Raw genomic sequence first — 57,671 nt, forward strand, 5'->3', positions numbered from 1 at the left:
ATGATAGGCGCGGAAAGATAGCGAACCGCTGTGATATCAATGACCGTCCCAGTATCATTGAAGCGCGCAGTCGTATGGGCGATTATGAAGGGGATACGGTGGTTGGTCGTGGACATCAAGGTGTGCTTGTCACTCTAGTGGATAGAACAACTCGAGAGACTAAGATCAAAGCGCTACCCAATCGCAAGGCAGTAGCCGTCACACAAGCTTGTATTGGCATGCTAAAAGGTGAACAGGCGTTAAGTATCACCTTTGATAACGGTAAAGAGTTTGCTGACCATGAAACGATGGCAACAGCGTTGAAGGCTGATATTTACTTTGCTCAGCCTTATCATTCCTGGGAGCGCGGCACGAATGAGAATACCAATGGGTTAATTCGTCAGTTCCTACCTAAGTCGATGCGTCTTGATAACCTATGCACGCACTTAGTTCAGTCGATTGAGGATAATTTAAATAATCGACCTAGAAAGGTGCTAGGGTTTAGAACGCCTCTTGAGGTAAAATCTAGCTTCGGGTGCGTTGCACTTCAATGTTGAATCCAAGTTTTATAAAATATGGCTTTAAGATTTAGATTATGAGCGAGTTTTTGGCAAGCTTGGCAGTTTATGTAGCTGGTTAATCATTAGCTCTGCTGCTTTTTGCTCAGCAATACGGCGACTCTCACCCGATTCAGTAATATCAGGACAATTACTAATATTTACCTGACAGCGCACCACAAAAATTTGGTGTGGTGCATTGCCACGCGTTTCCATCAGCTCATAATGTGGCAAATCGAATTGTTTAGATTGCAGCCATTCTTGCAAGCGGCTCTTAGCATCTTTTAGGGCTTTTTGGTCGTTGACATTATCGATCAGATCGCCATACCATGAGAGCACGCAATCACGAGTAATAGTCATATCCTGACTGTCTAGATAGATAGCGCCAATCAGCGACTCTACAGCATCGGCTAGTATAGAGGCGCGATTACGACCGCCACCCTTGCGCTCACCTACCCCTAATATGAGGTGGTTGGAAAGCTCTAAGTTTTGAGCAATGATGACCAGTGACTCTTGACGTACTAAGGTGGCACGCATACGCGTCAATCGCCCTTCGTTTTGACTGGGATAACGATGGTATAAAGCCTCACCCACAATCATACCCAATAGCGCATCGCCCAAAAACTCTAAACGTTCGTAGTTTTTTTTGCTATCGAACGAGCGATGAGTCAGTGCCAGCTTGGGAAGCGTAAGGTTATTAAACACATAACCCAGTTTGCGCGTTAATATCGCTAGGCGTTGGATGAATTCTGAGCTAACAATAAGCGTGTCAACAGACGGGTCATTTGTTTGGGAGGTAGGAAGCGCCTGAGAGTGCTGCGAAGTTGGTTTCATGCGAGGCTTGTGGTTATCCCTTTTGTTTTACTGAAGTAATTGGTCAATAATGACTGGTTAATAGTGATTAGTTAATAACTAATCGCTATTAAAAAATATAAAAGTAAATAATTTTTGCTAAATAAATAACAGATAAGCACTCTGCCTATTCAGGTTACTCTGTCACGGTTGCGTCAATGTCACCTTCAAAGCGATTGACAATATCGACGTTACCGAAAAGGTTGTTGGTTTCTTCATATTTCTTATAAATAGCCAACTGACCGGTTTTTTTGTTGGTGAAAGTAAACACCTCTTCTGCATTGGTATCATAATCAGCATTGATAGATAGCTGCCGATTCACACGCTCGACGAATTGCTTGGCCGTCTCACCTTTGTCATTGGCTTCTTTAAGCTCCATTCCTAAAAGCTTGGTCAGCTGATAATCACCAATCTGTGCCGGTACAATAGCAATTATCAATTTGACGGCAATACCGAGAACAATAATGAATAAAACAATGCTAGTCACACTAGCTCCGCGCTGGGTCGACAAACCAGATAACTGCTGCACCATAACACCTCTCAACGGGTAAATTATTATATTATTATTGAGCACTTAACTACAGCATGCCCTCAATTCAATCGATAATCATAATATTAGCACGAAACTATTATTGATAAGTCAGCCTACGACCGACGCATCAAGCCGCTATTGCTTTATAACTTTAATCACTTTATAAATTTAATCGCTTCAGAACTTTAATCAATAGCGCCGTTACGTGCAAAGGTGGGCAAATTGAGACCTGGTGGCTTATGCATCCAAATATAAACAGCCTTGCCTGCTAGGTTTTCATCAGGGACAAAGCCCCAAAAACGGCCGTCGGCACTGCGATCACGGTTATCACCCATCACAAAATAATTACCTTCAGGAACTTTAATACGCCACTCGTTACCCTCTGAGCTAACCACTTCTGGTGCTTGTTGCTGCAAAAAGGGCGCATACTGTGAGCTATTCATGCCTTTCAAGTAACGAACGAGATGCTCATGCTCACCCTGTGTTTCTTGAAAATACTGCGCTTCACCCTCTTCTTGCTGACCCATTGCTGCCGCATTTTCTTCCGTCAGCACTTGTCCTGGGGCAACTTGTCCGGCAGGGTACAGCTGTGCTGTTAGCTCAGCATTGGCATCAAAATCAATAGATTTGGTCGTTACAGGCACATCATTGATAGCAAGCGTACCTTGATCATAGCTGACTGTGTCACCCGGCAAGCCAATGACACGTTTGATATAATAAATACTAGGGTTTTCAGGGTAGCGAAAGACCGCCACGTCGCCATGTTCCGGCTCGCCAGTATCCAATACCTTATTGTAAGTCAGCGGCAGGCGCACTCCATAAGCATATTTATTGACGGCAATAAAATCGCCAGTATATAAAGTTGGTACCATGGATGAGGACGGAATATTAAAAGGCTCAATTAAAAATGAGCGAACTATTAATACTACTGCCAATACGGGGAAAAAATCATAGGCCCAACGTACCAGTAAGCTCTCTTGGCCGCGGCCACGTGTTTTACGCTGTTTTAGCGCCAGCTTATCCAATAGCCAAATAATACCCAAGCCAATAGTTAATGGCACTAAAATCAAATTAAAATCAAAATCCATACTTAATTGCCTATTAGCGAGCTACTTATCCAACGATGATATCGGTAAAACCAGCCACGATATTCGTCTATTAATAATCTAATCTACCTGCAGTACCGCTAAGAAGGCTTCTTGTGGAATCTCGACATTACCCACTTGCTTCATGCGCTTTTTACCGGCTTTCTGTTTTGAGAGCAGCTTTTTCTTACGCGACACATCACCGCCATAACATTTAGCCAAGACGTCTTTACGCATGGCTTTTACGGTACTACGTCCGATAATCTGGCTACCAATTGCCGCTTGAATAGCGACATCAAACATCTGACGTGGGATCAGCTCTTTCATCTTACCAACGAGCGCATTACCACGATAACGCGATTGGGTTTCGTGCACAATCATGGCAAGTGCATCGACTTTCTCACCATTGATTAATACATCTACCTTAACCAATTTATCCACTTGATAACGCTCAAAATTATAATCAAGTGACGCAAAACCACGCGATACTGATTTTAGACGGTCAAAGAAGTCCATGACCACCTCCCCCATCGGAATATCAAAGATCAGCTGTACTTGACGACCCATAAAGCGCATATCTACCTGTACGCCGCGGCGCTCAATACAAAGCGTCATTACGTTACCGAGATAATCCTGCGGTACTAAAATCTGACAGCGGGCAATCGGCTCACGGAACTCTTCGATATTATTCGGTTCGGGCAATCTTGATGGGTTATCAACGTAAATAATACTGCCATCTTTTTTTACAATCTCGTAGATAACTGACGGCGCAGTGGTAATCAAATCCAAGTCATATTCGCGCTCTAAACGCTCTTGGATAATCTCCATATGCAGCATGCCGAGGAAGCCACAACGGAAACCAAAACCTAGTGCATCAGAAGTGTCTGGCTCAAAAAACAATGACGCATCATTAATTTGCAATTTTTGCAGCGCTTCACGGAACTTTTCAAAATCCGTAGATTCAACAGGGAACATACCGGCATATACTTGCGGGGTAATCTGTTTAAATCCAGGAATACGATCAACATCTGGCGTACTGGCATGCGTAATCGTATCACCCACTGGCGCGCCAGCAATATCCTTGATACCCGCAATAATAAAGCCAACTTCACCCGCTTGTAAGATACCTGTATCTAATGGTTTTGGGGTAAATACACCAATGGATCCGACCAAATGCGCATCTTTGGTCGATTTAATATAAAGTTTGTCACCTTTTTTTATGGTACCTTGGCGGACACGTACTAGTGATACGACGCCCAAATAATTATCAAACCATGAATCGATAATTAACGCTTGTAGCGGTGCGTCACGGTCACCCGTTGGCGCAGGAATAAACTCAACCAAGGCTTCGAGTAATTTATCAACGCCAAGACCTGATTTCGCCGACACGCGCGGCGCATCAACGGCATCGATGCCAATGATATCTTCAATCTCTTGAATGACGCGCTCAGGCTCAACTTGTGGTAGATCAATCTTATTTAAGACTGCCATCACCTCTAAACCTTGATCCACTGCGGTATAACAGTTGGCGACCGATTGTGCCTCCACGCCCTGAGCCGCATCTACAACCAATAGTGCGCCTTCACAAGCCGCTAGTGAGCGTGAGACTTCATAAGAGAAATCGACGTGACCCGGGGTATCAATAAAGTTTAGCTGATAGCGCTCACCGTTTGGATGATCATAATACAGCGTCACCGACTGTGCTTTAATCGTGATACCGCGCTCACGCTCAATATCCATGGAATCAAGGACTTGCGCCTGCATCTCGCGATCTTGCAGCGCGCCACACATCTGAATAAAACGATCGGCAAGGGTCGATTTGCCATGATCAATGTGGGCAATAATAGAAAAGTTACGAATATTGGCTAATGCAGTCACAAAGCGCCTACTAAATAATGGATGTTGGAGTAATGATCGGTTCGCACAATGGTAATAATAGCCATTGCTAAAGCGTACCGATGTATGCAGGTATTCTAGCAGTTTTCCACTGTAAAGTAAGGCGATTTTATTAGCAGGGATTGGAATGGCTACTGACATTAACGACTGAGTAGTGTTAACGATTAAATAAGTGCTTAGATTAACATTTTACAACGCAATATTAATGGCTTTAATTTAACCAAGACATCATTGGCTGGCTCTGTCTGATAAGTTATTTAGCGGTATCAGAACTTATGCTAGTGGCATCCGTTGGCTTTAAATACTTATACATCCAGGGTGATTTGCCATAAAAAGCGCCATTGATTTGCGTCTGTTCAATCAGATATTCACGAAACCTTAAATAAAACTCATTATCTGGGCTTTTGGGATGCCGCCAAAAATCATCAAGCGGCTTTGGGTCTGTCAGTTTTGGGGTGTCGTAAATCGCGCGACCCATAACCTTGGTAGGTTTTTTGTGATATACCGACTGTAGCCCTGTCGTACTATTAATCGTCACCATACCAATACTATGCTTCATCAAGGTTGGCAGATGCATATCGCAGCCATAAAAAACGCGATGACTGACCTGATAGCGCGCAGCCAAACTGCAGACCAATTCTCGATAATCTCGATGACCGCGATCTAACGGATGGTGCTTAAATACCAATAAATGCGCCTCATGAGCATGACCTGCAAAGCTTGCGATGGCTTCGTCAATGAACTGCACCACATCACGATAATTACTGTGATGAGTAATCTGCGAGTCATTGTGTACTTGTAGGCTAATCAAGAAGTAATTATCACTTTCTTGTTTGGTCAGTCTCTTTTGTAGTTGTTTGTCAGGTACATAGCCGCGCAGCTTACGCCATGGCGCTTTTAACCATGCTATTGCCTCTTGCCACGCTGTCATACCTCGGTAATGCGAATAATGGGGATAGCGACTCTTGTATAGCCAAGCAATAATGTAGTAAACGATGGCGGCGATACTCAAGCGATAAAATCGATTGTGCGTATATAACGGCTTATCATTGGCCTTATTCAACGCTTTAATATCGGCAATTTTTAACCGCGAATTACCATTAATACCGTACTCCTGCAAGGTAATATAATCGGGTCGCAAATAGCCTTCTTCGAACACAAAAAATGAAGTGCCTAACTTTTCACTGATGCACGACGCTTGTGTATGATGCGGGCGGCAGTCACCAAAACACACAATCGCATCAATATTATGCTCGCTAATAAAGGCCTGCAGCCAAGACGAAAACTGCGCCAAAGTACCTGTGTACTCATGTGTATTAGGATGGCTATAAAAAAACGCATCACCGGCATTAAAGTTGATTTTACTTACTTGAATATTTTGAGTCTGCAAAAATGTAGAAAAGCGATTGAAAAAGCCGCCCATCTTTCCCTGTAACAGCAAGACGTGTCGATGAGTAAGCAAATGAGACATCGAAGCTGCCATAGTATTAGATTACCATTGATTGAAGAATAGACAGACAAAAGAGAGGCAAAGGGATTGAGTAAATAACCCTAAATGACAAACAATTATACCGAAAAAACCCTTGCTTGTCGCAATGGATTTATAAGAGGTACTTGGCGTTTATTAACGAGATAATTTACGTAAGCGCTGCTGCCATTGATGACGCTGTTGCATAAAATGCGTGGCAGCACGACGCTTAAATTGGCTAGGTATCTGGCTGATTATGGCTAAAGGTTTTTTTGACGTGGCACTTGTCTTCACCGAAGCATTATTTATCTGGTTTTGCTTTGCGGCAAGATCGTTATTTTTCGGTGGATACAAATAGTCAATCACTTGCTCGACTTGCGCCAGTCCATAACCATTGGGAAGGCGATACAAAGGGTAGTCTATTAACGTACAGTGTAGCAGTTGTTCAAGCGTCAACGACGTCTGTCGTTTTCGTCTCTCTAAATAGTCAGCTTTCGGTGATAATTGGGCATCCATATCTGTCGTTAAACCCCAGCCGGCATAAAACGGTAAGCCGTAACAAGTAACGTCTAAACCACGAAGCAAGGCTTCAAAACCTGTCAATGAGCTAATAGTATGCACCTCATCAACACTCTCTAAACAGTCCGGCACTGCGGTATCATAAGCGACCGCTTGTACCTGTTTTAGATGCGCGGCGGTTACCTTCCCTGCACGTAATCCCGCCTCAACATCTGGATGCGGCTTATAAATCAGATAAGCATCAGGATTGTCTTGGCGTACACGCTCAATCAAACCACTGTTGGTTTTAATCGTTGAACCACAATACTGTACCGATAAGTCGTCTTCTACTTGCCCGACAATAAGAACACGGGATTTCCCAGATAGCTTAGCGTCTTGCATCCAAGAGATCTGTTGATCATCAGCGCCATCTACATTCATGCCAACATTGTACTTGCTGACCCGCTGAGTCAGCAGCTTGCCTCGCAGTGACTCTACTCGTGCACACTGCTTTGGCGTCAAGGCCTCACAGTGACGTAATAGCGCTTCCAAATCTGACGGCCGCGTTGCATCATAATAAATGCCTTGCTTGTCTATAACGACAGACAACGGTGCTAATAAGGTAGCCCCCAAACCATTTGAGCGAATAAACCCATCTTCCATACAGTAAATAGCTGGAATATCTGAACGTTGCTCAGCCAATTTACTTTGTCGTTTCTTTTGTACTTGCTGGCGCTTGGCTAGGCCCCATACCAGTAGCGGCTGCTGATAATTAACACGCAAGTGATCAGGATGCAGTAAATTTTTGAGGCGTGGCTTGGGTTTTACAAACAAAGTGGTACGAGGTAGATGGACAAAAGCTTTCACAAAGGGCAGTTTCCAACGGCTAAACTCATATACCGTTAAATTACCCTCAAGACGTCCTTGCCAATAACGATTGGTGATTAACCACTCAATGGCGGTATCAATCTCGCAGGCTTGCTTGGTGGCTGGATCTACATAGGCACTATAATCGATATAAGCACTATAAAATAAGCTTTCTAACGTAACCGTAAGGCTATTAGAGGATTGTTTGTTTCGCTGGTTAGGCAGGCGTTCAGGTATTTTCCATGGTTTTGCCAATAACTTAGAAAGTCGCCCTGATTCTGTTAATTTTTCAGGCGGCAGCATGGCAGCAGCAAACGCTTGACGGCGCTTCTTTACTACTTTAAGCAAGCGCTTTGGTGCACCGCTGTCATCGGTCAGGCCCCAACCACTATACCAATTAACGCCAAAACAATGCACTGTCTTGCCGAGCATTAGTGCCTCAAAACCCATGTGCGAGCTGACGGTATAAACATCGCTAACTTGCGCCAACAACTCGATAGGATTAAGCGCTTGGGTTAACAGTCGAACGTTTTTAGGTCGTTTTAAACGGGTCAGGTATCCTGATTTTGCTGCAGGATGGGCTTTGATCCAAATATGGGCATGAGGGTGATTACGGCAAGCAGCTTTTAACATGCGCTTGAACTGCTTACCATCAGCACCCGCGCCTTTGATAGAGGCATCACCAACGACTTGATCAATTAACAACACATGCGTTTTTGGAGCAGTGGGCGCTATATTAGAATTTTTCTCGGTCACCAAGTCATCTAATGAGGGACTTGCAATCACTGCATTGTATTTGCTTAATTTAGCGTTGCAAATACGCGCCATTAAGGCTTGCGCGCGCTTGTTGTCTGACAATAAGTCATGCGCACTTGAATAATCATGAGCACGTTGAATAATTAGCTGTTCAAGGCGTGAGCGCTGCGTCGAATCAAAGTAGATACCGATATCATCAATAACCACACTTAATCCATAGCGGCTACTAAGCCCAGAATCTAGCGAACGTAAGAAGCCATCTTCAATACTTAATGTCGGCAGCCCTTGCCGGTTGGCGGCGCGCTTTGCTCGTTGATAGCTTTTTTTATGACCCCAACCGATAAAAGCATCCGGGGTTTCAGACCCTACGTTAAAGCGCTGTTGTAAAGCTGACCAAGGATACCAACGCTGTAGGTCTGCTCGTAAGACGTCTGAAAGTAAAAGGTTGTTACGGCGCATTCCTTTACCGACTACCGCCAGACGTTTGGGTGCGTTAGATTCCAACCATTCAGGTTTTAATAAATTAGATGACAATAATTTGGATGGCAATAAATTAGATTTCATTGATGGCAAAAATAGTGCGTCAATAAAGGGTGACGCCAGCGGCATCTTATCCTTATTTATCACACTTTTTGCCATTTTCGATACCTTATTCAAGTTATATAGGAGTGACTATAAATCTAGTACAACTTTGGCTGCAATGGCTAACTGATAAAGTATTTGCGATAAACCACGGGCGATTTCTACACGTTTGGTTTTGACTTTCGGTAATACCATGATCTCATCACCCTGTTGAATACGGTAAGCGGTATTAACCACTTCACTGGCCCCATTTTGATGAACAACTAAGATCTCTTTAACATCAGCATTGTCAGAGAAACCGCCTGAATTGGCAACATAATCACCAACCGTATAATCTGGGTTAAAGGTTAGCGCCCCTTGTGCTCGTACTTGACCGTTAACCGTAATAACGGAAGTTTGCGCCGGTATCTCAATAATATCACCTTGCTGCAGAATAATATCCTGCCACGAATTCGGTACGACGACGATTTGACCAGTGGTTTTAACATTACGGGCTTTGGCGACAAACTGCTTAACCAAATTGGCATCGTCTTGACGCAATGCCGCCTCTTCACGCGTCGTCGATTGACTGGCAAGCGTCAATTCTTCCAAACGATCCAGCGATTCGTTAATCATGCGTTTTTGCTGTTCAGCAACAGACTCACGATAAATCGTTAAATGCGTCAGCTTTGCCAATGGGCTTGGTTGCAACTGGGGGACGATGTCTTTTAGACGAGCACCATAAGGCACAACCATGGCACCATTACCCGTATGTGCGCCTTTAACTTGTACGGCGATGGTGCCGGCATAACGATCTGAGGTAACCACCATCTGATCGCCATTATAGACAGGAACATTCTGCGCTTCTGCAAGGGAGTAATATTCTGCGGTTTGCGCGCGTCCTGCACTGCGAGTGATGCTAACGTTGGTAGCTTTAGCTGCGGGACTAGCCACTTGCAGTACATCACCGATGGTTAAGTCGTTTACATCAAACTCAAAGGTGTATTCGTTCTGAACTTCCCCGCCCACTTGAAAGGTTTTTTTCTGTGGGGCAACAGTAATGACGTCACCATCACGGAATGCAAATGACTGTAATTTACCCGCCAATAAAAAATCATATAAATTGACTTGCTGCAACATCTGACCATTACGTTTGATTTGGATATCAATATAACTGCCGCGGGTTGGATCAACGCCGCCCGCACGGTCTAAATAGGACAATACTGAATCTGCTGCAAGCCCACCATAATAACCGGGTTGTTTGACAAAGCCAGTCACGAAAACTTTCACTGGCTGTGCTTGCTCTAATGACGCATAAACGCCGACGTTCGAGCGATAAATACGACTGACCGCACTTTTGACCACGTTTTGTAGACTGCCATTTTGCACACCAGAGATACGGACTGGACCAACATTCGGTAAGAAAATATTACCTTGCGGATCTACAGTCGTGGTCGCGGCATATTGATAGGCGCCCCACATTCGTACTTGTACATTATCACCAGGATTAATCACATAGCTGTCGTTAAAGGTAGAACCAGAAGTCGTCGAAAACGCACCGCGAAATAGCTGCTCACCAAACATCATATCTTGAGTATCGATATCTTGATAAGGACGCGTGGTATTAATCACTGACTGACTGGGTAAGCTTGCGGCATTGACAGCTTCTTGAGTCGTTGCTTGACCCGGAACCCCACCAGCGAAAGCTTGCGTTGAGACATTAATGTTACTGCGGTTTTGGTCTTGACTCATGCTATTGCTACTAGTACCAAAGCTAGACCCTGCTATTTGATCCGCATAACTGGTCGCTGCTATTGCCGAGATGCTGGTCGCAGCCATCGTCAAGCTGATTACCTTAATCATGGTCACGATAGGACGTGGTTTCATGTTCATGCGTTGTATTCCTTTGCAGATCTATCGATCATTACTGGTATTTGGTTTGGCAAATCGTTCGCGATTGCCAAGCGCATCAAATCTTTAGCTTTTTACAGGGTAAAAATTTTAAAACTTACCCTGTAAGAAAATTCAAAGCTAGCTACGATGGTCACGAACCACTGCCATTACTAGACGTACAAAGCCATAAAGCATCAAAAGCAATGCCAGCGATGTCCAAATAATATAAATATGACGCGGATAGGATGCTTCTTCAGCCTCATAAGGGGTTGAGATTACAATCAAGTTTTTCATTTTTTTAAAGGCTTCTAAGCGGGCCTTTTCAAGCGATGATAGTGACAACTTATATAACTCAGTGGCGAACTCAACATCCGCTTTAATCGTCTCAAACTGTACAGCTTGACGGTTCAATTTGGTCGTATTTGGTGAGGTTAGTTTGGTTTGTTCTTGAGCAATCTGCTCTTCAACTGCCTTGATTTGACTTCTTAACGACACCACTTGCGGCGCATCTGGGTTCAAATAGCTTAGCAATTGTCGCTCTTCAGTGCGTAATGAGCTAAGCTGCGCTTGTAGGCTACCAATCAGTTGATTAACAATTTGGGCATTGGCCTGCGGGTCATAAATTTCGTTTTCATTTTGATAATTGAGCAACTGTTCTTTGGCATCATTCAAGCGATCCTGTGATTCATCGAGTTGCGTCTCGGCAAACACCAGTTGATCACGCGCGACCTCTTGTGAAATGCGGTTTACAAACTGTTCAGACTCACTCAAAATCGCTTTGTTAAGCTCAAAAGCGTAGTCTGAATCAAAGGCTTCTGTCGATACTGACAATACATAGCTTTGTTCGTCAAGATTGATATGAACCCGACTTTTAAAATATTCGAGTAAATCTTCTTGCGACGCATCAGGATCAATCTCGTAAATAGGATCCGAACCGTCAACATAATAAGCCTCGCGGAACTTAAACTTATTATCAAGGCGCTTCACCATATCATTGGACAATATATATTCAGTCAGATAGGTTGCATCTTCTTTACTGGTGCTATTCACACCTAACAAGGCCGATAGACCGCCACCAGAAGGTACGCTAGATTCGCTCACTTGTTTCACGACCACATCAGCTGTCGAAATAAAGCGCGGATGTGCAAGGGTCATGACATAAAAGATCACCAACACCCAAGGGAGGATCACCAAGCCAATGAACAGCGAGAAGTCAATTATCTTATTTTTTCGCTTTGTGGACATGCTTTTCATAAACCTCAATCGCTTCTGTTGTGTCATCAAAGACGTGTGCTGTTTGATCCATTAGCACAATACCAATATCGCAATTACGCTTAATATCACCGATGTTATGCGATACAATTAAAAACCCGGCTTGTGAGCGTCGCGCGGCCAATATCTCTTCACTACGCTTACGAAAAGCGGCATCACCAACGGCACCGGCTTCATCTAACATATAATAATCAAAATCAAATGCCAAGCTTAAGCCGAAGGTTAAGCGCGCGCGCATACCTGAAGAATAGCTTTTAACTGGCATATCAAAATAGTTTCCGATATCTGCAAACTCTTCGACGAAACGAATTTTCTCATCAATATAAGGACCGCTTGAATAAAGCCGACAAACAAAACGGACGTTTTGACGACCCGTCAAGCTACCTTGGAATCCACCTGCTACACCAACGGGCCATGAAATAGTGGAATCAGTAATAATCTCTCCGTGATCGGGCTTGTCTAGTCCACAGATAATGCGCAATAGTGTTGATTTGCCCGCACCATTACGGCCAAGTAGACCGACGCTTTGCTTATCACCAATGGTCAGATTCAAATCTTTAAATAGATAATGCCTACCCTGTTTGGTCATAAATGACTTAGAAACATTTTTAATTTCAATCATTTGTTTGCCCTAAGTTGAAACTGGTATCACACTTTATGAGTTATTTAGAACGTATTAAGTCTCTTTCTACTGCTTTATACATGAGAAGACCTAAGAAATTTACTGCAACCGTCCACTTCAGAAAATACGTTATATCTATATGATAAGCAGGATAAGCAGGTGCAAAAGCGTGACGTATTAACTCAATATTATGGATAAAAGGATTATAGAGTAAATAACTAAAGTATGGCTCTGGAATAATATGAATGGGATAAATAATACCCGAGGTGAAGTAAAGTATAGTAAATAGTATGGCAATAATTTTACTGATTTCACCACCATAAAAACCGACAACCATCATGATTAAAGCAACACCAAAACTAAATAAAAACAAAGTAATCCAACAAAATAGTACGATATGTAGATTTGCTAAACTGGCATAATCACCGAAAAAAGCAAGTCCGGTTAATAAGATAACTAAAGTAACAAAGTAAATAATGAACTCTAAAGCTGAGCGAGCAATTATGACATCAATATGACGAATTGATCTATACATCAACAGTCCTTGATTTGCTTCAACCGCTCCTAATGCTCTAGTCGCAATAGTCTGAAACATACGAAAGGGAACCATTCCTGCCACTAGAAACAGTGGGAAACTCATTCCTGGTACAGCTCGCTCTATAACCACACCAAAGATCACTAAAAATATAAGCATTTGAAAAATGATTTCTAGCGGTGCCCATAGATAGCCCAAGCGATAACCACCAAAACGCGTTTGCAACTCACGCATGAGCAATGCATGGAATGCCGCACCCATGACTTTCAGTCCACTACGGTGCTTAATAGGACGATAAGGAGGTAATTGTACAGACATAGCGTTACAGGACTTTACCGAAAACAGCCCCTATGATAAGTAAGCGGGACATAAGTTACAAGAATTAATCTGTGTCTAAACAGATAAACCTATGATTAAGCAAGAAAACAGCAAGTAAATATAAGCGGTTATTTATCTAACTGACTTTAGAATATTGTCTTCATTGGGTTTTTTAGCCAAAAAAAAACCAATCACAAAGGATTGGCTTCTTTCGTACTGCTATTCTTACTATAAATGGTGGCGATGAAGAGACTTGAACTCTTGACCTCACGATTATGAGTCATGCGCTCTAACCAGCTGAGCTACATCGCCATTTAAGGCTCGGTATAATACCGATAGAGACGACTGTCGTCAACCCCTAATTATCGTTTATCTGCAAAAAATAGGAATTTAATTCAAATTAATAGCAAATATGTATAGCACTAACGATAAAAACGAACAATAAAAAATTGGTAAACCGATAAGCCGGGTTCTGTCGTGGACAATCATTCCTCTAGGCGTATCATCGCTAATACGCTCAAGCAACCTACCCGCATCGAACGCGGGCCGCGCCATGCCGATGCCTATTTGGTCTTGCTACGCGTGGAGTTTACCATGCCGTGAGATGTTGCCATTCACGCGGTGCGCTCTTACCGCACCCTTTCACCCTTACCTCGCTTGCGCGGGGCGGTCTACTCTCTGCTGCACTGGTCGTCAAGTTACCCTGCCCAGCCGTTAGCTGGCACGCTGCCCTATGTAGCCCGGACTTTCCTCCCCTGCGCATCTGTTGCCAGTGTGCAGCGGCGATTGTCTAGTCTACCAAGCGCGCTAGTATAGCAAAACTAATGGCTGTCTAGGAATATCTTTTGCGTTTATTTCACTTTTTTACCAAATGACTTGAATCAGGATCTAAAGAAAGTTCAGCGGTAATATTAAATCATTGTCATTCTTCTGGTCTTTATCTTGGCGTGACAGCTGTAACCAATGTGTGTTTGGATAATTTTGCGCTAAGTAGTTTTTTAAATAATCAATCGTGCTATCAGCTATTTGCTTATCCGTCTGGGCAGCACTGTCATGAATATGGTTATAAATGACGCTATGTACCGTCAAACCACGCGCTTTAATCGCCTCTAAACTCAGCAAAGTATGATTAATACTACCAAGCCGCCCTGATGTGACTAAAATGACCGGATAACCTTGAGTGGCAATATAATCCAAGGTTAATAATTGCTCAGTGATCGGTACAAGCAATCCGCCTGCGCCTTCTAATAGCACTATATCGTAGCTTTGTTGCAATTGCTGCGTAAACTTGGTGATGATTTCAGGGTCTAGAACGGCATTAGCAAGCGCAGCAGATAAATGCGGTGACGCAGGTTTCTCATAGCGAAACGGACACGTGGTAAAGTCTAAATCACAAGGCTGCAACGGCATATTCATCAATTGACGATGAGTGACAATATCATCGGCAATATTCATCTCACCAGTATCACAATTGACGCTAACGCCTGTTTGTACCAACTTTTGAGTGATGACGTTAGCACCTTGATGCATCAGCGCCTTTGCTACCATGCCGGTAGCGTAAGTCTTGCCAATATCGGTATCGATACCAGAGATAAATAGCACGCTCATAGTTGACCTTGCTTTGTTAAATAAACACGAACCACCGTTAACAATGACTGACATAACGTTACTAATTCAGTGTCAGTAGTCATATAGGGCGGCATGATATAAACCAACTTACCGAAGGGTCGTACCCAGATGCCGTGTTCAATAAGTAAAGATTGAAATACTGGCATATTAACCGCGTCATTAAGCTCAATGACGGCTACCGCCCCCAAACAACGTACTTCTTCAACGCCAGCTAACGTCGCTGCAGGCGCGAGTTGTTGTTCCATTACGGTTTGCATATTTGCCGTACGAGCTTCGATATCATAGGACAAAATTAAATCAATCGATGCAGAAGCGACCGCACAAGCCAGCGGATTTCCCATAAAGGTCGGGCCATGCATCAGGGCTGGATAATCACTTTGGCTGATGGTGTCAGCAATATGGCGCGTACATAAAGTCGCGGCAAAGGTCATATAACCACCCGTCAGTGCTTTGCCAATGGTCATAATATCAGGACTAATATCGGCATGCTCGCAAGCAAACAGCTTGCCACTACGCCCAAAGCCTGTGGCGATTTCATCAGCAATGAGCAGCACGTTATGCTCATCACATAGCTGACGCAGTAGTTGTAAATACTCAGGGCTATAAAAGCGCATACCGCCTGCGCCTTGAATAATAGGCTCAATGATAAATCCGGCAAGTTGATCGCTATTTTTAGCAAAAAACACTATTAATTCATCACGTGTAGTTTGATTTAGCCCGCGCTCAAATCCTAAAGGCGGCGCAGACACAAAGTGCTGCATCGGTAATTGTTTACCATACAGGCTGTGCATGCCATTAACAGGATCGCAAACACTCATCGCATGCCACGTGTCGCCATAATAGCCAGAGTGCGTTGAGGCAAACTGGCACTTTTGCGGACGCGCAGTGGCAATTTGATATTGCAATGCCATTTTTAGCGCCACTTCTACCGCGATACTGCCGCTATCGGCATAAAATATCGCATCGAGTCCAGCAGGTACAATAGCTAGCAGCTTTTTGCCTAAATCTATCGCTGGCTGATGGGTCAAGCCGCCAAACATGACATGCGCCATTTTGCCCAATTGTTCAATCATCGCGGCATTGAGCATTGGATGATTATAACCATGGACACTCGCCCACCAAGATGACATGCCGTCAATCAGACGCGTACCATCTTGCGTGACAATATAAATGCCTTCTGCATGATCAATAACGATATTTGGATAGGTGGGCGGCAGGCTGGCGTAGGGATGCCAAAGGTGCTGTTGATCAAAATCACTGGTAGCAGCATCAACACTCATAGTACGCGCTCAAACGACAAGCATTTATTTTTAAAAAAGCGTACTACCATTTGAATATCCGTATTCGTCATATTATTCCTAGTTTTTAGCATTTTTATATAGTGGATTTACTTTAGAACGGACACGTTGCGACTGGGATGAGTTTTTCGTAGCCTCTGTGATAACAGCAAGCAAAGGAAGTTTATACCAATCGCACCTATCTATTAATGTATCGATTTTTAACGTATCGATTTTATTTTAAAATAACTATTAACTCAAAGGCACGATTGGCAACGCATTACTGACCAGTGATACGTTTGTATTTAGACATCAAATCGCTTTCGGTTTCGACATGATTAGGGTCATGAGGAATGCAGTCAACGGGACAAATGACCACGCACTGTGGCTCATCAAAATGACCAACACATTCGGTACATAAATCGGGATCGATGACATAGATATCATCGCCTTCTGAGATGGCTTCATTTGGGCAGGCAGGCTCGCAGACATCACAGTTGATGCATTCATCCGTAATTAATAGTGCCATAAACTGCTCCTTATATATTACAGATAACAATAAATACTGACCGTTTTAGCTATTCTGACGAATAGTTATCAGCAAATATTCTATCTATTTAAGATCAAGTTTCTCAGCAAAGGCTTGTGAGACACACTGAGGGACAAATTTAGTCACATCACCACCAAGCTTGGCAATTTCGCGAATCATGGTAGACGAGATAAACGAATAATTCTGAGATGGGGTCAAAAATACTGCTTCAAAGTTTTCATCGAGCTCGCGGTTCATATTGGCCAGCTGAAACTCATATTCAAAATCCGACATCGCCCGTAGACCACGCAAGACAGCAGTGGCATTTTTTTCACGCATAAAATCGACCAGCAGACCTTCAAAACCAATCACCGATACTTGCGGTAAATCGGCAAATACGGTTTCGACCAAGGTAACGCGCTCTTCAAAATTAAATAGCGGTTTTTTATGATGACCTGAAGCAACGGCAATGACGACCTCGTCGAACAGCTTGGTTGCTCGCTTGACTAAGTCGACATGACCATTAGTAATGGGGTCAAAGGTACCAGGATATAAAATTTTGGTATGTAGCTTTGAGGAATTGGCAGCAGTAGGATGGCTCATAACGTGGCTAATGTAGTCGGTAATATTACGCTATATGCTAGCAAATTTTGCCCAAACTTAATACTCATCTGCTACATTTGTCCTAACAGCCGACTTACATTTTTGTGAACTGCTTTGCTACAATAGGCGGTTCGACTCATCCCTCTTATTATTTATAATAAAAGACAATCCATATTAAAGGGTTCGGATGAGGACTGTTAGACAAGGGCAATATATTTTGCAGCCCTTATGGAGAAATTATGTCAAAAAAATCAAGAAAACCGGACAATCAAATTTGTGCCAACAAAAAGGCGCGCCACGAGTACTTCATCGAAGAGACGTTTGAAGCAGGTCTGGCGCTACAAGGCTGGGAAGTCAAAGCCATTCGTGCAGGTAAAATGACGATTACTGAAGCCTATGTCATCTTCCGCAATAATGAAGCCTTCTTATTTGGCGCGCATATCCAGCCATTGTTATCTAGCTCAACGCATGTGAGTCCTGATAGCATTCGTACCCGTAAGCTACTCCTCAATCGCCGCGAGATTGAAAAGCTGTTTGGCGCTGTCAATCAAAAGGGCTATGCTTGCGTACCGTTGTCTTGTTATTGGAAAAACTCGCTGGTTAAATGTCAAATTGGCTTGGCACTGGGTAAAAAGCAACATGATAAACGCAAAACGCTAAAAGACCGTGATTGGGAACGTGATAAGCAGCGCGGCTTTAAACAGCATTTAGATTAATAGATGAATGAAACCATTCACTTTACTCTAACGTAAAAAGGACGATTCAGCATACTGTTGAATCGTCCTTTTTTATTTGAAAAAATAGCGTTTTGATAAGACTGAGCTGCATTGTTAAAAATCAGATTGCTTGAGCTATTTTATTGATCTTCGACTCTTTTTGAGCACGGCGCAGTTGACGAATACCATGGCTAATCAAACAAGCAATACCCAACCAAATGAGCCCATAGCTATAAATCATTGCTGATTCAAATGGATTGCCCAAGACGGTGATGGCCAGTATAAACAATAATGCTGGTTCTATATAGCTCATCATGCCATAGACATTCACGGGGAGCATTTGACTGGCATCGACGTTGGTTTTCATAGCCAGCACACTAAGTACACCCAATCCCGCCAGCATTATAATAAAGAAACCAGAACCACTTACCACGCTCAAACTGCTCGGCGCGAATAAAAATAAATAAACCAAGGCAAATGGCGCGAATATCGTTAAATCAACCAATAGTCCAGTCACCGCGCCAATCCCTTGCAGACGACGCAAAATATAATAAATAGGATACGTGCCACAGACCCAAAGCGTGGCCCAAGAAACACTGTGCGTACGTACAATTTCACTACCGACGCCGACAGCGGCAAAGGCAACCGCCAACCATTGCAGACGGCTTAACTTTTCGCCAAAAAAGACGCAGCCAAATATAACCATCATTAGTGGGAATAAGAAATAACCCATTGCGGTTTGAACGCCTTGCCCATTGACCGGTGCCCACATAAATAACCAAAACTGACTGAGGAATATCGGTGTTGGCAATAACAACCACGCCCACTGCTTCACAGTACCTAGCGCTTTTAACTTATCCATATGCAAACCCAAGCGCCCACTAATTAGCAAATAGCCTATCAGTCCCGCCCACATCGCTAGCATACGCCAGATAAAGACTTGCGTACCTGACAATGGCGCTAAAAAGCTGCTGTAAGCATAAAGTACGCCAAACAACAAATTCGACAATACTGCTAAGGCCACGCCCATGATTAACGTACGTTGCTGTGTGCTGCCTGCTGTCCAGATAGTAGCCAGTGGCAAGCGCGAAACAGTCGTTGCGAGTGTATTAGCGAATACGTTAGATAGCATTAAGATAGACATAAAGACACCGTACATGTAAATAGATTTTAGAAAACCCGCTATTAGCCTGTATTTATTATGGCTAAGCTTTGATTACTAGGCTTTGTTTGCCAAGCTTTGATTAGTGGTGTCTATTTTACTGAACGATATTGATAAATTATCTCCAAATAAAGCTATTCATAAATAAATTTATCTTTTATGACTCTCAAAACCAAATATTTCCTTAAATTTTGACTTATAGTGATAATAATTATAAAAATCTTTAACAAAAATACTTTTTAGAAGAGAGCATACAATGAGCCAAATTTTAGATGATATCGATAAAGCGATTTTAAATTTGCTACAAGATGATGCGACCTTGCCATTAAAAACGGTGGCAGAACAAGTGCATGTGTCTATCGCTACTGCCCAACGCCGCATCCAAGCATTAATAAGCAATGGCGTCATTACTAAGCAAGTCGCTATAGTGGATCCAAATAAGGTTGGCTACGGCCTGACTGCCGTGGTAATGATAGAGATGGCGCGCTCAAATACCTCGATGCAACATCGATTTGAGCGCTTGATGAATGCGCAGCCACAAGTGATGAGCTGCTATGAAGTGTCCGGTGATGCGGATTTTATGTTGATGGTCAATGCCAGAAATATGAGCGATTATCATCGATTCACGACTGGTCTGCTCACCTATGAGAACAATGTACGCAACTTTAAAAGCCAATTTGTGATGAATTTTACTAAAAGTGGGACAAAGATTTTGCTTGATTAGCAATCTCAACAAGCATTGGTTTATTGAGTTAATTAAAAGTAGATAAGTTACTACTAAAAAAGGTACGATATCAACGAAAGTCTGGCAGTAAACAATAATTGCCACCTCAATAGTCCATTGACAGTAGACAAGGAAGTCGTAGTATGACTAAAAGTACCCGTGCCCTTAAAAAAGAAGAAAGTGATAATCCAGCACTAAAAGCATTAAGTTTTAAAACAGTGATAACAGGGGCGTCGCTCGCGGCATTGCTCGCCAGCTCAGGCTGTGCCACCAGTTCATTGTTAGAAGACAATAACCGTGTCAGCACAACCACGACTAAGAGTGTGTTGTCTGAAGACCAAATCGTGGCTTTTGGTCGTCCTGCGCAAGCATTGCCAAAAACGCCAAATGCGACCATGGTGATCGTCGGTGAAAAGAACAGCTACGTGCTGACCCAAGGCGGGACAGAAATGGTCAATTTGCTCACCAATCTGACGCCAAAGAACATCCAAGTCGATAATGACATGAGCTTTGCTGTGCCCAATAATGATGGGTATTTTCAGGGAGAAATGAAGCTGTCTTACGCCAAATTAAAGGATGAATTTAAGCGTTCTGACTATCAGTTCTTTTTACAAAATAGTGGCCGCGAATGCACCTCCGCCAGCGATCTGCGCATGAACGCTCAGCGCTTTTGTTTTAGTATCCCTGTCAAAGGCGCTATCTATCCACAAGTCAGTAATTTAAGCCTAATTCAGTCGAATTATCGCGCTTTAAGCAAGCCTTATATGGTCAGCTTCCATACACAAACGCAGCAAGACCAAGTCACTCGTAGTGGTACGAATACGGCTCAAAAGTTAGTTTTATTGCCTTTCGCCCTAGCATTTGATGTGGTGACTTTCCCATTCCAGTTATTAGAGTAGTAATTCCTTACTATAAACGATGATTTAGAACGAAAAGATGGTTGGTTTCTAAAAGCCTTTTTATTCATAGATTGTCTTACACTATCAATAACTTATCATTAATCGCCCATCATAGAATAGGTCGCATCATGAGTGCGATTCATGTTAAAATGAGCGCTTTTAAATGAGCCGTTGTTAATGAATAACAATAACGGCTTATTTTTAGTGCCACTTTTTAATTAACAGGTCTGCCCATGTCTGCCGATACCATCGCCCGCACCGCCTTTAAACAAGGCACCAAGCCACTTTACGACTACGACAAACACTGGGCGAGCTGCTACGAGCCTGCGCCTTATCTGCCGATGAGCCGTAAAGAAATGGATGATTTGGGCTGGGACGCTTGTGACGTCATCATCATCTCAGGCGATGCCTATGTCGACCATCCAAGCTTTGGCATGGCGATTATCGGCCGCTTATTAGAAGCACAAGGCTTCCGCGTCGGTATCATTGCCCAGCCAGACTGGAAGAGCAAAGATGCCTTTATGGAACTGGGCAAACCTGTCTATGCTTACGGTGTGACGGCGGGCAATATGGACAGCATGATTAACCGTTATACCGCTGATCGCAAGATTCGTAGCGATGATGCGTACTCTCCAGGCAACGTCGCCAATAAACGCCCTGACCGCGCCGCTATCGTCTATAGCCAGCGCTGCCGCGAAGCGTATCCTGATGTGCCGATTATCTTGGGCGGTATCGAAGGCAGTCTACGCCGTATCGCCCACTATGACTATTGGTCAGATAAAGTTCGCCGCAGCATATTGCTCGATGCCCGTGCCGATGTCTTATTGTATGGTAATGCTGAGCGTGCCATCGTCGATGTGGTACATGGTCTGTCGAAAGGCTATAGCTTTGAGCAAATGAGCAAATTGCGTGGTACGTCCTATCTGTTGACCCCGACGCGCCGCCATTGGCAAGCGGATATGACCGAAGTCGCTAGTAACGATGTCGATACTGTCGGCCGTGTTGATCCGATTATCAACCCATACGTCATGACCGAAGACGTGGATCAATGCTCAATCGAGCAAGAAAAGCCGAGCGACTCGCCCGTTGGGCAAGCGCTGTCAGGAATGGCTTCACAGTATCCCGGCTTTGTGTCTGAACCAGTTACCAATAAAATTATCAATGCGCATCAAGTCGATGAAGAAACGCAAGTCGTGCAAATGCGTGGCTTTAATAAGCCGATGACAGCACGCAAGCATAAACTTAAAATGCCGCCGCGTGAGCAAACCGTGATTCGTCTGCCTGATTATGAGCACGTCAAATCTGACCCTGTGCTCTATGCTCATGCGAGTCGTATCTTACATTTGGAGACCAATCCGGGCAACGCCCGCGCACTGGTGCAACGTCATAGTAGCGGCGCTGGCAACTCACACACCTCTATTGACGTTTGGCTCAATCCACCACCGATTCCGCTCTCAACCGAAGAGATGGATTACGTATTTGACTTGCCGTATGCACGCCTACCACATCCGAGCTATGGTGATGCACGCATCCCTGCTTATGACATGATTAAGTTTTCGGTCAATATCATGCGTGGCTGCTTTGGTGGTTGTACCTTCTGCTCGATCACTGAGCACGAAGGCCGCATTATCCAAAACCGCTCAGAAGAGTCTATCTTGCGTGAAGTGGAAGCGATTCGTGATACCGCACCCAACTTCACTGGGGTGATATCGGATCTTGGTGGACCCACGGCTAATATGTATCGTCTAAACTGCAAAGACGATACCATTGAAAAGAATTGCCGCAAGCCATCTTGTGTCTATCCTGACGTCTGCGAAAACCTGATCACCGATCACAGTAATTTGACCAAGCTATACCGTAAAGCGCGTGATATCAAAGGCGTGAAAAAAATCCTTATCGCTTCTGGCTTGCGTTATGACTTGGCAGTAAAAGACCCTGAATATGTCAAAGAGTTGGTCAGCCATCATGTCGGTGGTTATCTAAAAATCGCGCCTGAGCACTCAGAAGAAGGCGTGCTATCAAAGATGATGAAGCCGGGCATGGGCAGCTATGATAAATTCAAAGCCATGTTTGAGCAGTACAGCCAAGAGGCAGGCAAAGAGCAATATCTGATTCCTTACTTCATCGCCGCCCATCCGGGCACCAAAGATGAAGATATGATGAATCTTGCGCTGTGGCTAAAAAGTCATGGCTATCGCGCTGACCAAGTGCAGGCGTTCTATCCGAGTCCGATGGCAACGGCGACCACCATGTATCATACGCATAAAGATCCGCTGCATAAGATTAGCCGCAGTGAAGGTGACATGGATATCGTCAAGTCGGGCAAGCAGCGAAAATTGCACAAAGCGTTCTTGCGCTTTCATGATCCAAAGAACTGGGTATTATTGCGTAAAGCACTGCAAGACATGGGCCGTAGTGACTTGATTGGCAAAAACCGTGGCTGCTTGATTCCGCCCTTTAACGCCAGCTTAGAAGGTCGTGATGCGGCACAAGACAGCTATCAATCAGCGCGTAAAAAGAACAGCCGCCTAGGTAATGATTCGGTGAAGCGCACCAATAATAGCTCGAGCGCTGTAAAAAACACCAAGAAGCAAGTGAGCAAAGGCAACTTCCAAACGCAGCATACGGGTCTGCCACCGCGCAAAACAAAGTAATTATATTAGCAAACCAAGGTTATAAACTAAGCTTGGTTTGCGACAGCTCAACGCTCGTTATTAATAAAAATCGCCCATCAGCTTAATCGTTGATGGGCGATTTTTATTGGCTAGGTTACTCAATTATCTAAATAACGGACGACTCAGACTATAAATTACATTAGTCATCGGTTAAGTAAGAAAGCTAACAGGTAACAAACAATTTCTAACACCGCTCTGACCACGTTTTCGCTACCATGACGTCATATGCTTAACGCATTATTAAGAACAAATAAATAACCCTAGACAAATTATCATAATAGCTACTTTTGGAGAAAACAGTGCATACTTTAACTAAATTCGCGACTGCCCTACCTGCCCTTGCCTTATTGAGCGCTTGTGCCACCACCGTCCCTACTACGCCAGAGTCATCAAATACGCCTGCTTCAGAAAGTGTCACTAACGCCGCTTATGATCGTATGGCACCAGCCCCTTATACCTGTACTGACGACAGTAAAATCATGGCAAAACAGTCCATTAATAAAAAGCAAGTCATGCTAAACGCGACCTTACCTAAAGTAAACTGGGCCGACCAACCAATCATCTTAAATGGTGGCGTCCAAGGTGACACCGCGAGCTATGTCAACGAATCAAACTCAGAAGTCGTCTATGCATGGCACATGAAAGGCGATAAAGGTATCTTTGCCATGAAGTGGGCTGACGGTAAAGAATATCAAGTAAACTGTCAGATAGGCAGATAATAATTTTGGTTTAATCGTTCATTAATAATGATAAACCTACAATTATTAAACTGAGCAATACTATAAACAGTCATCATATGGTGGCTGTTTTTTTGTGCGCATTTTTTAAAAATATGCCGATTGTTTTGATATTTTCATAACAAGCGCGCGTTTGCTGCATTTCGCTAGTGAAGCAGTGAGAAAGCTGTCAAAATAGTCCTTATATAGAAAGCACTGTTATAAAAAGACTGATATATAAAATGCTCATCCAATAATAAAGAGGATACGTCGATGGTTAAGCGCTTAATGAGTACATTAATAATGACTACTGCCAGTATGTGGGCGTTAACCGGCTGCGACAACAGTGCTGAGACCACCGAACAAACCTCCCAGCCAGCCGTGACGACAGCAGAAACCTCAACGCCAGCAGTCCATACTGTCGACTGGTCGTTGGTCGCGAGTGATGAAAAGCCTGCTGATCCCACCAATTATCAGTATCCGTTTGCGCTCGATAGTCAAAACGTCCGTGATTATGCGGATTACTTCAAAGTGGATGCTGCGACCGCTCAACATAACCTCACGATAAGTATGGCAAGCAACGAGGCGCTATCCAAAGCTTTGGATCAGCTGAGTGAGACCTATCTTTCACACGAGCTGACCGATGATAAAGACATGACACTTATCATTCATACCACGCCTGAGGTCGCTGCCAGCAGCTATGATTATGTGCTGTCCGATGACTTTGCTAAGGGATTGGTATTACCTATCGTGATTCAGCCAGATAGTAAGAAGGGTGAGGTTAAGGGGCATAGGGAGGTGGTGGAATAGAAATTGGACAAATCTTGAATGAGTAGAATGGGTTTGATTTAACCCATATTACATCCAATTCTAAATTAAAAAATTAATTTGAAATATAACTTACTTATACCATTCTTGTTTTATAGCTTCAAAATCTAAGTCTCTCCATTCTTCTTTCCATAGCTTCCAATATGGAATATCATTTGACGAAGGTGGATTTATACATCTATCGATTTGAATAATTGAAGGTAGCACAACTGCATCACCTAACAATAGCCCTTCACCTGCTTTAAAAGCAGGCATCATATTTATCAAATTACCCAGTGTATCAGGTAGGAGCTTTTTCACATAGCTCTGATCATTAGGATTAGTTAGCCTCATTGCGATAAAATTATTACATTGTGAAAAAATAGTTTCAGATATTTCAGATGGTCTTTGACTAGCTAAAAGTAGAGAAATACCATATTTTCTACCTTCTTTTGCGATTCTCTCTATTGATTGCTTAGATGCACGAAATTTAACTAAGTCACTTTTTGGAACATACTTATGTGCCTCTTCGTAAACCAACAAAATTGGAACATCATTATTAATAGTTTCATTAGGATTTATATCGCATCTTAGACGCTTATAAATATACCCATACTCAAATATAATTCTAGAGATTAGAGAGACCGTAACGCTAAGAACTTCAAAAGGAACACCACTTAAATCAAGAACTGTTACATTCGAAATACTATCTCCAGAACAACCCATTAACTGCTTTAAAGTTTCTTCGAAGCTTATTTCTTTCGATTTTTCTCCTAAAATAAAATCCAATCTTTTATCATTTATTTTGCTTTCCAGTCTATTCAAAAAATTTATTAGCTTTCCATTTAGTGTTCCGCTAGCAGTGGTAGTAACACATTTAACGTCATCATTAAAAAGTTCGAATTCTGTAGTTTCTGAAAAATCAAATGAGTTTCCATCAGGTTTTTCCCAAATTATTCTATGGTCTTTATCTTTTCCTTCATCATTCCTATTTCTAATATAATTCAGTACTTGGTCTAAGTTAAAAAAAGATGGGAAATCATAGTGTATTTTAGCCTTTTTCAAAGGATCGCCACAGTGAAATTTTCTGTTATTCACGACTGCCTGTTTAAAAACATTACGTTGGTTGTGATCGTTAGCCTCTGTGTCCAAGAAAAGATCTTCTAACTCATCACTATTGAGCATCCAGTAAGGTAAAACCAAGCTTCCTATATCTAAGACATTTGCATTAGGAAATGCAGATTTATATTCAGAATGAACGTCAAAAATAATTATTTGAGAATTATTTAGTTCAAAATCTCCGCTTTTTTGGGAAATAGCTTTTTGAAGTATTGTAGATACTGTATGAGACTTACCTGATCCTGTTGAACCAACTATAGCGATATGTTTATTGAAAAACTTATTACCATCTACAGGTACACTTATATTTGGATTTGAGGACAATTTAGAGAAACAAAAATTACTTTCTATTTCTACAGAATTTTCATATATTTTTTTGATATCTTCAACAGTAGCAGGTTCAACTTTTTTTGGTGGAATAGCTATTGAATCTCCACCACGAATAAACTTATCATCTTTGATGATACCTAATGGATGAGCTTCTAACAAGTAACTGCGTCTACCATCATCAGTTATTTCAATTGAGAAATTTTCAATGATACCAATGAGTACTACATTCTCATTATCGGAGATTCTTAGGTAGGAACCGACTTTAAGAGATTCATCAGCCAGACTAAAAGCTTTTAAGTCGTCTACAGAAATCTTTACTTTATCTGGAGATACTGCAATAACTTCAGCGTTTAATTTTTCAATAGCATTAATGCCTGCTGTATTCATCAGATTACTTCCTTAATATCGTTAATTTCCTTTAGTTCAATTTTAATATGTTTCATATTATCATTTTCATAGTAGAAAAATGGTTGCTGTAAATAGAATTGATAGATATGTACTATTTTATTACTAGCTTCTACCATAGCCTCTAAGTCTTTACTATTATTCAAAAATTTTATATGTATTGGATTTTCATAGCTAATAGGTTTTAGCATTGATTTTGTTGAAAAATTAGCTCCTTGAAAGTCATAACCATCAATACATAATTTTCCTGAGTTTCTCAAATATTCTTTTATTTCAATAATTTCCGTTTCATTCAGTTTGCTTATAAAAATAAACGGACAAAACCTCTCAGGTGTTCTTTTAGTTACCTTGCTATATTTATTAGAAATAACTAATATCAAATCTATTAACTCTGATCTATTATATTTATCAATATCAACTTCAATTAGGAAAAACCTATTAAAGCACTCAACATTAAGACTCGAAAAAAATCTATTTCTTAAGTTTTTTAGATGCTTCTCCCTTCCTTTTAGCTGAAGAAACCACTTATTGAATATTACTTGTTTTTTATCAATATTTTCTAGAAAACTTGATTTTGAAGTCTTTCTATTATCAATCTTGGATTCTATAGATAGTTTCTTTATTTCGTTTAAAGCATTATTGTAGTAATAATGCTCAGCTTCAAAAATATCACAGTCAAATATCTCTATCAGTTTTTTAACGATTATTTCTAATTGATGGGTATACTCAGAAGCATCAATATCAATGTCTAAAATTGAAATGAATTGCTCGAGTTCATTATCTTTAGCTTGAAGTATTTCATGATGTTTATACTCAACCTTATCTTTTTGATGAGTAAGGAATGTAGACTTAAGAAAGTCTACACTAATTGGCTCTATCAGCTTATCCTGTCCAGATTTATAGTAACCATAAATTTTGTACCTAATTTCTTGGCTACCATTTCTTTTTCGCTCAATAAAATCTTTTAGCATCAATTGAATAGGTTTAGCAATAACTGAATGATTATATTCAGTTTTTTCATAATACTTACATTGTATAGCAGTTTTTTCATCTGCTGTTTCGATATCAAGATCCTCTATTGCTTCGACAGTTAGACTGTTTCTTATATTTTCCTGATTAAGAATTTGAAGAATAGTATAGTCAAACTGATAAAAATAACCTTTTATTGTATGAATAGCACTTCTATCACTCACTTTATCTTCCTATCAAATTTAATCTATAATCCATGTAAGTAAATATACCTTACTCTTAGTATACTAGGCGAATAAATGTTTATTAAATATATCTTAGTTAATATAGCTTCATTAGTAAACTAAATTCTACTTGCTCTACTTCCGAACCAACACCAAGAACTCATCTTCACTCACCACTTTCACACCCAGTTTTTCCGCTTTGGTGAGCTTAGAGCCAGCCTTATCCCCTGCTAGTAGCGCAGTGGTTTTTGCCGATATACTGCCTGAGACTTTTGCACCCAGCGCTTGTAGTTTGGCTTTGGCTTCATCACGCGCCATGCTATCGAGCGCACCCGTGATAACCCATGTTTGCCCATCAAGCGGTAGTCCTTCTGATGCGACCTGCTCGACCTTATCCCAGTGCACGCCTGCTTCACGCAGCGCGGTGATGACTTCAATATTGTGCGGCGCACGGAAGAATTTATACGTCAGCTCGGCGGTGATTTCGCCAACATCTGGCGTTTTAATCAGGGTTTCGATACTGGCCGCCATAAGACTATCTAAGTCACCAAATTGCTGGGCAAAGTTCTGTGCCGTACCTTCGCCAACGCCACGAATACCTAGCGCGTAAATAAAGCGAGCCAGCGTGGTATGTTTGCTAGCCTCAATGGCGCTGATGATGTTTTGTACTGATTTTTCACCCAGTTTTTCAAAGGTGACCATCTCATCTGCATGATTGTGCAGCTGATAGATATCAGCAACCGTTTTGACCAAACCATGCTCAAAGAAGCTAATAAGCCAACTTGCGCCAAGCCCATCGATATCCATGGCACGGCGTGAAACAAAGTGAATGAGCGCCTCAGTCTGCTGCGCGGGGCAAAACAGTCCGCCTGTGCAGCGCGCTAATGCTTCATCTTCTGGTAGGATGACAGGCGAGTCGCAGACAGGACAAGTCGAAGGTAGGGTGACTGGCTCGCTATCGGCTGGGCGCTGCTCGTGCCACACGCGGGTGACCTTAGGGATGACATCGCCTGCCCGATGCACGCTGACCATATCGCCTGCACGTACATCTAAACGCTGAATCTCGCCAAAGTTATGCAAGGTGACATTGCTGACGGTGACGCCGCCGACTTTGACGGGTTCGAGCTTGCCGACTGGTGTGATTTGACCTGTGCGTCCGACTTGCCATTCGATATCGTTGAGACGCGTCATGACGGTTTCGGCGGGGAATTTATAGGCCGTTGCCCAGCGCGGTTCACGCGATAAAAACCCAAGCTGCTGCTGTAGCACAAGGCTGTTTACCTTGATGACCATACCATCGATTTCATAGGATAATTGGTTTCGCTCTTCGATCGCTTTCTCGTAATAAATTTGTGCCTCTCGTGGAGTATCAACTACCCTTACTGCGCTGACGGTAAATCCAAGCTCAGTGAGCCACGCCAGCGCTCCTGATTGAGTATCGATACTTGTAGGCAAGCCTTGATTGACCGAATAACCGTAAAATGCCAGTGGACGACTGGCGGCTATGGCGGGATCAAGCTGACGTAAGCTACCAGCAGCGGCATTGCGCGGATTGGCAAAGGTTTTACCTTCGTTCGCCTCGCTAAGTCGATTAAGGCGCTCAAACCCTGCCTTTGGCATCAACACTTCGCCGCGTACTTCTAATAGCTCGATATCAGCGGCATCCGCGATCCATAATGGCAAATTACGAATGGTTTTGACATTTTGAGTGATGTCCTCCCCTGTTTGTCCATCACCGCGTGTGACCGCTTTGACAAATTTGCCGTGCTCATACTTCAGTGAGACCGCCAGTCCATCGAGCTTTAGCTCCATCTCGTATTCAGGGTTTTGCTGCGCGTCACTTAGGCGATCATTGACACGGCGCATAAAATCGCGCAAATCATCATACTCAAAGACATTGCCGAGCGATAGCATGGGGATGTCATGCGTGACTTGGGTAAAGGCTGAGAGCGGCCTATCGCCAACTTGATTGATCGGACTGTCAGGTTGTATAAGGTCCGGATATGCTTCTTCTAATTCAATTAAGGCACGGCGCATTTTGTCGTATTCGCTGTCTTCCATATGTGGACTATCAAGCACATAGTAAGCGTGATTGAGTATTTTCAGAGCTTTAATAAATGACCGCATTTGCGAGACAATTTCTGTATTCTTGTTTGTGCCGTCATCGGCCGGACTGGATATATTAGATGTTGCACTCTGTACTTGAGCAGATAGGTTTTTAGAATTATTTGGTGAGGTAGCGTCAGTCATAGTCGGGGTCTTTTTTGTCATTCAAGATGTCGATATGATAACAAGTTTGTAGGAAGCTCGGTATAGTCAATCCTATATAAATCAAATACTGTGTCAGGCTCGCTCAGTCTACTATCTATGGTTAGAATTTTGCAGAAACTAAAGTCCATTAAAAAAGGCAAATAACGTTAATCGCTATTTGCCCTTTTTATGATTTCTGCTATTAAGCAGATTTTAACTTTCGTAGCTTTTAAGCTGCTAACCCTCATAATCACGAACTTGATTACGCAGTTGCTGCTTGTATTCAGGGGTGATTGGTTCGTTCTCTTCATCGAGCATAATCGCGTCCAAATCACTTGCCATCATATAGGCAATGCTCATCATACTATCAAAGCTACGCAGCGCTTGCGGATGCGGCAACGATAAAAACACTACCACGCCATTATAGGTATTGGTCGCCACGCTATGCGGGTCAAAAGGTGCGATGCCACTATCGGTGATGCCCATCATGCTAAACCACAGCATACCGGTGCCGTCTTTTTGCTCGTAGCGATGGAACATATTCATCGCCCCATAGCGTAAGCCATATTTATCGATTAACGCCAATAAATCGCGACCACGTATCACTGCTGTTGGACGGTCACGGTATTGATGCGGCAAAATAGTGATATTGATATTGTCTTTGGCATTAATCAATGGACCGTTTTGCGCTTCATCAACAGGCTCTGACAGATGCTGATCCAATATCGGACTATTATTATCAAAGCTTGGCTCTTCTGCCGTATCAATCGACGGCATCAAATTGTCAGTCGCCGACATCAGGCTAGAAAAGGCATCAGGCTCTTGCTCGATTTGCATCTGCTGCGCCGTTTCTGCAAACTCGCTATTATCGCTACGCTGTTGTTCGTCCTGCCAGCGCGCATAATCGGTATCAGCCATCACGTCATGATTAACGTCATTAGTCTCACCACGCCCAGCGGTCAACTGCGTATCGACAGTGGTATGCGTCTGGGTCAAAGGTTCTTCTTCGACGACGGCATCCAAATAACTGCGATCAGGACCGATGCTAGTCTCGCCAGCGACGGTATCTTCTAAGTCTGGCTCATCGACGATATTACGCTCGTGGCGCGGTATGATAGGAATACCGTTTTTATCATAATTGACCGCGGCAGCCTCAGCCGTTTTGCGGCGCTTAAAGCTGCGAATGACCATAAACAGCCCTGCGAGCACGATAAACGCGGCAATGGCAATCAATATAAACTGAATAGCGGTCATGAGAAATATATCCTAATAACTATGATAAAAGGGAATACATAAGAAGGCATAAATGGCAATATTCTAGCATGGCTGACCCATGTCGTCACCACATTGTGTATTTTATAGTCAGCACGCTTTATTTGAGTCGTTTGCAACGATTGTGGCGTGCAATTTTATTATAGCCAATCAGTAACACTGCTATCAGTGACCATGCTAATAGTAGCGTCAACATCATTCTGTGAAACATCATTTTGTTCAATGTTAACTTGTTTAGTCTTAACCTTCTACATAACGCACCGCTTCATCAAGTGAAACACTGACTAAAGTCGAAATACCTGCGTTTGGCATGGTAATACCTTTTAGCTCATCAGCAATCTGCATCGTCAGCTTATTATGGCTGATAAAAATAAACTGCAAATCGTCTGCCAACTCATGAATGAGACTGGTAAAGCGAGCAACGTTGGCATCATCAAGTGGCGCATCAACTTCATCAAGTACACAAAACGGCGCTGGATGCTGCTTAAATATCGCAAAAATTAAGCTTAGCGCAGTCAAAGTTTTCTCACCGCCTGAGAGTACGGCCAAGCGACTATTACGCTTGCCCTTTGGTTGCGCCATCAAGGTTAACCCTGCCCGCCACTGTTCTGACTTTAGTGCATTAGCAGGCATGTCGTCAGTATTTAACGTTAGGCTGGCCTGTCCACCGCCAAAGACTTTGGCAAACAAATTGGCAAGCTCGTTATTGACCGCATCAAGCGTCTGCATAAATAGCGTTTTGGTGGTCTCATCAATAGAGGCAATCGCTTCCGTCAGCGTCTGCATACTCGCAGCAATATCGGCTGTTTGCTGCGCAAGTGGCTCTAAACGCTCATTAACTTCCGCAAGCTCTGCCACTGCGGCAAGATTGACTGCGCCTATTTTGCTTAGTTGCTGTTCAAGCTTATTACGCTCAGATTCTAATTCTGCGATTTTATCTGGGCGTACACGGCGATCATGGGCGATAAAATCTGCTAATAAGTTTGTTACGCTCATTACTTGTTGCTTATGCTGTGGCTGCTGCGACATCTCCGATTGCGCTTGATATTTATGGCTAACTTTATCATAAGCATCTAGCGCTTCTTGGGTATGGCTGCTAGCATCCTCTAGCCGTGCCATGCTTAGAGCCAAATCGGTGGCAAGACGTGCAAGCTCACTTTGTTGTGTTTGCAATGACTGTTGTAGCGTATCTAGCTCGACCTGCTGCTGACTATACTCTTGTTTAAGCACGTTCAATGCGGTTTCGCGTGTTGTTAATACTACTTGCTGCTCATCGCGTGCTTTCTGTGCTGTTTGCAATGCTGCTTGTAGTGCGGGCAGTTTACTTTGCTGCTGCTCATGACGCGCCTTTAGACTTTGTTCGCTTTGTAGCGATTTATCATGTTGCGCAGTTGCCCGCGCAAGACTACTCACGCTATGCTCTAAACGCATCTCGCTTTGTTGAATACGAAGCTGCAATGCTTGCCAAGCGTCATCATCTGCCTGACGTGTGCGGGCGAGCTCACTACGCTCGGACTGTAATTGCTGACTGGTCGCACGGGCATCAGATATTTGCGGCGTTAGCGCCGCTATCTCACTTTGGATATGTTGCTGCTCATGATTGAGGGTTTGCAATTCTTGCTCAAGCTCTTGTTGCTCTTGCTCAAGGGCTTCTTTGTCAGCATTTAGACGCTGGCTGTCTGCTTGTAGACGTTCAGCGTTGGCGCGCTGAGTGGTAAGCTGCTGCTGATATTGATGCTTATCACGGGTCAATTGCTCCGCTTGCGCACGAGTTTCTTCTAAGCTGATCGTTAACGCATCGTAGTTGCGCTGGTTATTAGCGATGGTCTTTTGTTGATCTTGTATTTTGCCTTCAAATTCATCAAGCAACGCTTCTAACGCTTGCAAACGACTACGCTGCTGTAAGCGCTGGCTTAAAAATTGACTATTGCTCTCATTTTGACCATTTTGCGCGCCAGCAAACTTGCTTAGATTCATCGTACCCTGACGACTGATAAGCCAACCGTCAGAGGTTAGCAGAATTGCTGATGATGGTAATATTTTCAGAATATCAGCGAGCGCGTCAAGAGTCTGATTATTAGTGACCTCAGATTGTGCGACATATAAATAACATTGCTGCCAAAGCGCTAAGTTAGGTGCAGTAATCAGCTGTGATAAAGGCAGTATTGTATCAGTCAAACCGTCAGGCAATTCGCTAACAATTGGCTTTGCGTTTACATCACTTTGCTTAGCAGATAGCCACAGGCTATGACCATTTTCTATTGAAAAATTGTCCTGTTTATTAATCTGTTCGTTTTGCGCATTCTGATAAGTGAACAAATCCGTTAAGTCATGCTCAAGCGCTTGCCATAAGCTATTTGTTTGCTCAGAGTCATCACTCGCGTTATCAACGCTTGGTTGATTGGCTTGCTTAGGAATCAGCACATGACTATCCAACCATAATGCCAATACGCTATCGAGTAACTCGGCATGCTGTTGCCCTTTTGCGCTGAGTTCAATCTGCTCACGTAGCGTTGCAATGGCTAACGGCTGATGATGTATGCCATCGCTATCCGTCTTATCTGTCGCAGTAACTTTCGACTTTGCTGATTGCTGTTGTGTAGGTTTTGGATGCAATATCTGATGTAGAGTATCGTACTCACCTGCCAAAACTGCGTGACGTTTTTCATCCTCGCTCAACTCGCGTTGCTGCATGTTCAAGCGTTGTTGTAAATCATGGGCTTGCGGTTGTAGTTCAGACAGTCGTTCATCAACGCTATCTTGTTGACGCTCAATCTGCTGCAACTGCTTATTCAGCTCAGTCACTTGCATCTCTAATGGGCGCTGCAAATTGTTCGCATCAGCCTGCTCTTGCCCATCACCATCAGCCCTGTCAGCATTGGCAGCTGGTGCTAGTGACTGTTGTAGTTGCTGCCATAGTTTCTGCCAGTTTTGGTGGCGACGCTGCCATTTCTCATGGTTTTGCTGCTGGCGTTTTTGCGCTTGGCTATTAATGGCTTGCTGCTGCTCAAGCGTACGCGCATTATCTTGCAGGCGTGACAGCTTATTTTGCGCGTCATGGTAGGCGCGCTGCAATGGTTGCTCGTTGCGTTTATGCGAATCGCGTTTATTGGTTAGCTCGCTAAGCTGTGGTCGCAAGCCTTCTAGCACATTATGCTGCTTAGCCTGTTCGGTTTTTAAGCGCTCAATCTCACCCACTGCTTGCTCACGCTGCTGCTCCAAGCTGGTAAGTTGCTGTGCGATAACGTTTAATTGTGATTTGGCATCGCTAAGCTCATGCTCAGCTTGTTGATAGCTTAGCTGCTGCTGATAATGGCTGCTTTGCGCATCGTCTTTTAGCCACTGTTCTTGATTGATATGGGCAGCAAGCTTATCTTGCTTAGCTTTTAGAGTCTCATAGCTGGCTTTTAGTGTGGCGACCTCATTAGCGCTACGTTCATGAGATATTTTTTGCTGCTGCTGATTATGCTTGGCCTGATACAGTTGCTGAATGGCAAGTTGCTGCTTGATATCAGCAAGTGTTAACGCTAGCTCTTCGTAACGCTGAGCGCTTTCTGCTTGCTTAGATAACCGTTTTTGTTGGCTAATCAGCTCGCTTTGCATATCATGCAGACGTGCTAAATTATCTTTAGTTTTCTCTAGCTTTTTTTGCGTTTCTTCGCGGCGCGCTTGATAACGCGAAACCCCTGCCGCCTCTTCGATAAACTCTCGCAGCTGCATGGGGCTAGATTCAACAATTCGCCCAATCATACCTTGTTCGATAACCGCATAACTGCGCGCGCCAAGCCCAGTTCCCAAGAACACATCAACTACATCACGGCGACGGCAGCGCGTGCCATTAATAAAGTAGTCTGAGCGTCCCTCTTTATTTACCTGTCGGCGGACTGACAGCTCTTGATATAAATTAAACTCATGGCGAATACCCGTCTGCTCGTCTTGCGTATGCTCAAAAGTCAGCTCGACACTGGCAACACTTTTGGCGGATTTATCTTGCGTTCCTGCAAAGATAACATCACTCATTGCCCCGCCACGTAACTGCTTGGCGGAAGTTTCGCCTAGCACCCAGCGAATGGCATCGATGACGTTGGATTTGCCACAGCCGTTTGGCCCGACAATGGCGGTGATGCCATGACGGAAGGTAAAAGTTGTTGGATTGGCAAAGGATTTAAAGCCTGCCAATTTTAAAGATTTTAAACGCATGAATAATCAATAAACTTAGCGAAAACAGGCGGCTATTCTACCTGAAATTGTGACGAGTTTTTAGAGTTTGTGAGGAATGCTATAATATGGCTGAAAATCTATATAATTCATCTAAACACTAAAAATTAAGAGCATTAATATGACTGATTATAATCCGCAAGAATTACAACAAAAATATGAAGAATGGTGTGAGCTACATCGTAAACAGCTTGAGGCGCAACAGCAGTTCTTAAAAGCTGAAACATTGCAAAACGAATTAAAAGATTACTATCTAAATCCGCAATGGATGACAGATCGTGAAGCGGATCTGCCAATTGAACATTCAGGTAAAGAGCACTCTATCTTTAGTGAAGATGCGCTATGGAGTATGCTCAGCGACCATGATGAGTTAGCAAGAAAGTGGATGCGTTTGGGGCTAGATGCGATTGATAAGAAGTAACTTAAATCACCCCAATCCCACTTAACAATAACTGACCACCAGCAAATAATAACAATATGCCAAAGGCACGCTTAAGCGTCAGCGCAGGTAATACATGGGCAAGCTTGGCACCGACTTTTGCCATAGCGAAGCTAACGACTGAAATACATAAAAACCCTGTGATATGGACAAAGCCTATCGTACCTTCAGGTAGGTTGACCACATCTTGACCGAACCATGCAAATCCTGCTGCGCCAGCCAATGCAATTGGCAGGCCACAAGCCGCTGAAGTGCCCACCGCTTGCTTCATCGGTAGTCCCGCCCAATTTAAAAACGGTACGGTCAAACTGCCACCACCAATCCCAAAAATAGACGATGCCATACCAATACCTGCTCCTGCGCCAAACTGTACACTAGCAGGCGGTAACGGCTTACCTAACTGCTCTTTGTTAGAGAAGAACAACATCTTTAAAGCGACCAATAACGCGCCGACACCGATGATAGCTTGCAATACCTTACCGTCAATCATGTCAGCAACCCCTGCACCAACGAGGCTGCCTATGACCAAACCTAATGCCATTTTTCGCCACACTTCCCAGCGTACACCGCCGCGCTTATTATGCGCCGTGAGTGAGCTAATAGAAGTCACTACGATGGTCGCAAGTGAGGTACCAACTGCCAAATGGGTCACCACTTCAGGAGGAAAATGATACGCAGTAAAAATCCATACCAATGCTGGCACGATAATCATGCCGCCACCGACGCCAAATAAACCTGCGCTGACCCCAGCAAACGCCCCTGCAATGACAAACCACACATACAACATCATAGTACTACCTTTTATAATGGTTATTTTTAGATGATAATAACCAGCGCCTGCGCGTCATTAGCATCTAAGTCGTGACAATTCTGCCGATGGCTGTCATTCTTAACAATGGCCTTAGTATATCAAATGCTATCTTAAAGACTCTATCAAACAGTATATGAACTACAGCGACTAAATTTATGCCGTTATCTATATCTATGCCGTCACCAGCCAATCCTTTCGTTCATTTAGCTGAGCTTACGCATCGTCATGTGCTCAGCAGCGCCTCTACCAATAGTGAGCTGATAGACGCTGTGCAAGATGGCACGCTGGATGCTACTAAGTTGCAGCTACTAACAGCTGAAACCCAGAGTGCAGGACGCGGACAGCGAGGTCGCTCATGGCAATCACCGCGCGGTAATGTCTATCTGTCGTTATACCACCCAGTACACATGCCCATTAGCGGTTTGTTATCGTTAATCATCGGCGTTGAGCTGGCAAAAACGCCTGTTATCCAAACATTGAATGAGAAATTACGCGCGCAAGGTTTAACCCCTATCGGCGTAAAATGGGCCAATGATCTGGGCTTTTATCAAAATTCTTCTGAATCAGATAAAGCTGAACCAGACACGCAAATTATTCAATTCAATAAGCTTGCTGGTATTTTAATTGAACCAGTTTGGAAGGCAGGAAAATTGGTTGGTGTGGTCATGGGCGTTGGACTTAATGTACAGGCTGCGCCAAAGCTAACCGCGCAGACTTGCGAAGGTATGAGCTATCAAGCCATTAGCTTACAAGATATTTATGGAATACTAGCGTCAGATAACGCGAACAGTCTACCAACCTTACAGACGCTTTATCAGCAAATTAGTGAAGCGTTACTGGCGGCTATGACACGCTTTGAGCATTTTGATATCGAAAGGCCCACTGGGCATACCTATTATCTGGATAGCTTTTTGCAAGAGTTTGCGACGATGGATGCATTGGCGGGTCTGCGATTACGTGTCAGCCAAGACCATGATGATAAAGCGCATGTCATCACTGGTGACGCCTGCAGTATTGATACAAACGGCTGTTTGCAATTGCGTGAAGATAACGGTAAGATTTCTGCGCTTTTTACCGGTCGTATTGATGTGATTTGTGAGGCTTAAATCACATACTTAACGAGCACCATATAAAGGGATTTTTATGCTCTGGTTAGATCTTGGTAATACCCGTCTAAAATACTGGCTCACCGATGATATCGGGCAAATAGTCGCGCACGATGCCAAACAACACTTGCAAGCGCCTGCCGAATTACTCATGGGTCTGACCGATCGTTTTGAGCGTTATGCGCCCGACTTTATCGGTATCTCGTCGGTACTGGGTGACGAGCTCAACGTAAAAGTATCAGAGACTTTGAGTCGTCTAGATATTCCGTTTGAGTTTGTCCATGTTGATGCTGAACACCCATTGATGCGTAGCGCCTACAATGACGAGCAGCTCGGCTGCGATCGTTGGCTACAGATGCTGGGCGCAGTTGATAAGAAAAAGCGCCAGTGCGTGATTGGCTGTGGCACAGCAGTGACCATTGACTTAATTGATCATGCTGAGCATTTGGGCGGTTATATTTTCCCAAGCATCTATCTGCAACGTGAATCCCTATTTTCTGGTACCAAGCAAATCACCATCTCTAACGGTACGTTTGATAGCGTCAGTCAAGGAGTCACCACGCAAGATGCAGTACATCGCGGGATATTATTATCCATCGTTGGTGCGATCAATGAGATTAGCCATCGTCATCCCAATTTTGAAGTCATTATGACGGGTGGTGATGCCGCCATTATTGCGCAACATGTCAATCGCCCTGTACGCCTGCGCGATGATTTATTGTTAAATGGTCTGGCACGTTATTTTGACCATAGTAAACAGATATAGTAATTTGAAAGATTTTGTAAGATAGAAAATAGAAATAAAAAAAGCAGTACGTTTTAAGCGTACTGCTTTTTTGGTTTAAACACGTTTAACCTCTCCATTACCTTCTATGGTGCTGCTGTAAAAGTGATAGGTAATGCAACCCTACCTTTCACTGCCTGCCCTTTTCTTAAAAAAGGTTTAAGTCGAGCTTTATAAATCTGCTTTGCAAAAAAACTATCTACTTCTTTTAGACCGCTGCTCTCAATCAACTTTATATCTTTGATATTACCTTCTTTATCAACATGCAATGAAAAAACCATTGTTAAATCCGTTCTATCACAAGGTTTGATAACAGCGCCTTCTTCATCATATGAACAATGAATTAAATATTTATCAATAGAAGTATAACGAATAGCACGATCGAATCTTGGCGGTCTCAGCCAACTAACATCTCGAGTGGAAAATTGAATAAAGGGTTCAGAATTAGACAAATCAACGAGCTCTGCCTGTGCAGACGTCATACTCACTGTAATCGTAAACAATGCAAATAAACTGACTAACAGGCCATAAGCACTGATAAATTTTATACTGGTTCGAAAAGGAGAAGATGTATTAAAAGCTAAGTTAGTATGTAGTTTGCGAATCATTATAAAAGTCTTTTATCCAAATCATTAAAAAGTGCCACGCTATGAGACATATAACGTAGCACATTTTTAGATCTTAGAGCAGAAAAATTCGATAAAAGTTAACTTTTAATTCGCCATTAAACTTTACTTAGTCTCGTTAAACAGCTCACGACCAACTAGCATACGGCGAATCTCACTGGTACCCGCGCCGATTTCATAGAGCTTAGCATCACGCCAGAAACGACCAAGCGGATACTCATTGGTATAGCCATTACCGCCAAAGATTTGAATGCCTTCACCTGCCATCCAAGTGGCTTTTTCGGCACACCATAAAATCACACTGGCGCAATCTTTACGCACTTCTCGACTATGACCTGCGCCGCGCTGATCTAACATGTCAAGATTTTTACCAACGGTGTATAAGAAGCTACGCCCCGCCTGCAAGATGGTATACATGTCCGCAACTTTACCTTGAATGAGCTGAAACTCACCAATCGCTTGACCAAACTGCTTACGATCATGGATATAAGGGACGACATTATCCATCACTGCCTGCATGATTCCGATAGGACCAGCTGCTAATACCGCGCGCTCGTAATCTAGACCACTCATCAGTACCTTAACGCCTTCGTTGAGGCCGCCTAAAATATTCTCTTTAGGGACTTCAACATTGTTAAAGGTCATCTCACCTGTATGGCTACCGCGCATGCCTAATTTGTCTAGCTTTTGCGCGGTACCAAAACCTTCCATGCCTTTTTCAACGATAAATGCCGTCATGCCTTTCGCACCCATTTCTGGATTGGTCTTAGCATAAACCACCATTACGTCCGCATCAGGACCATTGGTAATCCACATTTTGCTGCCGTTTAAAATGTAGCCACCGTCTTTTTCTTCGGCTTTTAGCTTCATGCTGACCACATCTGAGCCAGCGCCCGTTTCACTCATCGCTAGCGCACCAATGAATTCACCGCTAATGAGTTTCGGCAGATATTTTTGCTTTTGTTCCTCTGAACCATTGCGTTTAATTTGGTTGATACACAGATTAGAGTGCGCACCGTAGCTCAGCGCCACGGACGCAGAAGCGCGGCTAATCTCTTCCATTGCGACCATATGAGCGACGTAGCCCATATCAGAACCGCCGTACTCTTCAGGAACAGTGATACCATGCAAACCTAAGTCACCCATCTTTTGCCACAAATCCATTGGGAATTCATCGCTGCTGTCAATCTCAGCCGCACGCGGGGCAATTTCTTTCGCCGCAAACTGCTGTACCACATCACGTAACGCGTCGATATCTTCGCCAAGCTGAAAATTCAATCCAGGTAAACTCATAACCATTCCTTGTATTTTGATGTTTTAAATCTTGAATTTTAATCTGTTTTTTTAAAGTAGTGTTAGTTAAGGCTGACGCTTATTGATGATGGCTCGCGCCACGCTTGACCCATTACGACGACCTAAAAACTCACTGATACGCTCACCTGCCACGACCAGTCTATCCAAGTCAATACCAGTACTGATACCCATGCCATGCAGCATATAGACAACGTCTTCGGTAGCGACATTACCCGTTGCGCCTTTGGCATATGGACAACCGCCAAGCCCAGCCACTGAGGTATCGAATTCGCTGACGCCCATCTGTAGTGCGGCTAAGGTATTACTGACTGCTTGACCATAAGTATCATGGAAATGGCCTGATAGCATAGCGATGTCGGCATATTCTAAAGCGGCTTGTAGCGCGCGCTGTACTTTCAGCGGCGTACCTACCCCAATCGTATCGGCAATACCAATCTGTTCTGAACCAATCTCAACCAAACGCTTAGTCACATAAGCCACTTGGCTAGGGTCAATCTCGCCTTCATAAGGGCAACCGACCGTGCAAGAGATAACACCGCGCACTTTGATGCCCTGCTCTTTTGCGGCAGCGGCAACGGGTGCAAAACGTTCAATACTTTCATCAATACTGCAATTGATGTTTTTTTGACTAAAGGTTTCACTGGCTGAGCCAAAAATTACTATTTCATCAGGACGATGTACAATGGCATTTTCAAAACCGCGCATATTTGGCACGAGTACCGAATACATAACGTCATCATGCCTATTATCTGCAAGCGCGGTCATTAGCTCACTGTTGTCGCCCATTTGCGGCACCCATTTTGGCGAGACAAAGCTGGTCGCCTCAAGCTTCTTGACGCCTGCTGCGATTAAATCGTTGATAAGCGTTTGCTTAACCGCCGTCGGTACCGTCATGGCTTCGTTTTGTAGGCCATCACGTGGGCTGACATCCACGATGGTGACATGGTCTGGATACGAATGGCTCATGGTTATTATCCTTTTATTGTTCTTATACTTCAGTTCTTAAGCTTCGCTAGCTTCTGTGTCGATGCGCAGTAACTCATCACCATCAGCAACCGAGTCACCCGCCGCAAATAACAATTCTGCCACCACGCCGTCAGTTGGTGCGGTAATGGTATGTTCAATTTTCATCGCTTCAATAACGGCAAGTGGCTCGCCTTTTTTCACGCTATCGCCGACAGCCACTTTGAAGGCAACGACCTGCCCTGGCATTGGTGACTTCAAACTACCGACCGCTGCAGACTCTTCGCCCACATGTGCCATAATATCAATCAGCGTAATCTCGTCCCGACCGCTATCTGTGAACACATAAACGGTCTCATTATGTACCCAACTTTGAGCACTAATACGTGCGCCTTCTAGCCATAAAGTATGATTGTGTGCGTCACTGCTGGCGTAGCTGACTTCACCTTCATAAACACTCTCTGTCTGAGCGGCCACATTGACATTATCTTGAGTGTCGTTACTCGCGATCTCTTTTTCAATGGCCAACGTAAAGCTGCTGAGAGTATCGCTACCCTTTTTGCTGTCAGCATCATTCGCATTGTGCCAATTACTAATACGGGCGCTATAAGCTTGTTCATCATATATCAAGCTAAACGATCTTGTGTAATCGTTATAAGCACGGAAACCAGTAGGCTTACTAAAAGGATCTGCATCTGCGTCTTGTGCAATCCCTTCACTGGCAAGCTGCTGCGCAATAGCCGTCACAGCAAGCGTCGATAATTTAAGCGGATGCTGATTAAACAGCTCGTCCGCCTCACGCTCTATCAGTGCGGTATCGAGATTGGCTTGACTAAATGACTCAGTATTTAGAATATAGCGTAAAAACGCCACGTTAGTCGGCAAACCAACGATGCGTGTTTGTCCGAGTGCTCGATCGAGTTTCGCTAATGCTTGCTCACGAGTGGGCGCATGAACGATAAGCTTGGCAATCATAGAGTCGTAGAACGGGCTAATGACATCACCCTCGCGTACCCCATCATCGATACGCACGCCTGCGCTGTCGTTATTAATAACAAAGGTGCTATGCTCGGGTTTTTGATAAGTAAATAAAGTACCTGTCGCTGGCAAAAAGCCATTGTCAGGGTTTTCAGCACAGATACGCGCTTCAATCGCATGACCATTAATTGCCAGCTCATCTTGCTGCTTAGGTAATGGCTTACCCGCGGCGACCAAGAGTTGCCACTCGACCAAATCGACACCCGTAATCGCTTCACTAACAGGATGCTCAACTTGCAAACGCGTATTCATTTCCATGAAATAAAAATTCATAGAGTCTTCACGCTGCTCCACAATAAACTCAACCGTACCTGCACCCACGTAATCGACCGCACGTGCTGCTTCGATTGCCGCTGTGCCCATCGCTTCACGCATCGCAGTATCGACACCCGGTGCTGGCGCTTCTTCTAATACTTTTTGGTGGCGACGCTGTACTGAGCAATCACGCTCAAATAGATGCACATAATTACCATGCGTATCACCGAATACTTGGATTTCTATATGACGTGGTTTTAGCGCATATTTTTCGACCAACACTTGATCATTGCCAAAACTGGTAATCGCTTCGCGGCGGCATGAGTCCAACAGGTCAATAAAATCGCTACTTTTTTCAACGATACGCATGCCTTTGCCGCCGCCACCTGCACTCGCTTTAATCAAGACAGGATAGCCAATACTATCTGCCTGCTGCTGCAAAAACTGTGCATCTTGGTTATCACCATGATAGCCTGGTATCAGCGGCACACCAGCCGATTCCATTAAGCGCTTAGACTCAGACTTGCCGCCCATAGCACGAATAGCATCCGCCGATGGGCCAATAAACACCAAGCCAGCATCTTGGCAAGCCTGCGCAAAGTCTGCATTTTCGCTCAAGAACCCATATCCTGGATGAATCGCTTGGGCACCAGTCTCAAGCGCTATCGCAATAATAGCATCGCCTTTGAGATAACTGTCTTTCGGTGCCGAACCGCCTAAATAGATGGCCTCATCACAGACAGCCACATGCTTGGCCTCACGATCCGCATCAGAATAAACAGCAACGGTACTGACGCCAAGACGCTTAGCAGTCGCAGCCACTCGGCAAGCAATTTCACCACGATTGGCGATTAGAATTTTAGAAAACATAACTATCCCTGTGTCTTGTCGTTATTATTTGACGTCTTGTCTATTTGCCCATTTGCCTATCATTGTTCTACTACTAGTTAGTCTGCCATTAGCCAATCAGGTTTACGCTTTTGCAAAAACGCTTGTACCCCCTCGCGGCCTTGTGTTGATGAGCGGATATCAGCGATACCTTTGACCGTGTCAGCAATCAGCTCATCTGTAATAGGTGCACCAGCGACAGCGTGTAATAGCTGTTTGCAGGTTTTTACCGCGTCAGGGCTATTTTTGACGACCTTATTACAGAACGCAGCCACTTCATCGGCCAGCCACTCTTCGCTGACACGCTCATGGATAAAACCAAGCTGACGCGCCTTTTTGGCATCAAATACTTCAGCACTTAAAAAATAACGCTGCGATGCTCTAGCGCCTAGCGCTCGGATAACATAAGGACTGATAGTGGCAGGTGCCAACCCTAAACGGACTTCGCTGAGGCAAAAGTTTGCAATTTTGACCGCAATGGCTACGTCACAAGCAGCGACCAGACCCATGCCACCTGCGTACACATCGCCTTGAATAGCCGCAACTGTTGGCTTAGGACATTCGTAAATAGTCTTAAGCATTTGCGCCAATTTATCAGCATCCGCTAGATTCTCTTCATAGCTATAATCTGCCATGGCACGCATCCAATTAAGGTCAGCACCTGCGCAAAATACCTTGCCAGCTGCTGCTAGCACAATGACACGTATATTATCATCAGCACCAAGCATACTGAATGCATCGGTCAGCTCAGCTATCATTTCATCGTTAAAGGCATTACGTATCTCAGGACGATTTAACGTCACTGTCGCCACGTGCTGCTCCACTTTAACCAGTAGGCTTTTATAGTTATTTATATTTTGTTGCATTGTCTTCTCTTTTTTTAGTCACTATCTACTATCTTTACTAATGATATTTATTGAGTATCGTTAAATATTAAAAACTGGTTACATTCTAAAGACACCAAAAGTCGTCTCTTCAATCGGAGCGTTATAAGCGGCGCTCAGCCCCAATGCCAGCACATGACGAGTATCAGCAGGGTCAATCACGCCATCATCCCACATACGTGCGGTGGCATAATACGGATGACCTTGCTCTTCATACATTTCACGAATCGGCGCTTTAAATGCGGCTTCGTCTTCATCACTCCACGCTTCGCCCTTGCGATCAAAGTTATCACGTTTGACCGTTGCCAGTACTGAGGCGGCTTGCTCGCCGCCCATGACAGAGATACGGGCATTTGGCCACATCCATAAGAAGCGCGGGCTATAAGCACGGCCACACATACCGTAGTTACCAGCGCCGAACGAGCCACCGACGATAACGGTGAACTTTGGCACTTTTGCATTAGCAACCGCCATTACCATTTTGGCGCCATGACGAGCGATACCTTCGTTCTCGTATTTACGACCCACCATAAAGCCAGTAATGTTTTGCAGGAACACCAACGGTATTTTGCGTTTACAGCACAGCTCGATGAAGTGCGTGCCTTTTTGCGCTGACTCACTGAACAGAATGCCGTTATTAGCAATAATACCAACAGGCATCCCTTCGATATGAGCAAACCCGCAGACCAGCGTCGTACCAAAGCGTGCTTTAAACTCGTCAAATTCACTGTCATCAACGATACGCGCGATGATTTCTCTGATATCAAATGGCTTGCGCTTGTCCGTTGGAATCACACCGTACAATTCTTTAGCGTCATAACGTGGCGGACGCGGTGTGATTTGATTAGGAATATTTTTTGCAGGGCGATTTAGGTGACTAACGATATTACGCGCGATCGATAACGCGTGCGTATCATTCTGCGCTAAATGATCAACCACGCCTGAAAGTCGGGTATGTACATCACCGCCACCCAAGTCTTCTGCCGTGACCTCTTCACCCGTTGCTGCTTTAACCAGTGGTGGACCACCCAAAAAGATAGTGCCTTGCTCTTTGACAATAATAGACTCATCGCTCATAGCAGGCACATACGCACCGCCAGCCGTACAGCTGCCCATAACCACGGCAATTTGCGGAATGCCTGCTGCACTCAGATTGGCTTGATTAAAGAAGATACGGCCGAAATGTTCTTTATCCGGGAACACATCATCTTGGTTCGGTAGGTTTGCACCACCTGAATCAACCAGATAAACGCACGGCAGATGATTTTCTTGAGCAATCTCTTGGGCACGTAGATGTTTTTTGACCGTCATTGGATAGTACGTGCCGCCTTTTACCGTGGCATCATTACAGACAATCATACACTCGGTGCCGTTAATTCGGCCGATACCCGCAATCACGCCAGCTGCTGGAATCTCTTCGCCATACATATCATGCGCCGCCATCGGCGCCACTTCTAAAAATGGCGTACCGACATCAAGCAAACGCTCGACACGCTCACGAGGCAGTAGCTTGCCACGCGCTAGATGCTTAGCTCGCGCTCGCTCTGATCCGCCTTGAACGACTTTACGCAAGTGCACATATAAGTCATCGACTACCGCTTGCATGGCGGCACTGTTTTGCTGAAATTCAGCAGCGTTTGGACTCAGTTTACTAGTTATGATAGCGCTCATGATATCCCTTTTCTTTTATACGTAAATGCGAGTAGCTTTTTATGTTATGCGAGTCATTTTAACTGTTGTTTATTTTAAGCGTTACTCACATGATTAATCCGTGATTTTCAGGTCTGGTTATTTCATACCTGACAAGCAAGCTTACTATAAGCCCAGCTCTTCTTTCATTTGTTCGATAATTTTATACTTTTGAATTTTGCCAGTGATGGTCATCGGGTATTCGGTCACAAAGCGATAGTAGGTCGGCACTTTATAATGAGCGATATGCTCGCTACAGAACTGGCGCACGTCTTCTTCAGTCAGGCAGTCAGGCTCTTTAGGAATAATCCATGCGGCCAGTACTTCACCATAACGCTCATCTGGGATGCCAACGATTTGCACATCACGAATCTTTGGATGGCGATATAAATAGTTTTCAATCTCAACTGGATAAATATTTTCACCGCCACGAATGACCATGTCTTTACTACGACCAACGATTTTGACATAGCCATCTTCGTCCATAGTGGCCAAATCACCGGTATGCATCCAACCATCTTGAATGGCTTCGCGGGTTTTAAAGCGGCTGCCCCAATAGCCTTTCATCACTGAATAACCACGGGTCAGTAGCTCGCCAGTTTCCCCTAAGGGTACAATCTCGCCCGTTTCGATATCGACGACTTTAACTTCAAGCGCAGGTTGTACCAAACCAACGGTCGATACTTGCTTCTCAAGTGGCGTATGCTCATTGGTCTGGCAGGAAACGGGACTGGTCTCAGTCATGCCATAAGCAATGGTGACCTCACTCATATGCATCTTATCAATGACACGGCGCATGACTTCAATCGGACAGCTAGAGCCGGCCATAATGCCAGTACGCAAAGTCGATAAATCAAAGTTCTTAAACTCCGGATGGTCAAGCTCGGCGATAAACATCGTTGGCACGCCATGCAGACCCGTACATTTTTCTTCTTCGACGGCTTGCAGGACTGATAACGGCTCAAAGCCATCGTTCGGATAGACGATACAACCGCCATGCGTCAGAATCGCTAAGTTGCCGAGCACCATGCCGAAGCAGTGATATAAAGGTACTGGAATACACAGCCTGTCTTCTTCAGTGAGATTCATAGCCTCACCGATAAAGTAGCCGTTATTTAAGATATTGCGATGGCTTAACGTAGCACCTTTTGGCGTCCCTGTCGTGCCACTGGTAAATTGGACGTTAATAGCATCCGTGTTTTTAAGCTGGGCTTGACGCTCGGCAACCCGTGGATCGTTGGCATCGCCTTCCGCCATCCAAGCAGAGAACTTCTGCATAAAACCAAACTCTTCATCAGAGTCTGGTTCATCAATCCAAATGATACGCTCAATGGTTGGAATCTCGACCAAATCAAGCTGAGTATAATCTTTATGGTAAATCTCAGGACACAGCTCACGGATGAGACCTGCATAGTCGCTGCTTTTGAAATGGCGCATGAGCACGAGTGCTGAGCAGCCGAGTTTATTTAACGCATATTGCAGCTCAAAGGTACGATAGGCAGGATTGATATTGACGAGGATAACGCCGACTTTCGCGGTTGCTAATTGCATCAAGAGCCATTCAGCATTGTTGTGCGACCAGATACCGATGCGATCACCAATCTCAAGTCCCATCTCAATCATACTACTAGCCAGCTGATTAACATGCTGTTGTAACTCACGATACGTCCAGCGGATATTTTGATGGCGCACGACCAGTGCTTCGCGCTCTGGGTATTTTGAGACAATCGCATCAAAGAAATCACCAATAGTCGCTTCAATCAGCGGCACATCAGGACCTTTATCATAGCTTTGAGTAAGTGGTGCATTGGCTGAGCGTGCGCCCATATTGATACTAGGAATGTTGTTTAAAATAGTATCGAAGTCAACGCGAGTCGAATCGAAATCAGGAGTTTGAGTCATAACGAGTCCTTTCGTTTTACTTTTTATAGTATTTATAAATAGCACTTATTAATAGCCTGCGTGCAAACCTTCTTCCTTGGGCATGTCTTATATAGCATTCAGCTACTATAACGCCATCAATGAAAGGCTGTCAATAATAGTAATACATTATGTATCATTTAAAAATAACGACACAAGAGTAATGCTTCAATGGTGACTAATCAACGAGTCTTTTATACGACCTAAATTAGAAAAGCCAGCTTTATACCATAATAGTAAAAAGCTGGCTTTTCCAGTGATGAATAGTTTCAAATCACTCCAAGCCCAACTCCTCTATCATTTGCTCAACAATTTTATATTTTTGAATTTTACCAGTGACGGTCATTGGGTATTCATCAACGAAACGAAAATAGGTCGGCACTTTATAATGAGCGATATGGTCACGACAAAATTGACGCACTTCTTCTTCGTTTAAGCTACCCGGCTCTTTTGGAATAATCCACGCCGCCAATACTTCACCATACTTTTTATCAGGAACACCAACGATTTGCACATCACGAATTTTTGGATGGCGATAGAGATAGTTCTCAACTTCTACTGGATAAATATTTTCGCCGCCACGAATGATCATATCTTTACTACGCCCAACCACAGTGATATAGCCATCTTCGTCCATCGTTGCCAAATCACCCGTGTGCATCCAACCATCCTGAATGGCTTTTCGGGTTTTAAAACGGCTGCCCCAATAGCCTTTCATGACCGCGTAGCCGTATGTCAGTAATTCGCCCGTCTCTCCAATCGGGACGACCTCACCCGTTTCGGTATCGACGATTTTGACCTCAAGCGCTGGTAGCACCATTCCTACGGTAGATACTCTCTTTTCAAGGGGCGTTTGCGAGCTGGTCTGACAAGAGGCTGGACTGGTCTCGGTCATGCCATAAGCAATGGTCACCTCGCTCATGTGCATCTTATCCATGACACGGCGCATGACCTCAATAGGACAGCTTGAGCCGCCCATAATACCGGTGCGCAGACTAGATAAATCAAAGCTATCAAATTCTGGATGATCAAGTTCCGCGATAAACATCGTTGGTACTCCAAGCAGGGCAGTACACTTTTCTGCTTCCACTGTTTGCAATACCGTTAGCGGATCAAAACCATCATTGGGATACACCGCGCAACCACCGTGAGTTAAAATGGCTAAATTGCCACCCACCATGCCAAAGCAGTGATAAAGCGGCAATGGGATACATAGCCTATCTTCTTCTGTCAGCCTCATTCCTTCGCCCATAAAATAGCCGTTGTTCAAGATATTACGATGCGTTAAGGTAGCGCCTTTGGGTGTGCCGGTTGTGCCACTGGTAAACTGCACACTAATAGCATCAGTATTCTTAAGCGAGGCTTGGCGTTCCGCTACGCGAGGGTCGTTTGCATCACCCTCTGCCATCCACGTAGAGAACTTCTGCATAAAATTAAAGTCCTCATCGCTTTCTGGTTCATCAATCCAAATAATGCGCTCGATGGTAGGAATCTCGACCAAATCAAGCTGAGTATAGTCTTTATGATAAATTTCAGGACATAGCTCACGAATCATTTGCGTATAGTCACTGGTTTTAAAATGACGCATCAATACCAAGGCCGAACAGCCCAGTTTATTCAGCGCATATTGCAGCTCAAACGTTCGATAAGCAGGATTGATATTGACTAAGATGACGCCAATTTTTGCTGTTGCTAATTGCATCAGCAACCATTCAGCATTGTCATGCGACCAAATAGCGATACGATCACCTATCTCAAGTCCCATCTCAATCATGGCACTGGCTAACTGATTGACTTTTTCCTGTAGCTCACGGTAAGTCCAACGGATATTTTGATGGCGAGAAACCAAGGCTTCACGCTCAGGATATTTATTGACAATGGCATCAAAAAAATCTCCGATGGTCGCCTCAATTAGCGGTACATCAAGTCCTTTGTCATGGCTTTGGGTGAGTGGCGCATTCGCTGAGCGCGCACCTATATTAACTTTGGGAACATTATTGAGAATACTGTCATTAAGAATCTTGTCATTGAGAATATTGTCGAAATCGGCAAGCTGAGTCATAACGAGTCCTTTCGTTTTACGGTTGAGGTTTTTTTAGCAGTGCTATAAAAATAGGCTACCAAAGTAAATGTGATATTTTTCCTTGAACAGTTTTTAACGCATCCTCTTTATCGCTATAGATTTATCACCACAGATTGTGATTAAACTAAACTAAGTTCTAACCAATAATACAGTGCTTTAAATTAAAGAATATCAATAATAATACGATATGTATCGATATTAGACTGAAGCGTTCTTAAGTCTAATATCGATACAAGAGATGTGGTACATGTGAATAAAAAAAGCCAGCGCTGCCTTAGGATGGCAACACTGACTTAACGTTAGAAGCTTTTCTTTTAACCATTACGATTTAAGTATAACGGGCGCTTTAATCGTTACTGTCGCACTGACTTCATTGTTATCATCTAACAAATTCATGATTAACTCTTCATCCGTTTCAGTAGTTATCTGCCAATTACCTACCGCTTGCGGTACGCCAGTAACCATGACAGAGATGGCTTTATTTTTTAGACGAATCATCGGAGGCTTATGCTCATAGCCGTCGTGGTCATGACCTAAAATATCATCGGCAATGGTCGCAGCTTGCGCACGCAGCGGTGCAACATAACGACAAGCGACGCCATTGATAGACATGCAATCACCAATGGCGTAAATACTAGAAGTATTAGTACGCAACGTTGTCGCATCAACCACGATACCGGTACGTCGATTGAATTCAACGCCAGCAGCAGCAGGCAATTTATCATCAACCGTCAAACCGGTACTGGCAATCACGTGATCGACGATTAATGGTTCGGACTGCGAAGACACTGTGTTTTGTGCATCTAATGGCTCATAGCTGACTTGTAACTTTCCAATATTGTTGCCATCACTTATTCGAATAACTTCAGTTATCTGATAGCCGCCCAAAAAGTTAATCCCTTGTGATTTGACCGCTTGAGCAATACGTGCCGTCGCTTTTGACGGTAGCATTTGTGAAAGCGGTGCATCATTTAAATCAATCAGCGTTACTTGATGACCAGCCTTGAGTAAATCCTCGGCGATTTCTGTCCCAACCATGCCCGCCCCTACAATGGCAACGTGCTGACTGCCGCTTGCTAGCTTTTCTTGCAGCTGACCAAAACGCTCAATATGATTGACGTGCCAGACCAAATCCTCAGGCAAGCTTTTTGGGAAAATAGGATGTGCGCCCATTGCCAGTACCATCTTGTCATAGCTTATCGCTGTCGATGTCTCCGACTGCGTGCTAGATGCAATCTGCAATGTTTGACTCACAGGATCAATATTTATCACATGCGTATTAGCCAGCAACGTCACTTGCGCAGCCTCTGCGGCATCACTACCTGTAGCCCGCACCAAATCGGCGGCGCTTTTCTTCTGGCTAATCGCCATCGTTAGCATTGGTTTATGATAACGATCACCATTATCAGCAGTAATTAAAGTAATCGGAATGTCTTTATCTTTAGTCCGGATCGCATCAATCACGTGCCAGCCAGCCAATCCTGCGCCAACAATGACAATACCTGCCGATGGATTGCTCGCCACTACTGATGAATTTTCTACACTCATATTAGCTCCAATATCGTTTATAAATTATTTTAATTTTTGACATATTGGCTGCTATTGTATCAGTAAACAGCCATTCACTCATATATAGTCAGTCCTATATAAATCTACTGATATGCTGTGGGCACAAAAAAAGCGCCTATTAATAGACGCTATTGATAAATATTACTTATAAAAGGTTCAAATAACAAAGTAGCTGTTTTTAGTAGCCATCTCTAATGATTGAGAATCTTTGACAAGAACATCTGCGCGCGCTCACTTTTTGCGCCTTCAAAGAACTCATCTTTACTACAGTTTTCGACGATATGCCCTTCATCCATAAAGATAATCCGGTTGGCAACCTGACTGGCAAAGCCCATTTCATGGGTCACACACATCATGGTCATACCATCACGGGTCAGCTCTACCATCACATCGAGCACCTCTTGAATCATCTCTGGATCAAGCGCAGAGGTTGGCTCATCGAATAGCATGGCTACCGGATCCATCGCCAAGGCCCGCGCAATCGCCACCCGCTGCTGCTGGCCGCCAGATAGCTCCGCAGGATATTTCGCGGCTTGTACCGTCAGTCCGACGCGGTCAAGATAGGCCATGGCTTTTTGTTTGGCCTCGCTCTCTTTACGACCCAATACCTTAATCTGCGCGACCGTCAGATTATCGATAATGGTCAAATGCGGAAACAGCTCAAAATGCTGGAATACCATTCCCACACTGCTACGCAGCTTAGGTAAATTAGTCTTAGGTGCGCCAACAGAGATACCATTAACGATAATTTGTCCTTTTTGGAAAGGCTCAAGTCCGTTAACCGTTTTAATCAAGGTGGATTTTCCACTACCTGATGGACCACAGACCACGACGACATCGCCTTTATGGACATGAGCGGTACAGTCAGTCAGCACTTGAAAGTCGCCATACCACTTACTGACACTGTCTATTTCAATGACCATCTCATCAGTCGCATGACCATTATTTGTGACCAGTCCGCCAAAGTCATTTGTATAAGTGTCAGCACTATTTATCACTGGCTCATTCATCACTGGCTCCTAACCACATTATGTTCGGTAATCATTATTAAATAAAAGTACTTTAGTAAAAGTATCAGACTCAACCTATTCAACTAAAAAGCTTTGATTAAAACGCTTAAAACCTTAAGCGCTTTTGTAATTGCTGCACGCCGATAGAGGCGCTCAAGCTGATGATAAAGTAAATTGCTCCAGCACCTAAAATATAAGGCGTCAATAGACCCATCAACTCACCACGAACGTAAGCGGCGCGGAAAAAATCCGTCAAACCAATGGCAAAAACTAGCGTCGTATCTTGGAATAAGATAATACACTGCTGCAAAATCAGTGGCAGCATCTTGCGAAATGCTTGTGGCAAAATCACAAGGCGCATGGTCTGCCCATAAGTCATGCCCAAGGCTTTAGCGGCATTAACCTGTCCACTACCAATCGACTGGATACCAGCACGCACCACTTCTGAAAAGTAAGCGGCCTCAAACATCATAAAGGCGACGACACAAGAAGCAAAAGCGGCATCAAGCTGTAGGTACTTACCTGCTACCCAAAAATAAATCATCGGTACGGCAAAATAAAACCACAGCAGCACCAATAACAATGGTACAGAGCGGAAGTAATTAACGTATAACTTTGCTGGTATTTCAAGCGCTTTGATACCTGACAAGCGCATCAATGCCAATACCGTGCCTAAACTGATGCCACCAACAATCGCCAAAAACAGTACTTTTAAAGTCATGAGCATACCGTCCATGAGACCAGGATAAGCAGTAGCAAGTTCGGTCATCATACTCATTTCTGACTCCCTGCAATAAGCCCCGGCACACGCAGTTTGCGTTCAATAAAGCCCATAATGGCAATCAATGACAGGTTAAATACTAAATAGATAATCGTCGCATACGTATAAATCTCAATACTATTTTGCGTATACTCGCTGATGGTTTTGGTTTGGCTAATCAGCTCCATCACCCCCACTAAGGAAGCGACAGACGCGTTCTTAAAACAGTTGGTCAGCTCTGAGCTCAGCGGTGGCAAAATGATGCGGAAGGCTTGCGGTAACAGCACTTCTTTATAGACTTGTGGAATACTAAAACCCAGCGCGTAAGCGGCATTGATCTGCCCTTGGGGTAATGACTCGATACCTGTCCGTACCTGTTCGACGATACGAGCGGCGGTAAACAAACCAAGACCAATACTGGCTGAAAGCATGGCTGAAGTGTTGGGCGATAGGTCCCGATACCACCAGTCCTGTATCGCTGGTGTCAACCAGCCGGGGGCGATATAGAACCAAAAAAATAGCTGGACAAGCAAAGGAATATTACGAAAAAACGTCACATACGCCGTACCGATCGTCCGCGCGGTCTTATTGGGTAAGGTGCGCATGATACCAAAGACGGTACCGACGACCATAGCGATTGTCCAAGCAATACTACCAATCAATAGCAGCCAGCCAAGACCCGTCATCATCCAATGGATATAAAGCTCGCTACCGATACCGGTATGCTCAAAGAGCACACCCCAGTTCCAGCTATAATTCATGGTTGGCTCTCCGAGCAGCGATTGATAAGCCGACGCGCCAGATGGGTTTTACCTATGACTCTGAGCACGTCAGCAAGCTATGTGGTGGGACAAGTAACGTTATTGCGCAGTCGCAGCTTTAGGCTGAGCGCTATCATGCGGATTGGCAATCAAAGCTTTTAAGTTGTCTGACATCTCAAAGTTTAGATTGACGTTTTTCGGTGGAATTGGGTTCAAGAACCATTTGTCATAGATGCTATTAATCTCACCAGAACTATAAACATTGGCAAGCGCTTCATCGACCACGGCTTTGAACTCAGGATCATCTTTACGCATCATACAACCATAGATCTCAAACGATTGTGGCTCACCGACGATGACCCATTCATCAGGATTTTTTGCTTTGGCTTTTTCGCCAGCCAGCAAGACATCGTCCATCATAAAGGCATCCGCACGGCCGTTTTCTAGCATTAAGAAGCCTTCGCCATGATCTTTTGCTGAGATAATATTGGTATTCATTTTATTATCATCGTTGTACTGACGGATGTAACGCTCTGAGGTCGTACCCGATGTGGTGACTAGGGTTTTATCCTTTAAGTCAGCAAAATCATTGATACCTGAATCTTTTTTGGTCAATAGACGAGTGCCGATTTCGAAGAAACCATTGGAGAACGCTACTTGTTTTTGGCGCTCTTCGTTGTTGGTCGTTGAGCCACATTCGAAATCTACCGTACCGTTTTGTACCAATGGGATACGGGTTTGTGAGGTGATCAGGTTATAACGAATTTTTAGATCGGGCATGTTTAACTTTTGCTTGACCGCTTCCACCACTTTCATTTCTAAATCATGGGCATAGCCGATAGGCTGATTAGGATCATCAGCGATATAGGAGAATGGAATAGAGGAGTCACGGTGACCGACGACGATAGTGCCTGAATCTTTGATTTTTTGTAGCGTACCGTTAGGATTTGCTGCCGCTTCTGTGGTGGTCGCATCGCCTGCTGCTGACTCGTCAGTGGTTTGGCTGCTATTATTACAGCCCGTTAGGGCTAATGCCATAAACGCAACCAGAGTCAACGGTTTGGAGAATAAGTAGGTCATGAGATACATCCTTTTATCACAATATTGAAAGGATACTTGAGCGACATGAAGCTTATTGATTTGACAGTATCGCCCTGCATCCGTGCAGTTGTTGCTGTTATTTATCATAATGCAACTTAATGTTACTGTACAACAAATTTGGGGGTGGTGGTAAACTTTTTTTAATGAAACGACGACTTTCATTTTTAAGTGCTATACCAAGACGCAACGATTGAATGAAAGCCAGCCATTGCAAGAAATATCGACAGATACATTGAAGTACACAATGACAGATATATTGATAAACATCAGGTTAATTAATAATGACATTTATGCTAAATAAATGTCTTCAGACTTTAAAGCAATCGAGTAAATACGATTGATAAATCCTGAGCAATCCCCATAAAGCTAACAACTTCTTAATACTACAAATGACTTATGACCCAAGATACTCAAGTCCCAAATGTGGACAACCAAACTGCTGGCAACCCTACTGATAACGATATCCGCCAACGCTTTTTTATCGAAGACTCGCCCGTACGCGGTGACGTGGTGCGCCTATCACGCAGCTATGCGAGCACCATTGCCCAAAAGCCTTATCCTGAAGCGCTAAAACGCTTATTGGGTGAAATGCTGACAGCGGCAAGTTTGCTGATCAGCACCGTTAAAATCAATGGTCGTCTATCGATTCAACTGCAATCATCAGACAGCGATAGCCTGCTCAATTGGGCAATGGCAGAATGTGATCAAGACGGTATCATCCGCGCCCTTGCCAGCTGGAAAGGCGACACCGATGAACAAGTGCAAGCTTGGAATGATATGACCCATGCCAAAGAAGCCTTTGCTGAGTTGGGCGCGACGGGACAAGGCGTATTGTTTATCAATATCCAGCCTGATGGCGGCGAGCCGTACCAAGGTATCGTCGAGCGCAGTCATGACAACTTGGCTGACTGCTTAGCGCATTATCAAAAGCAATCTGCGCAGATTCCAACGCTGATTAACTTGGCGTCTGATGGCCTACAGGCAGGTGGTATTTTAGTACAGATGCTACCGCGTACGGCTGAGGAAACCTATGAAGTCGAGCAAAACGAAGACGCGGGCATCGATGATGATTTGTGGACACGTTTAAGTGTGCTAACTCGTACAGTAAAAGCAGAAGAATTGACCACGCTGGATGCCAACGAGATTATTTATCGCTTATATAACGAAGAAAACGTCGTAGCGCCCGATCCTGTTGCTTTGGCATTTGGTTGTACCTGCTCACGCGAGAAGTGTGAAATGGCGATTGAGCAAATCGGTGAAGCAGAAGCCTTAGAGATCGTCGAAGAGCAAGGCGGTACGTTTGAGATGGATTGCGGCTTTTGCGGTGAAGTTTATAAATTTAATAAAGACGATGTCGCAGCGGTATTTGCTGACTAGTTTTTATTACTATAAATTAGTATTTATAGTAAACCCCTCAAGTATGCTGCTTGAGGGGTTTTTGTTTTTTAACAGAAT

The 57,671-nt window shown here is 43.9% G+C and carries 45 protein-coding genes, 1 tRNA gene and 1 other RNA gene; 11 read left to right on the forward strand and 36 right to left on the reverse strand.

The window, feature by feature from the left end; all coding sequences use genetic code 11:
- Positions 1-536 (forward strand): IS30 family transposase (locus tag W293_RS0106270; RefSeq protein ID WP_025651613.1); only part of this gene is annotated, 536 nt, incomplete at its 5' end.
- A gap of 36 nt (positions 537-572) precedes the next feature.
- Here W293_RS0106270 and rnc read toward each other — a convergent pair.
- The 16 genes from rnc to coaD all read right to left on the reverse strand — a co-directional run bounded on the left by rnc (position 573) and on the right by coaD (position 17,729).
- Complete coding sequence (gene rnc / locus W293_RS0106275; RefSeq protein WP_025651614.1) at positions 573-1,370, reverse strand: ribonuclease III; 798 nt, start codon at positions 1,368-1,370, stop codon at positions 573-575.
- A gap of 154 nt (positions 1,371-1,524) precedes the next feature.
- A complete protein-coding gene (locus tag W293_RS0106280; RefSeq protein ID WP_025651615.1) occupies positions 1,525-1,920 on the reverse strand; it encodes a DUF4845 domain-containing protein in 396 nt (131 codons plus the stop codon).
- Positions 1,921-2,105: 185 nt separating this feature from the next.
- The gene (lepB, locus tag W293_RS0106285) at positions 2,106-3,008 is read right to left on the reverse strand and encodes a signal peptidase I (protein WP_025651616.1); all 903 of its coding nucleotides are present in this window, start codon (positions 3,006-3,008) and stop codon (positions 2,106-2,108) included.
- 78 nt (positions 3,009-3,086) lie between these two features.
- Complete coding sequence (lepA, locus tag W293_RS0106290; RefSeq protein WP_025651617.1) at positions 3,087-4,883, reverse strand: translation elongation factor 4; 1,797 nt, start codon at positions 4,881-4,883, stop codon at positions 3,087-3,089.
- Between the two features lie 271 nt (positions 4,884-5,154).
- The gene (locus W293_RS0106295) at positions 5,155-6,372 is read right to left on the reverse strand and encodes a capsule biosynthesis protein (RefSeq protein WP_227502343.1); all 1,218 of its coding nucleotides are present in this window, start codon (positions 6,370-6,372) and stop codon (positions 5,155-5,157) included.
- A 153-nt stretch (positions 6,373-6,525) separates the two neighbouring features.
- Positions 6,526-9,129: a capsular polysaccharide biosynthesis protein gene (locus tag W293_RS0106300; RefSeq protein ID WP_025651619.1), complete on the reverse strand. Its 2,604-nt coding sequence runs from the start codon at positions 9,127-9,129 to the stop codon at positions 6,526-6,528.
- A 33-nt stretch (positions 9,130-9,162) separates the two neighbouring features.
- Positions 9,163-10,944: a polysaccharide biosynthesis/export family protein gene (locus W293_RS0106305; protein ID WP_025651620.1), complete on the reverse strand. Its 1,782-nt coding sequence runs from the start codon at positions 10,942-10,944 to the stop codon at positions 9,163-9,165.
- Positions 10,945-11,082: 138 nt separating this feature from the next.
- Positions 11,083-12,189: a capsule biosynthesis protein gene (locus W293_RS0106310; RefSeq protein WP_227502344.1), complete on the reverse strand. Its 1,107-nt coding sequence runs from the start codon at positions 12,187-12,189 to the stop codon at positions 11,083-11,085.
- Positions 12,167-12,838 (reverse strand): ABC transporter ATP-binding protein, encoded by a 672-nt coding sequence (locus tag W293_RS0106315; protein WP_025651622.1) that lies wholly within the window; start codon positions 12,836-12,838, stop codon positions 12,167-12,169. Before W293_RS0106315 ends, W293_RS0106310 begins: the two co-directional genes overlap by 23 nt.
- A gap of 40 nt (positions 12,839-12,878) precedes the next feature.
- Entirely contained in the window at positions 12,879-13,691 is an 813-nt protein-coding gene (locus W293_RS0106320) for an ABC transporter permease (protein ID WP_025651623.1), read from the reverse strand.
- A 235-nt stretch (positions 13,692-13,926) separates the two neighbouring features.
- Positions 13,927-14,003 (reverse strand) — tRNA-Met (locus tag W293_RS0106325).
- Positions 14,004-14,136: 133 nt separating this feature from the next.
- Positions 14,137-14,493, reverse strand: an RNA gene (gene rnpB / locus W293_RS16725) — RNase P RNA component class A.
- 86 nt (positions 14,494-14,579) lie between these two features.
- Positions 14,580-15,299, reverse strand: a complete 720-nt coding sequence (gene bioD, locus W293_RS0106330) for a dethiobiotin synthase (protein WP_025651624.1) — start codon at positions 15,297-15,299, stop codon at positions 14,580-14,582.
- The gene (gene bioA, locus W293_RS0106335; RefSeq protein ID WP_025651625.1) at positions 15,296-16,600 is read right to left on the reverse strand and encodes an adenosylmethionine--8-amino-7-oxononanoate transaminase; all 1,305 of its coding nucleotides are present in this window, start codon (positions 16,598-16,600) and stop codon (positions 15,296-15,298) included. The genes bioD and bioA overlap by 4 nt, the downstream gene beginning before the upstream one ends.
- A 277-nt stretch (positions 16,601-16,877) precedes the next feature.
- Positions 16,878-17,126: a YfhL family 4Fe-4S dicluster ferredoxin gene (locus tag W293_RS0106340; RefSeq protein WP_025651626.1), complete on the reverse strand. Its 249-nt coding sequence runs from the start codon at positions 17,124-17,126 to the stop codon at positions 16,878-16,880.
- 84 nt (positions 17,127-17,210) lie between these two features.
- Positions 17,211-17,729, reverse strand: coding sequence for a pantetheine-phosphate adenylyltransferase (coaD, locus tag W293_RS0106345; protein ID WP_025651628.1), 519 nt, complete (start codon positions 17,727-17,729; stop codon positions 17,211-17,213).
- Positions 17,730-17,968: 239 nt separating this feature from the next.
- Here coaD and smpB point away from each other — a divergent pair, with 239 nt between their 5' ends.
- Positions 17,969-18,445: an SsrA-binding protein SmpB gene (smpB, locus tag W293_RS0106350; RefSeq protein WP_025651629.1), complete on the forward strand. Its 477-nt coding sequence runs from the start codon at positions 17,969-17,971 to the stop codon at positions 18,443-18,445.
- 121 nt (positions 18,446-18,566) lie between these two features.
- On the opposite strand, the gene rarD is transcribed toward smpB, so the two are convergent.
- On the reverse strand, positions 18,567-19,589 hold the full coding sequence (rarD, locus tag W293_RS0106355; protein ID WP_240990804.1) for an EamA family transporter RarD: 1,023 nt from the start codon (positions 19,587-19,589) through the stop codon (positions 18,567-18,569).
- Between the two features lie 274 nt (positions 19,590-19,863).
- On the opposite strand from rarD, the gene W293_RS0106360 reads away from it, so the two are divergent.
- The 5 genes from W293_RS0106360 to W293_RS0106380 all read left to right on the forward strand — a co-directional run bounded on the left by W293_RS0106360 (position 19,864) and on the right by W293_RS0106380 (position 25,431).
- Positions 19,864-20,331: an Lrp/AsnC family transcriptional regulator gene (locus W293_RS0106360; protein ID WP_025651631.1), complete on the forward strand. Its 468-nt coding sequence runs from the start codon at positions 19,864-19,866 to the stop codon at positions 20,329-20,331.
- A gap of 143 nt (positions 20,332-20,474) precedes the next feature.
- Complete coding sequence (locus tag W293_RS0106365) at positions 20,475-21,230, forward strand: hypothetical protein (protein WP_025651632.1); 756 nt, start codon at positions 20,475-20,477, stop codon at positions 21,228-21,230.
- Positions 21,231-21,463: 233 nt separating this feature from the next.
- Positions 21,464-23,884, forward strand: coding sequence for a YgiQ family radical SAM protein (locus tag W293_RS0106370; protein ID WP_025651633.1), 2,421 nt, complete (start codon positions 21,464-21,466; stop codon positions 23,882-23,884).
- A 320-nt stretch (positions 23,885-24,204) separates the two neighbouring features.
- Positions 24,205-24,624, forward strand: coding sequence for a hypothetical protein (locus tag W293_RS0106375; protein WP_025651635.1), 420 nt, complete (start codon positions 24,205-24,207; stop codon positions 24,622-24,624).
- Between the two features lie 285 nt (positions 24,625-24,909).
- Positions 24,910-25,431, forward strand: coding sequence for a hypothetical protein (locus W293_RS0106380; RefSeq protein ID WP_227502345.1), 522 nt, complete (start codon positions 24,910-24,912; stop codon positions 25,429-25,431).
- Between the two features lie 90 nt (positions 25,432-25,521).
- Here W293_RS0106380 and herA read toward each other — a convergent pair whose 3' ends face one another.
- From herA to W293_RS0106405, 5 genes are all read right to left on the reverse strand, one after another.
- Entirely contained in the window at positions 25,522-27,264 is a 1,743-nt protein-coding gene (herA, locus tag W293_RS0106385; RefSeq protein WP_025651637.1) for an anti-phage-associated helicase HerA, read from the reverse strand.
- A complete protein-coding gene (locus W293_RS0106390) occupies positions 27,264-28,475 on the reverse strand; it encodes a DUF4297 family anti-phage-associated protein (RefSeq protein ID WP_025651638.1) in 1,212 nt (403 codons plus the stop codon). Before W293_RS0106390 ends, herA begins: the two co-directional genes overlap by 1 nt.
- A gap of 135 nt (positions 28,476-28,610) precedes the next feature.
- Complete coding sequence (ligA, locus tag W293_RS0106395; protein WP_413771497.1) at positions 28,611-30,602, reverse strand: NAD-dependent DNA ligase LigA; 1,992 nt, start codon at positions 30,600-30,602, stop codon at positions 28,611-28,613.
- A 360-nt stretch (positions 30,603-30,962) separates the two neighbouring features.
- A complete protein-coding gene (locus W293_RS0106400; protein WP_025651641.1) occupies positions 30,963-31,979 on the reverse strand; it encodes a cell division protein ZipA C-terminal FtsZ-binding domain-containing protein in 1,017 nt (338 codons plus the stop codon).
- Positions 31,980-32,237: 258 nt separating this feature from the next.
- Positions 32,238-36,197 (reverse strand): AAA family ATPase, encoded by a 3,960-nt coding sequence (locus W293_RS0106405; protein WP_025651642.1) that lies wholly within the window; start codon positions 36,195-36,197, stop codon positions 32,238-32,240.
- Between the two features lie 139 nt (positions 36,198-36,336).
- On the opposite strand from W293_RS0106405, the gene W293_RS0106410 reads away from it, so the two are divergent.
- The gene (locus tag W293_RS0106410) at positions 36,337-36,636 is read left to right on the forward strand and encodes a DUF4298 domain-containing protein (RefSeq protein WP_025651643.1); all 300 of its coding nucleotides are present in this window, start codon (positions 36,337-36,339) and stop codon (positions 36,634-36,636) included.
- Position 36,637: 1 nt separating this feature from the next.
- Here the strand turns inward: W293_RS0106410 and W293_RS0106415 are convergent, their stop codons facing one another.
- Entirely contained in the window at positions 36,638-37,441 is an 804-nt protein-coding gene (locus W293_RS0106415; RefSeq protein WP_025651644.1) for a sulfite exporter TauE/SafE family protein, read from the reverse strand.
- A 179-nt stretch (positions 37,442-37,620) separates the two neighbouring features.
- On the opposite strand from W293_RS0106415, the gene W293_RS0106420 reads away from it, so the two are divergent.
- A complete protein-coding gene (locus W293_RS0106420; RefSeq protein ID WP_025651646.1) occupies positions 37,621-38,571 on the forward strand; it encodes a biotin--[acetyl-CoA-carboxylase] ligase in 951 nt (316 codons plus the stop codon).
- A 37-nt stretch (positions 38,572-38,608) separates the two neighbouring features.
- Positions 38,609-39,337, forward strand: a complete 729-nt coding sequence (locus tag W293_RS0106425; protein WP_025651647.1) for a pantothenate kinase — start codon at positions 38,609-38,611, stop codon at positions 39,335-39,337.
- 104 nt (positions 39,338-39,441) lie between these two features.
- Here W293_RS0106425 and W293_RS0106430 read toward each other — a convergent pair whose 3' ends face one another.
- From W293_RS0106430 to W293_RS0106490, 13 genes are all read right to left on the reverse strand, one after another.
- Positions 39,442-39,963 (reverse strand): energy transducer TonB, encoded by a 522-nt coding sequence (locus tag W293_RS0106430; protein WP_025651648.1) that lies wholly within the window; start codon positions 39,961-39,963, stop codon positions 39,442-39,444.
- A 123-nt stretch (positions 39,964-40,086) separates the two neighbouring features.
- Positions 40,087-41,274: an isovaleryl-CoA dehydrogenase gene (locus tag W293_RS0106435; RefSeq protein WP_025651649.1), complete on the reverse strand. Its 1,188-nt coding sequence runs from the start codon at positions 41,272-41,274 to the stop codon at positions 40,087-40,089.
- Positions 41,275-41,340: 66 nt separating this feature from the next.
- Complete coding sequence (locus W293_RS0106440) at positions 41,341-42,261, reverse strand: hydroxymethylglutaryl-CoA lyase (RefSeq protein ID WP_025651650.1); 921 nt, start codon at positions 42,259-42,261, stop codon at positions 41,341-41,343.
- Positions 42,262-42,297: 36 nt separating this feature from the next.
- On the reverse strand, positions 42,298-44,421 hold the full coding sequence (locus W293_RS0106445; RefSeq protein WP_025651651.1) for an acetyl/propionyl/methylcrotonyl-CoA carboxylase subunit alpha: 2,124 nt from the start codon (positions 44,419-44,421) through the stop codon (positions 42,298-42,300).
- A 77-nt stretch (positions 44,422-44,498) separates the two neighbouring features.
- Complete coding sequence (locus W293_RS0106450) at positions 44,499-45,305, reverse strand: enoyl-CoA hydratase/isomerase family protein (protein WP_025651652.1); 807 nt, start codon at positions 45,303-45,305, stop codon at positions 44,499-44,501.
- Between the two features lie 78 nt (positions 45,306-45,383).
- A complete protein-coding gene (locus tag W293_RS0106455) occupies positions 45,384-46,994 on the reverse strand; it encodes a carboxyl transferase domain-containing protein (RefSeq protein ID WP_025651653.1) in 1,611 nt (536 codons plus the stop codon).
- 144 nt (positions 46,995-47,138) lie between these two features.
- Complete coding sequence (locus tag W293_RS0106460; RefSeq protein ID WP_025651654.1) at positions 47,139-48,914, reverse strand: AMP-binding protein; 1,776 nt, start codon at positions 48,912-48,914, stop codon at positions 47,139-47,141.
- 292 nt (positions 48,915-49,206) lie between these two features.
- Complete coding sequence (locus W293_RS0106465; RefSeq protein WP_025651655.1) at positions 49,207-50,994, reverse strand: AMP-binding protein; 1,788 nt, start codon at positions 50,992-50,994, stop codon at positions 49,207-49,209.
- A 342-nt stretch (positions 50,995-51,336) separates the two neighbouring features.
- Positions 51,337-52,563: an FAD-dependent oxidoreductase gene (locus tag W293_RS0106470; protein ID WP_025651656.1), complete on the reverse strand. Its 1,227-nt coding sequence runs from the start codon at positions 52,561-52,563 to the stop codon at positions 51,337-51,339.
- Positions 52,564-52,775: 212 nt separating this feature from the next.
- Entirely contained in the window at positions 52,776-53,507 is a 732-nt protein-coding gene (locus tag W293_RS0106475; protein WP_173239201.1) for an amino acid ABC transporter ATP-binding protein, read from the reverse strand.
- 193 nt (positions 53,508-53,700) lie between these two features.
- Positions 53,701-54,372 (reverse strand): ABC transporter permease subunit, encoded by a 672-nt coding sequence (locus W293_RS0106480; RefSeq protein WP_025651658.1) that lies wholly within the window; start codon positions 54,370-54,372, stop codon positions 53,701-53,703.
- Positions 54,369-55,115 (reverse strand): amino acid ABC transporter permease, encoded by a 747-nt coding sequence (locus W293_RS0106485; protein ID WP_025651659.1) that lies wholly within the window; start codon positions 55,113-55,115, stop codon positions 54,369-54,371. Before W293_RS0106485 ends, W293_RS0106480 begins: the two co-directional genes overlap by 4 nt.
- A 99-nt stretch (positions 55,116-55,214) precedes the next feature.
- Positions 55,215-56,195, reverse strand: a complete 981-nt coding sequence (locus W293_RS0106490) for a glutamate/aspartate ABC transporter substrate-binding protein (protein WP_198015427.1) — start codon at positions 56,193-56,195, stop codon at positions 55,215-55,217.
- Positions 56,196-56,612: 417 nt separating this feature from the next.
- Here W293_RS0106490 and W293_RS0106495 point away from each other — a divergent pair, with 417 nt between their 5' ends.
- Positions 56,613-57,593 carry an Hsp33 family molecular chaperone HslO gene (locus W293_RS0106495; RefSeq protein ID WP_025651661.1) on the forward strand — a complete coding sequence of 327 codons (981 nt, stop codon included), beginning with the start codon at positions 56,613-56,615 and terminating at the stop codon, positions 57,591-57,593.
- Positions 57,594-57,671 lie beyond the last annotated feature (78 nt).

Origin of the sequence: Psychrobacter sp. TB67 (assembly GCF_000511065.1) — a bacterium.
In the GTDB taxonomy this organism is placed as follows: domain Bacteria; phylum Pseudomonadota; class Gammaproteobacteria; order Pseudomonadales; family Moraxellaceae; genus Psychrobacter; species Psychrobacter okhotskensis.

Excerpts from the sequence above, each read along its gene's own strand:
- rnc (WP_025651614.1), bottom strand. The coding sequence starts at position 1,370 with ATGAAACCAACTTCGCAGCACTCTCAGGCGCTTCCTACCTCCCAAACA.
- W293_RS0106280 (WP_025651615.1), bottom strand. The coding sequence starts at position 1,920 with ATGGTGCAGCAGTTATCTGGTTTGTCGACCCAGCGCGGAGCTAGTGTG.
- lepB (WP_025651616.1), bottom strand. The coding sequence starts at position 3,008 with ATGGATTTTGATTTTAATTTGATTTTAGTGCCATTAACTATTGGCTTG.
- W293_RS0106295 (WP_227502343.1), bottom strand. The coding sequence starts at position 6,372 with ATGTCTCATTTGCTTACTCATCGACACGTCTTGCTGTTACAGGGAAAG.
- W293_RS0106300 (WP_025651619.1), bottom strand. The coding sequence starts at position 9,129 with ATGGCAAAAAGTGTGATAAATAAGGATAAGATGCCGCTGGCGTCACCC.
- W293_RS0106305 (WP_025651620.1), bottom strand. The coding sequence starts at position 10,944 with ATGAACATGAAACCACGTCCTATCGTGACCATGATTAAGGTAATCAGC.
- W293_RS0106310 (WP_227502344.1), bottom strand. The coding sequence starts at position 12,189 with ATGTCCACAAAGCGAAAAAATAAGATAATTGACTTCTCGCTGTTCATT.
- W293_RS0106315 (WP_025651622.1), bottom strand. The coding sequence starts at position 12,838 with ATGATTGAAATTAAAAATGTTTCTAAGTCATTTATGACCAAACAGGGT.
- W293_RS0106320 (WP_025651623.1), bottom strand. The coding sequence starts at position 13,691 with ATGTCTGTACAATTACCTCCTTATCGTCCTATTAAGCACCGTAGTGGA.
- bioD (WP_025651624.1), bottom strand. The coding sequence starts at position 15,299 with ATGAGCGTGCTATTTATCTCTGGTATCGATACCGATATTGGCAAGACT.
- bioA (WP_025651625.1), bottom strand. The coding sequence starts at position 16,600 with ATGAGTGTTGATGCTGCTACCAGTGATTTTGATCAACAGCACCTTTGG.
- W293_RS0106340 (WP_025651626.1), bottom strand. The coding sequence starts at position 17,126 with ATGGCACTATTAATTACGGATGAATGCATCAACTGTGATGTCTGCGAG.
- coaD (WP_025651628.1), bottom strand. The coding sequence starts at position 17,729 with ATGAGCCATCCTACTGCTGCCAATTCCTCAAAGCTACATACCAAAATT.
- smpB (WP_025651629.1), top strand. The coding sequence starts at position 17,969 with ATGTCAAAAAAATCAAGAAAACCGGACAATCAAATTTGTGCCAACAAA.
- rarD (WP_240990804.1), bottom strand. The coding sequence starts at position 19,589 with ATGTCTATCTTAATGCTATCTAACGTATTCGCTAATACACTCGCAACG.
- W293_RS0106360 (WP_025651631.1), top strand. The coding sequence starts at position 19,864 with ATGAGCCAAATTTTAGATGATATCGATAAAGCGATTTTAAATTTGCTA.
- W293_RS0106365 (WP_025651632.1), top strand. The coding sequence starts at position 20,475 with ATGACTAAAAGTACCCGTGCCCTTAAAAAAGAAGAAAGTGATAATCCA.
- W293_RS0106370 (WP_025651633.1), top strand. The coding sequence starts at position 21,464 with ATGTCTGCCGATACCATCGCCCGCACCGCCTTTAAACAAGGCACCAAG.
- W293_RS0106380 (WP_227502345.1), top strand. The coding sequence starts at position 24,910 with ATGAGTACATTAATAATGACTACTGCCAGTATGTGGGCGTTAACCGGC.
- herA (WP_025651637.1), bottom strand. The coding sequence starts at position 27,264 with ATGAATACAGCAGGCATTAATGCTATTGAAAAATTAAACGCTGAAGTT.
- ligA (WP_413771497.1), bottom strand. The coding sequence starts at position 30,602 with ATGCGGTCATTTATTAAAGCTCTGAAAATACTCAATCACGCTTACTAT.
- W293_RS0106400 (WP_025651641.1), bottom strand. The coding sequence starts at position 31,979 with ATGACCGCTATTCAGTTTATATTGATTGCCATTGCCGCGTTTATCGTG.
- W293_RS0106405 (WP_025651642.1), bottom strand. The coding sequence starts at position 36,197 with ATGCGTTTAAAATCTTTAAAATTGGCAGGCTTTAAATCCTTTGCCAAT.
- W293_RS0106410 (WP_025651643.1), top strand. The coding sequence starts at position 36,337 with ATGACTGATTATAATCCGCAAGAATTACAACAAAAATATGAAGAATGG.
- W293_RS0106415 (WP_025651644.1), bottom strand. The coding sequence starts at position 37,441 with ATGTTGTATGTGTGGTTTGTCATTGCAGGGGCGTTTGCTGGGGTCAGC.
- W293_RS0106420 (WP_025651646.1), top strand. The coding sequence starts at position 37,621 with ATGCCGTTATCTATATCTATGCCGTCACCAGCCAATCCTTTCGTTCAT.
- W293_RS0106425 (WP_025651647.1), top strand. The coding sequence starts at position 38,609 with ATGCTCTGGTTAGATCTTGGTAATACCCGTCTAAAATACTGGCTCACC.
- W293_RS0106430 (WP_025651648.1), bottom strand. The coding sequence starts at position 39,963 with ATGATTCGCAAACTACATACTAACTTAGCTTTTAATACATCTTCTCCT.
- W293_RS0106435 (WP_025651649.1), bottom strand. The coding sequence starts at position 41,274 with ATGAGTTTACCTGGATTGAATTTTCAGCTTGGCGAAGATATCGACGCG.
- W293_RS0106440 (WP_025651650.1), bottom strand. The coding sequence starts at position 42,261 with ATGAGCCATTCGTATCCAGACCATGTCACCATCGTGGATGTCAGCCCA.
- W293_RS0106445 (WP_025651651.1), bottom strand. The coding sequence starts at position 44,421 with ATGTTTTCTAAAATTCTAATCGCCAATCGTGGTGAAATTGCTTGCCGA.
- W293_RS0106450 (WP_025651652.1), bottom strand. The coding sequence starts at position 45,305 with ATGCAACAAAATATAAATAACTATAAAAGCCTACTGGTTAAAGTGGAG.
- W293_RS0106455 (WP_025651653.1), bottom strand. The coding sequence starts at position 46,994 with ATGAGCGCTATCATAACTAGTAAACTGAGTCCAAACGCTGCTGAATTT.
- W293_RS0106460 (WP_025651654.1), bottom strand. The coding sequence starts at position 48,914 with ATGACTCAAACTCCTGATTTCGATTCGACTCGCGTTGACTTCGATACT.
- W293_RS0106465 (WP_025651655.1), bottom strand. The coding sequence starts at position 50,994 with ATGACTCAGCTTGCCGATTTCGACAATATTCTCAATGACAAGATTCTT.
- W293_RS0106470 (WP_025651656.1), bottom strand. The coding sequence starts at position 52,563 with ATGAGTGTAGAAAATTCATCAGTAGTGGCGAGCAATCCATCGGCAGGT.
- W293_RS0106475 (WP_173239201.1), bottom strand. The coding sequence starts at position 53,507 with ATGGTCATTGAAATAGACAGTGTCAGTAAGTGGTATGGCGACTTTCAA.
- W293_RS0106480 (WP_025651658.1), bottom strand. The coding sequence starts at position 54,372 with ATGAGTATGATGACCGAACTTGCTACTGCTTATCCTGGTCTCATGGAC.
- W293_RS0106485 (WP_025651659.1), bottom strand. The coding sequence starts at position 55,115 with ATGAATTATAGCTGGAACTGGGGTGTGCTCTTTGAGCATACCGGTATC.
- W293_RS0106490 (WP_198015427.1), bottom strand. The coding sequence starts at position 56,195 with ATGACCTACTTATTCTCCAAACCGTTGACTCTGGTTGCGTTTATGGCA.
- W293_RS0106495 (WP_025651661.1), top strand. The coding sequence starts at position 56,613 with ATGACCCAAGATACTCAAGTCCCAAATGTGGACAACCAAACTGCTGGC.